The organism is Microcoleus sp. Aus8_D2 (assembly GCF_036702665.1).
Taxonomy (GTDB): domain Bacteria; phylum Cyanobacteriota; class Cyanobacteriia; order Cyanobacteriales; family Microcoleaceae; genus Microcoleus.
Map to the genome: position 1 here is coordinate 46,531 of NZ_JAUBUN010000030.1, position 44,147 is coordinate 90,677.

Genomic DNA, 44,147 nt, shown 5'->3' on the forward strand with positions numbered 1-44,147 from the left:
CACGCTCGATCCTGGAATTAGATAGGTTGGTAGTGAGGACTTTAGTCCTATTCTTGGAGGCGGACTAAAGTCCTCACGCTCGATCCTGGAATTAGATAGGTTGGTAGTGAGGACTTTAGTCCTATTCTTGGAGGCGGACTAAAGTCCTCACTACGAACTTTTTTATTGCTAATTGAGGTGAAACAATGCAAAAGAATAGTTGTTTTGAGTGAGAGGCAATTCTTAAATTTGCGTAATACCTTAGGCAAATTCGTTAAAGAGAAATTTGGGTATTTGTTTCTCTAAGAATTAGTGGATTATAGTATTTTCAAACAAGGAGAGACGATTTGTGGGTATCAGCAGGCGCGAGTTGTTGAAGGTAACTTCTGCTTCGGGTTTAGTTGCAGCAGCATTGGCAGCTTCCGAAGGATTTTTGAAACCGGTGTTAGCTGAAAGTGAAGTTGCTCAAGCTCAGACTTCCAGCGGCTCCATGAGTTACAGGACACTGGGACGCACGGGAGAGCGAGTGTCTGCAATTGGTTTGGGCGGACACCATATCGGACGGCTGCGAGAGGAACAAGAAAGTATTAAGCTGATCCGCAGCGCGATCGACCGCGGCATCAATTTCATGGATAACTGCTGGGATTATCACAACGGCCGCAGCCATCGATGGATGGGCCAAGCGCTCAAAAACGGCTATCGGGAAAAGGTTTTTCTGATGACGAAAATCGACGGGCGCACTAAAGGGGCTGCGATGATGCAGATTGACGACTCGCTCAAGGCTTTGCAGACCGATCGCATCGATTTGATGCAGCATCATGAAGTAATTCGGATGGAAGATCCCGATCGCATTTTTGCCCCGGGCGGAGCCATGGAAGCTGTGCTCGAAGCACAGAAAGCGGGAAAGATTCGCTACATCGGATTTACAGGACACAAAGATCCTTTGGTACACCTGCGAATGCTGGAACTTGCCGCTCAAAACAATTTCCGTTTCGATGCGGTACAGATGCCGCTCAACGTGATGGACGGTCATTTTAGAAGTTTTGAGAAACAAGTGCTGCCGGTGCTGTTGCAGAACCAAATAGGCGTCTTGGGGATGAAATCTATGGGCGATTCCTATGTTCTTAGAAGCAATACAGTTACGCCGATCGAGTGTCTGCACTATGCGATGAATCTGCCTACTTCTGTGGTGATTACTGGGATTGATACCATGCAGCTTCTCGATCAAGCCTTTGAGGCCGCCCGCACGTTTAAGCCGATGGATGTGGCACAAGTTGCAGCGATGCTCGATCGCACTCGCTCTGCGGCGGCAAAAGGTCAGTACGAATTGTATAAAACTACCAACCAATTTGACAGTACCGCCATGAATCCATCGTGGCTGGGATAAGTGCTTTTGAATTCCCTCTTCACATCTAGACTTAGCACCGATCAGTTGCCGTTAATTACAGATTTGGTCATTTGAAGGCAGGATGCTATATTTTCTAACAAATTATTGATTAACTGGATCTGGTACTGCTGAATATTTGTCTGTAGGGACTCTTGGCTGTCTTGAAAACAGATAACTTTGGCGGCGATTTCCTTGTAGTGTTGCAGCATTAAAAAAGTATCGATACTGAAACCAATTAGATAGTTTTTAGCAGCCTCATTGCAAATTTCCGTTACTTGATTGAGATAAGCTTCTGACGATTCAGGCGGCTTTTCATAGCCTGTTCTTTTCTTCAAAATGTAGCTCGCACCGCCGATTGCTGCTGCTCCCACAGGCCCTCCCAACAACCAGCCTAAGCCGGTGGCGATCGCCACTGGAGTCACTTCGCCCTCGATCGACCTTTTAGCAGCCGGAGCTGGCGGCGGCTCTGGTAGCGCGATTTGCGGCGCTGGGGGAAACGAGATCAAAAGGGCGATCGGCTGTTGTTTATCAAAGAACTCGCAAGCTTTATTTACCCATTCTGCGATGGTTTGCTGCTGCTGCAACACATCTTGCTCAAATTTTTTCTGCCACGCATCAAAATTTCCTTGCTGAAGCGACAGCGCCATTTCCGACTGATAGCATCGCAAAAGAGTGGGCTGGTAAAGCCAAATCTCGAAGTCGGAAACACTGGCTTGAAAACCTTGTAAAATCAATTTTTCCGCTGTTTGTTGAATTTCAATTCGGTCTTTTTGCTTTTGTTGAGCAGCGGCTATTTCGGCGGCGACAGTTTCAGCTTTGGCTTGCAGAGATTGACAAATTTTATTAGCTATATTTTCAATTCTGGGCAATTTGACACTTAGTTGTTCCTGTTGACTGGCGACAATACTTTGCAGAGCCGATTCAAAGGCGGCAATTCCTGTCGTTTGGGCCGCCGCTACATCGCCTTTTAATCTCGCTCTCAAAGCGGGTAAAGCATCGACGCGGTAGATATTGCTGATGTTGTTCGGCAAGTTGGAGCGAAAACTTTCGGCAACAAACAACAATCGATTGTATACTTGTTTTTGGTCGTCTGGTTCGAGTAGATTGATGAAATTGGCAACAAAGACGACTGTGTTAATTTGGCGATCGCTCAACCAATCTCTCAAGTTCTCCCGTTCGCCCAAAGTCATCAATTTGCGGGCGTCCAAAACCTGCACCACCAAATCAGCGGTGAGCAATTTATCCCGCACTAAGTTATCCTGTTCTTGGCGATCGTTAGTTCCGGGCAAATCCAGCAATTCCACACCCGTTTTCAGGAATGGGTGGGGACAGCAAACATTCACGGCTGCGACATCATCGCGCATCTGTCGGTTGTCGTCGAGGATGGCGTAGCGTTTGAGCACATCCGTCCCGGCTTCGCTGACTTCTGTACCGTCTTTGAGGGTGATTTTTGCCTGCAATTCCTCGCCGTAGTTGACATAAATGGCAGCACCTGTAGTGGGCACAAGATCGATCGGCAAAGCACGATTTCCAAGTATTGCATTCAGCAAAGTTGACTTACCGTAATTAAACGGCCCGAAGACGGCGATTTGAAAAGTTGGTTTGGCGAGATAGTCGCAAATTGAAGTTGTATCTCGGTAAAGTTGGGAGTTTTTATCTAATTCAAGAATGCCGAGTGCTGATTTGAGATAGTTAGTTAGGTTTTGATAAGTTTCGGGTTGTTGCATATTTAAGATTATCTCATTGTTGGACTATAAAAAGTTCGTAGTAAGGACTTCAGTCCTCTTCTCTCATTAGAGGACTAAAGTCCTCACTACGAACCTTTTTTATTGACTAAGGTTCGTAGTAAGGACTTCAGTCCTCTGGCAAATCCGAGGACTAAAGTCCTCACTACGAACCTTTTTTATTGATTGCGGTTATTTCATTTGACAACGGAATGATTAGGACAAATTCAACTAGCGGATGTTAAGAAACCTTGATAAACCGATTCTATACTCTGCGACTGAGCAGAAACATCAGCCTCCAACTTTTCCAAACGCTGCGATTCAGCCTGACAATTGATCTCGCGAGATTGCTTTTGTTCCAACAAATTATCTAACTCAGCTTTCCGAGACTTAATATCATCATTCATGCGATCGCCCACTTCGCGCCCGTAAACATCAAAACACTCTTTCACAGCATCGTGAATCGGCTGCCACTGCTGCTGAGCCACCTGTGGCAGATACTTCACCAACTCTTTTTTAGCCGCTTTCACCAACTGTTTGTGAGCTCCATCTGCTTGCAAAACCCCAACACCCATCCCCAACAAAGCCAAGTACAGCGGCCCCAAAACAATCCCTGTAAAGCTAGCAAAAATCGTACTGACGCCCAACACAGTAATTAAGTTGAGCAGGATATTTTTCCAGTCAAAACCTGCTCCTGCCATTGCTACACCAGCTAGATTTCCTGTGGTTAATGAAAACAATCCCATCGCCCATTTTGCCCAAGCTGGTGAGTTATCTTCGTTTGAGTTGCTGACTGAATGCGGGATTGTTTGCCCGGTCAGTTTTTCGGTAATCTTTTCAGTCACTTTCGTGTAAGATGCTCCGTAATTTGCCGCACTTTGCGACAATTGGGCAAATGCTGCATTCATCTCTTGTTCTGCGGTGAGAGTCCAAGCTGCTAGTTTGTCGTTGATGTACTGCTCGAATGCTCGCCTGAGCGATGCTTCAAACGCTTCTCGCTTGTCTTGGCTGAAAAAATCTAGAAATCTCAGCTCGGGCTGATACCGCAAAAAGTCTGTTTCAAAGGTATTTTCTAAGTTGAGAACGTAGGTGCGGAAAGAATCTGCGATCGCCCGCGATTTACTATCTCTAACTCGGATGATTTCTTGTTGAAATTCATCGCGAATCTGAGTCAGCTTTTGAAACTCGGGATCGACTGAGTTAATCTTGTCCTTCAACTCATTGACATCGCGTTCGAGCAATGGTAAGCGGCGCCCGACAGCTTCGCGGACGCGAGCAGAAATTTGACGCGCCAAAGTCCTCGCCGGACGCAATTCTGAAATCGCCCTTTCCTGCGTCAAAAATGTATTCAGTGACGCCATAAACTCAGGAAAACCAGTTCCTGCCAAATCTGCATCCGGGTTTTTTACCCGCAACCTCAGCGCCTTAATTGAGGTAATTGGAAACACCCGCTCATCGTAAATGTCGTGTCCTTCTGTTAAACAATATTCAGCCAAATTAGCTTTGAAAACCCGCCCCAGTTTCTCTTCTGCTTCTGCCATTTCTTCAGGATCGTCCGGATCGATCAAACTTTCCCGCACTTGATCCCAAGCATTGATCAGAAAGAAAATGCTCAATCCACGACCTTTGATGTAGTTTTCTAAATAGCGTCTTTCGCCCATTGTACAAGGCTGAGTTGCCCTGAGAACAAACAAAATAGCGTGACAGTTGTTGATGTAACCGAGAGATAATTCGTTGCGGGATTCTGTATCGTTGAGGCCGGGACTGTCTACTATTTCTATGCCTTTTTCTAGTAAAGGTAAGGGATATTCTACGACGGCGCAGTCGATATCTGGAAATGCTGGTTTGTTTTCTGATTCTAGCCGTTTTGCTTCGGCGGGGTCAATTGTATAGTTTTGTTTGAAACTTTTAAAGTCTAGCTGTTTGGGGCTTTTGCCGTCGTTGAAATAAACGGTGACTTTTTTTTCTGGGCCGTAGCGCAAAATTGTCAGCAAAGCAGTACAGGGATTGACATCGCTGGGAAGCAAGTTTTCGCCGATTAAGGCATTGAGAAAAGTGCTTTTGCCGCGTTTCATGTCGCCTAAGATGAGCAGCCGAAATACTCCTTGGCGCAAGTTTTTGCTGGCGAGATTGATGTCGGCGTTGTCTGTTTCTAAACCGAGTTTTCCTGATGATTCGGTTCCTGCTAATTCCGATCGCTCGATGGCTGTGGCGATGTTGCTCAGGCGATCTGCAATTTCTCGGCGCACTGCGGCTACTCGCTCTAAATCGTTGAGAAAGCTGCTGGTTTCTACTTTAAGGCTCATGGTTTTTTGCTGATTGTTTTCTGATTGGCTGGTGCAAAAATAAGTAGTAATTTGGTCAGGATTTATGCAAAAAGTGGTTTAATGCGCTATTTTAGCGATCGGGTGCGCATTGCGCACCCTACATAACTACAATATCTACAAGTTAATTTTTCGGTTGGTCTTCTGCAAAAAACATTTTGTAAGCAATCCCAGCAATCGCTGCAACTATTACCGCTGTTGCTAGCCAAGATGCGATGTGAACTGCAACGACAACAGCAATGACAATCCCTGTAAATTGAGCTGCTGCTATAATTTTTCGGCGCCACTGTTGGATTTTGCTGTGAGTTTTGCTGTCTGGTTCTGTGTACTTGCTCGTTAGATGCTCTGGCACTGAGCGGTCGATTTCTGCTTCGAGTTCGCGGAGCCGAATTTCTTGTTCGCGTTTCCGCAGCTCTTGTTCTTTGTGCCGGATTTCTCTTGCTTTTTTTTCTGGATCGTTCATAAATTTTACCCGGTTTTCCAGGGGAACAGTGTGTTATTTTTTGTCAATGTTGCGGTTCGATAAGTTATATACGACTGTAACTCACATTTTCAGCGGTGTCGAAAGATGTTACAAAATGTCAAAAAGGGCGATACCGTAGGGAATCGCCCTTTTTGCAGCGCTGCAAATCCTCAATATCCTTCCGGGCCGATGGTAGTGCGATCGCACTCAGCGTCGGACAAATCCACCAAGCGCGATCGAAATAAGTTGCAGCCAGCTAATTGAGCTTTGGTTAACTTTGCTTTCTCCAAATTAGTCCGGCTCAAATCTGCATATCTCAAATCGGCATTGCTCAAATCTGCATTGTACAAATCCGCACCTTGTAAATTGGCTTTATGCAAATTTGCTCCTTGCAAATTGGCGTGGCGCAAATTTGCTCTAGATAAATTAGCCCCTGACAAATTAGCTTCCGACAAGTTGGCTTGATAAAGTTGAATGTCGCCCAATTCAGCATCTTGCAACTGTGTTTTGTAAAGATTGGCTTGAGTCAGATTTCCGTAGGGCAAATAAGCTCGCCTCAGCACGCTACCAGAAAGGTTTATTTCTGGCAAATCTGCTTGAAACAAGTTATCTCCACTTAAGTCAACGGCGTCAAAGTTTCGCTGGCCTTCAGAATACTGAGCGAGCAATTCCTCAGCGCTTAGCTTTTGCATTTTCACCCCTTGATGACGACAGCTTTTGCAGCCAATTCATAACGATAATTGATGCTTCTTATTCTGCGTATTTATACTTAGGCATCTTCTTATGTTAAGCTTGTGTAACAACGATCGCATTTTTTCTAAGATTTTTTTTATATTTGTAAATTTCTGCCTGGCTCGACCATGCTTGCCATCAGTAATGTCAAGATCGAGAAACCAAAGCTGACCCTCTACTGAAATATGCCAGAACTTCCCATTTCCATTGCTCAGCACTACCACGAACGGACGAAATACGATCCCGAAACCATTGCTGCCAAAAGCAGACAGCTAGATTGGACAGAGCAACCAGTTCCGTTCAAAGAATATAAAATTGGCGCGTATTTTGACCTGAAGCCTTATCTAAAAGACCCTTCAGACGATCCAAATGCCCCGGATGATGCCGGTTGGTGGCATCGGTTGTCTAGCTTGTTGCTGTGCAGCTACGGGCTGACGGCGAAGGTGCAGACAGTAGACGACAGCTACCTGTATTTGCGATCGGCACCGTCGGCGGGCGGGCTCTACCCAGCAGAGGTTTATTTAATCTCCCGGGGTACGCCGCAGTTGCCGGCGGGACTCTACAACTATCAGTGCAGAACTCATTCGCTGGTTCATTTTTGGGACAGCCAAGTTTGGCCGGCGTTGCAAGTGGCTTGTTTCGGATCGCCGGCGCTAGAAAATACTCAATTGGCGATCGCCGTTACGACTGTTTTCTTCCGTTCTTCTTGGCGTTACGAAGACCGAGCTTACCGGCGAATCTTTCTAGATACTGGTCATTTATTGAGCAATATCGAGTTAGCTTGCGCCATCAACGATTACCGACCTCACCTGATTGGAGGATTCGCCGACGAAGCTGTCAATCAATTACTGTACATCGACTCAGAGCAAGAGGGAGCGATCTGTTTAATTGGTTTAGCCGACTTGCTAGACATCGACCAAAACTTGCCCAAATTCAAAACAGCTTTGCCAGGAAATACCACGACAGATTACCCGCAAATTTCCGAAGGTCAACTGTTAAGAACCCTCCACAAAGCAACACAGTTAGAATCAGATCCCACCGGAGCGGATGGCTGGAAATTTGATGAAACTGAAGGCGATTTAGAGGATAAATACAACTTTCCGTTTTGTACTAAAGTTTCGACGGTGACTCCTTCGATTCCTTGGGGAGTGAACCTGGAAGGTTTAGAAAATACAATACTTAAAAGGCGTTCGACCCGTGCTTATACAGGTGCTTCTTTGAGTTTGGGCGAACTGCTAGCGTTGCTTGATTTTACTTATCAGTCGCAGCACTATATCGACCAAGGATTAGACGGTTATCCAGACTATTTCGATCTGAGTTTGATTGAAACTTTTATTGCGGTTTCGGGAGTGAATGGGTTAGAAGAAGGTTGTTATTATTACGCTCCGAAAGCTCAAGAATTGCGGCAAATTCGGTTCAAAAATTTCCGCAGAGAGCTGCATTTTTTGTGTTTGGGGCAAGATTTGGGCAGAGATGCGGGGGCGCTGTTGTTTCACACGGCGGATTTGAACAGGGCTGTAGCAAAATATGGCGATCGCGCTTATCGATATTTGCACATGGATGCGGGTCATTTGGGCCAGCGGTTGAATTTAGCAGCGATTCAACTGCGTTTGGGTGTCAGCGGTATTGCGGGCTTTTTTGACGATCGCGTGAATGACGTTCTCGGTATTCCTACGAGTGAAGCTGTGCTTTATATTACAACTCTAGGAAGACCGCGATCGTGAGGATTAGTGCGATAGTTCTAATAGACATCATATGAGTTAAATGAAATTTACCGATATGAGGCGAGAAACCGGGTTTCTCTGAAATTTTATCAACAAAAACGAGAAATTTAGAAAGAAACCCGGTTTCTGAAGTCTCCACGAGGGAGGTGAGAAACCGGGTTTCTCTGAAATTTTATCAACAAAAACGAGAAATTTAGAAAGAAACCCGGTTTCTGAAGTCTCCACGAGGAGGCGAGAAACCGGGTTTCTTGGAATTTTTGCATTTAGTAGCGAGAAATTTAGAAAGAAACCCGGTTTCTGAAGTCTCGACGAGGAGGCGAGAAACCTGGTTTTTTGGAAATTTTGCATTTAGTAGCGAGAAATTTAGAAAGAAACCCGGTTTCTGAAGTCTCGACGAGGAGGCGAGAAACCGGGTTTCTTGGATTTTTTGCATTTAGTAGCGAGAAATTTAGAAAGAAACCCGGTTTCTGAAGTCTCGACGAGTATTCGTAGGGTGCGTCGCCATCGACAAGCCCTAAAAAATAACGACAATCTGACAGCGACGCACCTTAAATATGGGGGCGGTGGAAATAAGTGTTTGACTTGTTTACACTCGGCTCGCGATGAGGTAGGTGCGTCGCTCGCTCGATTGTCGATTTTTCTTGAGAGATTGTCGGTGGCGACGCACCCTACGGCTACTATTTGCCAATGCAAAACCTGCTAAATATTCTATCTAACACTGATTCCGTCACTTCTTCCCCCGTAACTTCTCCTAATGCTTGAATTGCGCCGCGCAAATCTATTGTCCAAAAATCTAAAGGCAATTTATTGCTAATAGTATCTGTGCATTGTTCCAGGGAAATTTTAGCTCTGGTTAAGGCTGCTGCTTGTCGCTGGTTGATGGCTAAGTCGGAGTTTGCTGCTTGCAAAAATCCGCCGCTGACAGCATCTAAGATTGCTGTTTCTAAGTCTTCTATGCCTCGATCGAGGGCGGCCGCCGCGGTAACTATCGGGTGAATTCCAGACGAGAAAGGTAATTCTGGGATTGTTTTTACAAGGTCGATTTTGTTGATAATTATAATTAGCTGGCGGTGCTTGACTTGTTCGTAAATTTCCGAATCGCCTGCTGTCCAACCAGATTCGGCGTCAATTGTTAACAAGACTAAATCGGCTTGTTTTGCTGCGGCGCGCGATCGCTCAACCCCAATTTTTTCTACCTTGTCCTCCGTTTCCCGAATGCCCGCTGTATCGAGCACCTGCACCGGAATGCCGCCCACAACTAGCTGCGATTCTACCACATCCCGCGTGGTTCCTGGCAAATCTGTGACGATCGCCCGATCGCTCTTACTCCACGCATTCAACAAACTCGACTTTCCCACATTCGGGCGTCCGACAATCGCCACTTTCAAACCCGTCCTCAACAATTCTCCGCGATCGGCAGTTGCCAAAATTGTTGACAATTCCGCTAAAATATGATTTATTTCCAAACAAACTTGAGCTTCATCTAAGGGCGGCAAATCTTCCTCGAAATCAATTCTCGCCTCAATTTCTGCCAACACATCCAAACAAGTTGCTCTTAATTTGCGAATTGGTTGGGCTAATTTTCCCTGCAAACCGGCTAAAGCACTTTGTGCGGCTGCGGGCGATTGTGCTCCCACCAAATCCGAGATACTTTCAGCTTGAGTTAAATCGAGTCTCCCGTTCAAAAAAGCCCTGAGCGAAAACTCTCCCGGCTGCGCCAATCTCGCCCCATTTTCTAAACACAACTGCAACACTTGCTGCACCGCCATAATGCCGCCGTGACAGTGAAATTCCACCACATCTTCGCGGGTGAAAGAACGCGGCGCTTTCATGATTAGCAGCAAAGCTTCATCGACTAATTCTTGAGTTTTGGGGTGGTGGATGTGACCGTAAAGAATGCGGTGAGACTCCCAAATTTGCCGTCCTGGGGCGCGAAACAGGGTTTCCGCAATTTTTAAGGCTGCGGCACCGGAAACTCGCACAATGCCGACGCTGCCTTGTTGGGGGACTATGGCGGTGGCGATCGCTGCGATCGTGCCTCCTTTTGTTAGTGATTCAGACATTTTTCTTGTTCAAAAATTCCCAAGTTATCTCAATTTCCTTTTTTGAGTGTCACACAATTGATTCTGAGTCTTCGAGGGTATAAATCTGTGGTTGGCGATTCAATAAATCAAAACTGCTGCCCTTTTGGGCACGCTGCACGAGTTGCTGAGTCGAAGAGTAGAGGATATTTTTGAATATTTTGCCTAAGGTCGCTAATTGCTCGTCGGCGGAGAGAGACAAGATAACTTGAATTAGGGATTCAATTAGTTGTACGTTCCTTTGACTCACCAGGGGGCCCGGTTGTTAAATTATACAGATCTGATTGACAGGAGCAACAATTTCAGCGAGTTTTTGCCAAGATATTAGAAGAGAGTGACCGCCACTGGGACTTCGATCGCCAATGCGATCGCCCGTTGGGCCCAGTCAGTCGATTTGGGAGTTGGGATTGGGGATTTTCGATTTACTTCGAGATCCGTGAATCTGGGGCTTGAACAGGAGTCTGAAATTTTGGGCGGATGGCGACGAGTGTCCGAAACTTGTATCCGTTTTTGGGCGGGAGTCACGGCGCGATCGAACTTAAATTGCTCAGCCAAATGTTTTGCCTATCCTGATTTTATGCGATAATCGAACATTAACAGGGCAGAGGGCATAGCATGATTGGTCAACTTCTCGACAGACGTTACCGCATCATTAAAGTCACAGACTCAAGTGAAGTGGGAAAAACTTATATAGCAGCAGATACTCACCGTCCCGGGTATCCGCAATGCACGGTTAGAGAAATGCGACTACCCGGCACAAGTTCGCAAACTCCTGAATTAGTCAAAATTATATTTCAAAGAAATGCAGAAATAATAGAAAAATTGGGGAAACACGACAAAATCCCCGAATTATTGGCGTATTTTGAGGAAAATCAAAGTTTATACTTAATAGAAGAATTTATTGCCGGTCAACCTTTAAGCCAAGAACTTATACCCGGTGAACCTTGGGCAGAAGACCAAGTAATTGCTCTGCTATCATCCATATTAGAAGTTTTGGTGTTTATACACTCCAATGGCTTCATTCACCGCAGAATTCAACCAGACAGAGTGATCCGGCGCGAGTCAGACGGCAAATTTGTGTTGATTGACTTTAGCTTAGACAAAGAAATTAACCCGGAACTTGCTAATTGTCATTTGCTGGCGCCAACCTCCCCGAACTCTGTTAAATCGCCTTTGGCAAAAAAACAGGAGTTGGCGGCCCAGGAATTATACGTACCGATCGATTGCTCGATCGGCAACCCCCGTTACAATAGCGACATCTACGCTCTAGGTACGATCGCCCAGCTTGCGGTAACGGGACTCTCACCTAAGGAACTGAGTACCTTAAACAACAAAGGCGAAATTCCCTGGCGAAATCGGGCAACTTGTTCGGCGGGCCTAGCAGATATTATCGATCGAATGGTGCGTTCCGACTGCGAGGAACGCTATCAAGAAGCCGCCGAAGTTTTGGCGGATCTCAAACAAATCGCCGTAACATCGGAGGCCTTGCGATCGCCAGTCACCATCATCACCGACACGATAAGTCAATTGCAGCCGAGACAGCGCCCAACCAGGCTGTTGCTGTTCGCTGCGATACCCGCAGCTTTGCTCTTGATAGGACTGATAATTTACTTTTGGCAGAGTCAAAGTCCGGCGAGGGCAAAAGAATTGTTCGCCCGGGGCGTTACTAAGGCGCAGCAAGGTGACAAAACAGGCGCGATCGCCGATTATACCCAAGCGCTCGCCATAAATTCCAGCGATGCCGAAACTTACTACAAGCGGGCTAACGCTCGCTATGACATGGGCGCCCGGGAGCAAGCAATAGAGGATTACACGCAAGCAATTAAAGTCAATCCCAGCCACACCAAAGCCATCTACAATCGAGCTCTGGCGCGCCGCGACACCGGGGACAAGCGGGGGGCGGTGGCAGATTTTACCCAAGTATTGCGGCTGAATCCTAGCGACGGTGACGCATACTATCAGCGGGGTTTAGCCTATTACGATTTGTCCGACTACGGCGTGGCAATTTCCGACTACACTCAAGCAATTCGGCTCAATCCCAACGATGCTACAGCTTACAGCAATCGGGGTTTAGCTCGATCGGCCTCGGGCGACAAAACTGGAGCAATGGCGGATTTTACCCAAGCAATTCAAATTAGCCCCAAAGAAGCTGGGGTTTACTACAGTCGCGGTCGATCGCGCTTTAATCTGGCAGATTATCAAGGAGCGATGGAAGATTACAGTAAGGCGATCGAATTGGAACCAGAGCAAGCTGATGCTTATACCAATCGGTGCAGCGCTTACTTAAATTTGGCCACCTACGACAAAGCGATTGCAGATTGCACCCGAGCCATTAGCCTCGATCCCAAAGATGAAGCAGCTTATAACAACCGCTGCATTGCTCATCTGAATTTAAAGCAATTTCAAAAGGCCAGCGAAGATTGCAGTTTGACGATCGGACTCAACAGCAACAATCCCAAAGCATACAGCAATCGAGGATTAGCTCGCGACGCTTCGGGAGACAAACTCGGGGCTGTGGAAGATTTTACTCAAGCAATTCGCCTTAATCCCAGCGATGCCGTAGCTTACAGCAATCGCGGTACCCTGTATTCTGAACTAAAAAATTACCATGAAGCGGTTGAGGATTTCGCTCAGTCGCTGCGGCTCAACCCCAACAATGCTAGCGCTTTTTACAGCCGAGGCCTCGTCCGCCGCCAACTCAAAGATCGGGCTGGGGCGATCGAGGATTTTCAGAAAGCTGCAACGCTATTTCTAGAACAAGGAAGAGCCGATGGTTTCCAAAACGCACAAGCACAAATGAACGATCCTAAATAATAAACTATCAGTCATCAGTCATCAGTCATCAGTCATCAGTCATCAGTCATCAGTCATCAGTCATCAGTCATCAGTCATCAGTCATGAGGAAAAATCAAGAATGAAGCAGGAAGCAGGAAGAAGAAAGAAGGCAAAATCACCAATTACCAATTCCCCATTACCAATTTCCCATTACCAATTCTCAATTCCCGATATGAACATGGTTGGTCAACTTTTAGACAGGCGTTATCGCGTAGTGCAAATTCTTAGTTCGGGAGCTTTCGGACAAACTTATTTATCTGTGGATACTCGCCGCCCGGGCCACCCTCAATGTGTAGTCAAACAACTGAGACCTCCCAGCAACACTTCCACAGTTCTCAAAACAGCTTACCGCTTATTTAAACAAGAAGCAGAAATATTAGAAAAGCTGGGAAAACACGATCAAATTCCATTTTTACTCGCTTATTTTGAAGAAAGCAATCAATTCTACCTGGTCGAAGAGTTTGTTCCCGGACACGCCCTAAATCGGGAAATTTTGGCAGGTCAACCTTGGCGGGAAGAACGAGTGATCGAGCTGTTGGAAGAAGTGTTAAAACTTCTCGCCTTCGTACACTCTCAAGGAGTGATTCACCGCGATGTTAATCCCTCCAACTTAATCCGCCGCAAACCAGATGGCAAATTAGTTTTAATTGACTTCGGCTCGGTTAAAGAAGTTACAAATCAAGTCACCGAGTACGATACAGAATTTCCGCGCACCATTGCGACTGGAACTCCGGCTTATATGCCGATCGAACAATTTCAAGGCAACCCGCAATTTAGCAGCGATCTCTATGCAGTCGGGATGATCGCCATCCAAGCTATCACGGGTTTGCCCGGTACGGATTTGCCAAAATTGCAAGATCCGAGTCCTTCTCATACGGGGGAAATTGTTTGGCGAAACAGAGTTCAATGTTCTCCGGTACTGGCAAATATAATTGACAAAATGGTCTGCCATCAATTTGCCAAACGCTATCAATCTGCTGAGGAAGTTTTGGCAGAACTCAGCAAGCTGAGACACCGCCAAGAGCCGGGGAATACCGCTCACAATAAAAGTATTTCTCCGATCTTACTGTCTGCTAATACTTTTTCGTCACGTTTTGGAACTCGGTTTTTGTGGCTGATTTGGGCTGGAGTCGGGGCGATTGCTCTGGTATTTCTGTTTAATTATTGCAGCCGCCCGAATCCGATTAAAGCTAAGGAATATTACGAACAGGGAGTAGAAAAGTCTCGCAATCAAGATGCGGCGGCAGCTTGGCAGGCTTTTAACAAGTCAATTCAATTAAATCCTAACAATCCTGAGAGTTTTTATCGGCGGGCCAATGCTAATTATGATTTGAAAAAGTATCAAGAAGCGATAGCAGATTATTCTCAGGCGATCGCTCTGAATCCTAAGTATGTTCAGGCTTATTTTAACCGGGGGCTAGCCCGTCACGATTTTAACGACAAGCGCGGGGCGATTGAGGATTACACTCAGGTTTTGATGCTCCAGCCCAACGACACTGATACATATTATGAAAGAGGAGTTACTTATTTAGAACTGCAAGATTACAAGACGGCAATTGGGGATTTTACCGAAGTAATTCGGTTGCAGCCGAACCTGGTTAAAGCTTATCATTCCCGAGGGTTGGCTCGGGCTGGGAGCAGCGATTTGCAGGGGGCGATTGGAGATTATACAGAAGCAATTAAACTCGATGCTCAGAATGTTGATGCTTTCTACAGTCGGGGGAGAGCTCGCTTTCACTTAGGAGATTATCAGGGAGCTTTGGCGGATTATTCTCAGGTAATTGCGATCGATCCCAAGAGTGGAGATGCTTATGCGAATCGTTGCAGCACGCAGTTAAATTTGGGAGCGCATCAAGCGGCGATTGACGATTGCACGCTAGCAATGGAGCTGAACGATCGGGATGCGGTTCCTTACAACAATCGCTGTATTGCTTATTTAAATTTGAAGGATTATGCGAAAGCAATTGCCGATTGCACTCAAGCAATGACACTAAATCCCAAGGATTATCATGCTTTCAGCAACCGGGGTTTGGCTCGCAACGGAGGGGGGGACACCCAAGGGGCGATCGCAGATTTTACCGCAGCAATCGGGCTCAATCCCAACGATGCGGAAGCTTATGCCAATCGGGCGAAGATTTACCAGCAGTTAAATAATTACAATAGTGCGATCGCCGATTACGTGCAAGCCATTAGGATCAATCCGAATTATGCTGGTGCTTACTACGGTAGAGGAATGGTTAGGCGATCGTTGGGAGACAAAGCAGGAGCAATTAGCGACTTAGAAAAAGCGGGCAAAATCTTTCTCGATCAAGGACTTACCGGCGGTTACAAAGACGCACAATTTGAAATTGAAAAACTCAAATAATTGGTTCGTAGTGAGGACTTTAGTCCGCTCTTTCCTGAAAACTAAAGTCCTCACTACAAACAGTTATTAATAGGTTCGTAGTGAGGACTTTAGTCCGCTCTTTCCTAAGGACTAAAGTCCTCACTACAAACAGTTATTAATAGGTTCGTAGTGAGGACTTTAGTCCGCTCTTTCCTAAGGACTAAAGTCCTCACTACAAACCTTTTTTATGCCTGTAAATCAACCTTCGGGATTTTGAATTCGCTCAACCAAATCATAAAAAGGTTGCCAATTATCCTCAAGAGCAATGGGTTCCCAAACAGCCTCAATTGTCGGTCTCAACAGCGATTGTTCGGGATTGTGCTTGCGCAATATCTCGGTCATCTTGTCCATATCATCCGCCGACAAACTTTGCAAAACGTGATAATAAAACTGGCGCCAAGGTGCTAGCAACTCGGCAGGTTCCGCCTCGCTAAAAATTTGATTGACATCATCTCGCCAAGTGCGATCGAACTGTCGGCGCAATTCCCAAAAGAAATCGTGATAATCAACTTGAGACTCCGCCAGCATCTTAATTGTCAGCTTCAAAAGCTCATCACCCTCACCCTCATGCAAATCCTCAAAGCCCAACCTATGCAGCATCAACTGGCGGTAAGCAGCATTATAATACTCACCAAACTTAGCCAAAGCAGCATCCATATCAGCTTGAGGAATAGCGGCTGCTAGCGGTTGCTGAAGCTTCTCCAAATTCCCGTGACAAATAAACGGTTGATTCCCGTAACAATAAAGACCGTAATAGTCAAAATAAGCCGCTGTAAATTTCTGGTCATAAGTTGGAATAAACGCAAAAGGCCCGTAATCAAAACTTTCACCAGTAATCGACATATTATCAGTATTCAGCACAGCGTGGCAAAAACCTGCCGCCATCCACTGAGCGACCAATTCAGCTACACGCTTGACTAAATCCGCATAAAAAAGTGCATACTTTTCCTCTGGTGAAACACCATAATTGCTAGATTCTAGATGAACCTCAGGATAATAACATTCAATTACAAAATCTAAAAGTTTTTTAATTAAGTCCGGGCGGCGGATATAATTTAGTCTTTCAAAAGTACCAAACCGGATGTGAGAGTGGCTAAAACGAACCATTACAGACGATCGCGTAGGAGAAGGTTCATCGCCCCGCCACAAAGCATCCCCAGTTTCAACTAAACTAAAACAGCGGGAAGTATTCACCCCCAATCGGTGCAAAGCTTCAGCAGCCAAAACTTCGCGAACTCCCCCTTTAAGAGTGAGTCTACCATCAGCGCTGCGCGAGTAGGGAGTGCGCCCAGAACCTTTAGTGCCGAAGTCGTAAAGTCTGCCATCAGTACCGCGAACTTGGCCGTACAAAAAGCCTCTACCGTCGCCTAAATTCGGGTTGTATTCGTTGAATTGATAGCCGTGATAGCGGAGTGCGAGAAAGGGACGCACGCAGTGAAATTTGCCGAATGCTTGAATGAAATCTTCGTCGGTTACTTCTGCGGGATCTAAACCCAAGGTGGGCAATAATTGGTCGTTGCGGAAGCGGAGGATGTGCTGGGGAAAATCGGCCGCCGGGACTTCATCGAAGTAGTCGCCGCCGAGGGATTCGAGGGCGGGCTCGTAGTTGAGGGAAAGCAAGGGATTGGACATTTATCTATTTTATGTTGAAATTGTTGAAATTGGCGATTATTGTAGGGTGCGTCAGTTGTAAAAATTTTAACGAGAGACAGATAATCTACGCCTGACGCACCCTACGGTTAGTTATTGTAGTTATTGTAGGGTGCGTCAGTTGTAAAAATTTTTAACGACAGACAGATAATCTACGCCTGAGGCACCCTACGGTTAGTTATTGTAGGGTGCGTCAGTTGTAAAATTTTTTAACGACAGACAGATAATCTTCGCCTGAGGCACCCTACGGACTAACTACTGACGCACCCTACGGACTCACTACTCGTGACCGATATGTGCGGGAATATCTGGGATGTCATTTGCTCCCCAATCTTCAGGATAAATGCTTTCAGCAACAAATCGATGGAAACTAGAATATTGCCAATCTTTGGGGGACTGGCATAAACCATGTTTGACTGGATTGTAATGAATATAATTGCAATGGTTAGCATAGTCTGTTTCATCTCTAATTAAATGTTCCCAAAATCTTCGCTGCCAAAGATTTCTTTCTTTCCGTTTTTGTCTAGATTGGCTAATTTCGGCTTTTATTCCTAATTTGTGAGCGCATTCATGGGTGACAAAGGTTTTAATGAATCGCCAACGAGTTGCATAATTATTATCACCTTCGGGTATTGTCCAAATACAATGTATGTGATTTGGCAATAAAACAATTGCATCAATTGAAAAAGGGTAAAGTTGCTGGACTCGGAGGAGGGATTTTCGTAAAGATTTGCGAGCAATATCGCGACACAACCAAGGAATTCTTTGATAAGTGACTTGGGTGAAAAAGTAGGTTGCTCCTGGTATGTTGGTTCTCCGGTAGTTCGACATAAGATTGAGTTAGTTATTGTAGTTATTGTAGGGTGCGTCAGGACTGAATCTTTTCTCACATTGCTGATTTTTTCGCCTGACGCACCCTACGGGCCTGTTAGTTATTGTAGGGTGCGTCAGGACTGAATCTTTTCTCACATTGCTGATTTTTTCGCCTGACGCACCCTACGGGCTTGTTAGTTATTGTCGGGTGCGTCAGGACTGAATCTTTTCTCACATTGCTGATTTTTTCGCCTGACGCACCCTACGGGCGTGTTAGTTATTGTCGGGTGCGTCAGGACTGAATGTTTTGACGACAGACAGATAATTTTCGGCTGACGCACTCTACAGTTGCTCTGGCTGGTATTTAAACTGCCACCAAAGTCGGTTCCAAAGTTGCCACTAATTTTAGATTGTACTCATCCTCAAAACACGGCTTTTTATAATCTAAACTCCACAGTTCCAAAGCGCAATCGTCCCCGGGATTGAGCGGGTGCAGCCGCAAGTGAAACTCTCGAACTTCCGGGCGGTGTTGGCATTTAAAATCAGTAATCGCGCCAATCTGCCGCCGATCCAAAGCCACAGCTAGCCGCAGAAAAGGATGCAATTTACTAACGACTTCTCGGTATTTTTTCTGGAGAATTACGAAATTATCGTGTTTCTTTTTAGGAGGATTTTTCCGGTGATAGCGAGCTATATTGGCAATTACTTCAATCTCAGTTTCAGTGTATCCCAATAATTCACCATTGCGAATTAAATAGTAAGAATGCTTGTGGTGTGCTGAATGACTGACGTACAAACCGCAGTTGTGTAGAATGGCCGCAGCCCACAGCAACTCGCGTTCTTCGCTGCCCCAATTGTGCAGAATGCCTTGAGTTTGGTCGAAGAAATTGAGTGCAAATTCTGCGATTCTTTCACTTTGTTCTAAATTGACTTGATATTTTTCAGCCATGTGCATAACGCTGCGCTGGCGGATTGAACCTTGATAGCGCAAGCGGTTTTCTATCAAACCGCGGCTCAGCATCCAGTCAACAATGACGCCTTCTCTCAAAGATCGATCGCACACCGTGAGCGATTCCATGTCTAATAGTATCATCGCTTCCTGCAAAATCAAAGCGCCCGCGAGAATAATTTCCGCCCGCTTGTCCGACATTCCCGGAATGGCCAGCCTTTCGGAGTAAGAAAGTTTGCGAAAGCGATTGACTAAATCGCGCAAATCCTTTAAACTTAATTGATATCCAGCCAGCGGACTGGGAACAGTTCCCAACTTTTCGCGAGCGTTAATTGTAGCCAGAGTTTCGATGGTTCCAGCAGTGCCGATCAAGCGCAGATCTTCGCCTATCTTGAATTGCGATCGCAATTCGTCGATCGGTCTTTCCAGCGAAATCCGAATATAAGCTTGCAAATAGGCAAACTCTTCGCGGCTAATCGGGTCAGTTTTGACAAATTCTCCTGTTAAGCGCACAGCACCAATTTTGGTACTCGTGAGACAGCGCGGTTCAGAACTATCTCCTAAAATTAACTCCGTAGAACCGCCACCAATATCAATAATCACCTGCGACTGATTGTTGAATTCCATTCCCGAAAGTACGCCGAGATAAATTCTCCGGGCTTCTTCTTGTCCGGAAATTAAGCTCACATTCAAGTCTAATTCGTCAGCAACTTGTTTGAGGAAATCCCGCCCGTTAGGCGCTTCTCGAACCGCACTCGTAGCTACAGCGATGACTTGTTCAGCATTAAAAGTTTTAGCAATATCTTGAAAACGGCGCAAAGTGGCGATCGCCCTTTCCATAACCTCTGACTTCAAACACCCTGTTTTAGGCTCACAGTCGCCCAACCGAACCGTATCTTTTTCTCTAGCAATAATCGCAAACGCAGGCAATTTCGGATCGATCCGCGCCACCACCATGTGAAACGAGTTAGTACCCATATCAATAGCAGCAATAATGCGATTTGACTCCGCAGCAGCAAGTGAATTAACCATTGGAGTGTATCGGGGTTGACAGATATTTATGATTATTTCACGAATCCAGTGAGGCGCGATCTTAAATTAGCCAAAATCGGGAAATCCTGAGTGGACACGACTCAATACGCTTGGGATCAGGCTGATCCCCCCTAGCCCCCCTTAAAAAGGGGGGAACTGGAAGCGTTCAAAGTCCCCCTTCTTAAGGGGGATTTAGGGGGATCTCCGGGCCCTAAAAATTGTTAACTGAACCGTATTGGGATAAGACTTTTACCTAGTTCAATTCCGGCAGAAGTACGCGCGGCGTAGCTATCCCGTAGGGAATCGCCAGCAGAGATATTAGGTGATTTTGCCTAAAATTTGATATTCTAGAGTTAAAAACCTAAAATCTAGAATTCAAATGCTGAAAGAGTCCGATCGCCCAACCGAATCCACATTGCTAACAGTCGCAAAGCTTTTGAGGTGGGACAAACCAGCAGGAAGGCTAATTTTAATGATACCAGCCCTGTGGGCGGTCTTTTTAGCAGCAGACGGGAGGCCGCCCGCAGCATTGGTGGGCGTGATTGTGTTGGGCACCCTAGCCACGAGTGCCGCGGGATGCGTGATTAACGACTTGTGGGATCGCGATATCGATCCAGAAGTAGAAAGAACGCGATCGCGCCCCCTAGCATCCCGCGCCCTCACCGTGCAAACTGGAATAGGAGTTGCCTTAATCTCCTTTGCTTGCGCGGCGATTCTCGCATTTTATCTCAATCCTTTAAGCTTTTGGCTGTGCGTTGGCGCCGTACCAGTAATTATCTGCTATCCGCTAGCAAAAAGATTTTTTCCCGTGCCGCAATTAGTATTATCAATAGCCTGGGGATTTGCCGTTTTAATTAGTTGGAGCGCCGCCGCCAACAAATTAGAATTAGCGACTTGGCTGTTATGGGGAGCCGTCGTATTGTGGACAATGGGATTTGATACAGTTTACGCGATGAGCGACAGAGAAGATGACCTGCGTTTAGGCGTAAATTCCAGCGCCATATTTTTCGGAGACAATGTAACTAACGCTGTGGGTTTTTTCTTTTTGGGTACCGTCGGTTTATTAGCAGCAACGGGAATCAATCTGCACTTACACATCGGTTTTTGGATAGCAATTTGTGCGGCGGCGGTTCTGTGGTTTGTGCAGTACAGTCAACTGCGGAAGGCGGATATTCCCAAGCCTATTTACGGTCAAATCTTTCGCCAAAATGTTTGGGTGGGGTTTGTGATATTAGCGGGGATGATTGTTGGTGAGATTTTTTGATTTTTTGTACAGGAATCACTCTTGCACATATATCTGTAGGGTGCGCAATGCGCACCTTACCGCTATAAGTAGCGTGTGAAACCACTTTTTGCGTCCAATAAAGACTGAAGAAGTCACGTATCTAACCACGCATTGAAAGAGCGATATTAGTAATTATCGTCAGGTGGAAAAACGCCAAATCTTAATAGTTCTGTCTCCGCTACCACTTACGAGAGTTTGTCCGTCAGGACTAAAGGCAAGGGAATAAACAGTGTTTGAATGTCCGAGAGTGTGTATCGGTTCTCCGGTAAATAAATCCCAAATTCTAATAGTGCGATCGGCACTACCGCTGGCGAGATATTTGCCATCAGGACTAAAGGCAACAGCATAAACATCATCCGTATGTCCTGTCAAGTTGCTTTTGAGTTCTCCATTGCTTAAACGCCACAGTTTAATCGGTTGCTTGGCACCACCGCTGGCGAGAGTTTGTCCGTCGGGACTGAAGGTGACAGCATAAACGATTTGGTCGCTAAAGAAAGAACGAGGCCAACCAATAGGGCCGTCACCAGGGCCGTTTAAATTGCGGATTTCTCTGCCTGTATGAAGATTCCAAAGCTTGATATTGCTGTCGAAACTTGCACTGGCAATTATATTGCCGTCGGGAGCGATCGCAACGTCGTGAACTGCCCAAACGTGACCTCTGAGTGTGTGTCGCAATTCTCCGGTTTCGAGGTTCCAGACTTTGACGGTACTGTCAGCGTGGTGTCCGCTGACTAAAGTTTTGCCATTGGGGCTTAGGGCGATCGACCATATAGAAAGAACCACCCAGTCATCGGCTTTCAGAGAGCGTTTCAATTGCCAGGTTTGAGTATCCCACAATTTAATAGTGCCGTCGGGATTGGCGCTGCTGCTAGCGAGAGTTTTTCCGTCGCTGCTGAAAGTAACACAAGTCACTCCACCAGAATGTTGGGTAAGATTTTCGAGGAGTTCTCCTGTTGCGAGGTTCCACACTTTAATCGTTTGATCCAGACTGCAACTAGCGAGAATTTGACCGTCGGGATGAATGGCGACTGATTTAATAATGTCTGAATGATCGGTGAGGGTATGTTCGGTTTTCCAAGTTTTTTGGGGGGAATTAATTTCAGCATTTTCACGATCTAAAGCTTGCTTTATTTCCGCTTGCAATGTCCGTGCTTTTGGATCTTTAGGATATCTTTCCAGGAAAATCTCTACATCAAATAAAGTTTCTTGTATCTCTTTTCCTGATTTGGCTAGTAAAAGTTTTTGTCTAATTTTAGCTAAATCTTCAACTTTTTTATCTTCCCAACTCGTTGGTTTCGACCAAACTAGAGAAGGTTCAGCGGGATTTTGACAAATAATTGGCATCCAAGCTGCACCTGGAAACTCATCTTCTAACCCTTCTGTCATCAACATGGTTCGTGCTTTACGGACAGCTTGGTATAAAGATTCTTCGTTATTATAAAAAGCTTTTAAAAAGTGTTTTAAAAATCGCTGTGCAACCCGATCTGGTACGGGTTCTCGCATAACAATCAGTTGCGGTATGTTTAATTTTGCCAAATCGTAAGCAAGTTGCAACCCATCACAGGAATTGAAAATCGCTAATTTTAACCCGCGTTCGATCGCATCTTTTAACCCTGGCTTTAAATTATCAATTGTTAGATACTCTTTAGGCGGAGTTGTTCTAGTATAAATTCGTCCCTTCTCATCCTCACTCGAACTGTGTCCCGCAAAAAACAGAATATCCCAGCTTTCGTATCCAAGGCGATCGCTAACAACTTGTCGCGTCGGTTCAGGGACAAATCTGACTTCTGCATCTTGAAAACCTTCTTCTAAGTTAGCGCGTTCTTCCTCTAGATTCAGTCCTTCACTATCGCCCAAAATTACTAGGATTCTCAGCTTAGTCTTGTCGCCGACTGGGGTGACTTTTTCAACTCGGTCAAAATTGGGCGGACTCAGGGCAATTTCTACTTTAGCTTGAGTCGAAGTAAATATACTCCATTCGTGCCAAGGCAGTTTGTTGAGCAAATCATCTTTTGCTTGAATAAAAAATCTAACTTCTTCTTGTTTGCCTTGACTATCTCCTAATTCTTGCAGAAGTCTATCGTTAAGTTGTCTAAATTGAACGCAATCGTATTGATTCAACCATAATTTGACACTTTTTATGAGCTTTTGATAACCTAAGCGACATTCTTCTTGCAGTTTGGCAATGTCATTCGTGCCACTCCGCTGTCCTAGTCTTTGTCTTTCAGAGTTGCGGAAAGTCAAACACCGACGCAAATATGAATAGTTCTTTTTTAAAGACTGATAAATTTCGCAAATATTTTCTGGACTTTGTGGAAGCTGAAAATCAATTCCTGTAGAAAATGGCTGATTTTCTTTGGCAATTTGCAGGGTGACATCAAACCCTTCATCAAAACTTCCCCGGTTTATTTTTAAGAAAATTCGTTTGGCCATAGCTGTTTTTTTTGCATTTGATTAATTAGTTAAAATTGAAAATCTTCGGTAATGCTGTCCTCACCTGAAGTCACTTGAAGGCTGAACTCTTCTCCGGGTGAAAAAAAGATTTCCTGTTTAAATCCATCTCTGTCTTCATTAACTATGATTTCGACGGGTTCGCCGGAGTCAAAGAAAACAGTAAGTTTCAGGTCTTCTGGTAAATCGGTTTGTTCTTCAATCGGATAGATTCCCAGAAATAGGCTTATTGTTTGCTCGTCTTGTTTCTCTAAATCGAGAATTAAAGCGAGAGTGCGATCGCCCAGTTGAATTCGTTGAGCTCGTTGAACGGTATTTGACCTGAAACTTTCTTGAAGTCTTCTTATGCCCAATATCTCAGTAAAGGTGAGCCATCCTGCCTCAATGGCTTCAATAAAGTTATTTTGGAACCATGTATCTAAGTTGACTGGTGGTTCTATTACATAATCTAGTCTGACATCCCTAACTTCCCTATTTAGTAATTGTGCTAACTCTCCAGTTATAAATCTATTTTGAATTTGCTCAAATCCTTCGGGAGAGGTTTCAAAAAATACTATCAAACTACCCTCTTGTATTCGATTTATTTGAATCGAAATATTGCCGGGAATTTTTTCTAGGATTCTGGTGATTTCAACAATGATATCTGGTGGCATTTTCTCGAAAACCACAGGATCGATCCACATCTTTGCACCGACTCTAATTTCTTGCCCTGTTAGCGGTGGATACCACTGATTAGGATCGACTATATCTGTAGGATGCAAATCTAATACTTTAGCAATTTTTTCAATAGCATCTCGCTGAACCGGATAGTTCCAATGCGGATGACTGAGCCTTTTAACTTGATCGACATTTACAGCCGCAACTTCTGCTAATTTTTCGTAAGAGTATCCTTTTTTAGTCCTTGTATCCTGAAGTATTTTGCATCCATTATCAGTGGCTAGTAATCCACGAAGTTTCTTGCGTTTTTGAGGCATAGGTTCAATAATTTGAGTGCTGTATTTTAGTCGAGTCTCAATGACAAAGATAGATGCAGATAAATGCAGATACATAAAAATGCAGATAGATGCAAATAAGCACTGTTATTTGCACTGAATAAATCTGGTGGTCACTCTTTTGTTTCAGTACATTGTGATTGGAGACAAAGAAGTTAGGCCTAACTCGGTTGTCCCTTGTTCAAACAATTGACTTGGAGACAAGAGTATGAATTGCAAAGTCTTGATTTCACCCCTCCTCATTTGCTCGATCGCGATCGGCAACATAACTCTGGTACTAGCAGCAGTTTCAGGCGCTTCAATCGCTCGGATAGCCCTTGGGTCAGCCATGAATAACATGATACCCGAAATCTGTACCGATCGAGATGGTAATGAATATCCGTGTCCCTGATTGCTACTAAAATCTCAAATAAGTGCGATCGCCCTTTCCCTACGATCGCACTTCAGTAAAATCCACCTAAAAAACAGAATTCCCCCATACCCGACTTCTCAAAGCAGTCGGGTATCTCACAGCGCGATCGCCTTTTACATTTAATTAGAGCCACCTAATTGCTTGAGACGCTGACGAGCCTTACCAATGTAAACATTTTCATCTGGCTCATCACACTTAGCATATTCCAGACAGTTTTTCCAAGCTTTCACAACTTCTGGATCATTCCCCAGATTTTCTTGCACTTGGGCCATGATCCCATAAGTTAAACCCCGATCGCTCCGTAGTTTAATAGCCTCTTGCAAATTGTCTAAAGCTTCTTCATAGCATCCTTGTTCCTTCCAAGCCCAAGCAAGGTAGGTTAACAACCCTGCTTTGACTCTTTTGTTATTCTCAACTTTCTCCGTTTCTACCAGCTTTAAACCTAGCCCGATTTTTTCAACTGATTTCCGCAAATCTTTATATTCAATGATATACAAACGGCCCAACTTGCAGTAAGCAGCAGCCAAACCTAAGAATGCTGCATCCTGATACAGTTCCATCGCCCGATCGACTTTTCCAGCTTCTTCGTGCATCAACGCCTGATTGTAGTAAGTCACTGCATTGTCAGGGTTGATTTTAATAGCCAGCTCGAATTGTTTTCTCGCTTCTATTAATTTCCCCGCTGTTTTTAAATTTAACCCTCGATTGTTAGCATCCTTCGCCGCCTCAACAAAAGTCATTTCTCTGGCTGGTGCTTTCGGGTGCGACCGCTTCTTGATTGCTTCTTCCATCGCCAGCTTGGATGTTTTTTTAGTAACTTTTTTCCCTTCTCCAATCACCTCTGATACTAAAGCCCATAAACCCTGAGCCAGCCTTCTCTCGACATAGTTAGGGCTATAGTTAGAAATGTCCATATCTGCATAATCTACATCCAGCCAGCTTAGACGAATAATCTGTTTCTGTGCAAAATCCAGCGACTTGCCTTTTTTTTCCAAAACCCACTCATTCAACAGGCTCAACATTTCTTCAACTTCCATTGCTTTCCCCAATTAATCTATTTTTTTGCTAATTATAAAATATTTTTTGTGACTTTTGTGATTTTTGTGACTTTTTCATAAAAGTTGTGAACTTTGTGTGTGAATTTTAGCATTGTTTTGATTAGGCGAATCCTAGAAAATATGTAGAAGTAACGAGCTGTACAAAACTAGGTGTAGGTTGATTTTATCAAATTTCCCCTACAACTGTTCAATATTTTTCACAGTTTAACATCTAATTCGTTTACTGAGAGGACTATTATGGAGCGCATAGATGAATTGAGGTTGAGACTGGAACAATATTCCGATCGCACTCCTAAAGACGAATTGTTATGTAAGCTAATTTTAGGAATTTGCTCGGAATCACTGGATAGTCCGCAGCGTCTAAAATTGCTCAATCGGTTATTACGGGAACTGCAACTATTACCAAAATTGTCAAAGGTTTCTCATCCCTATTATTTTGAAGCCCTGAATAAAACTTGGCAATGGTTAGACAATCACCTTCACGAGTTTAATCCCCGACGTTCTCCGATTCAAGCCAGTCTCATCACTTGGATTAATGGTCATCTCAGGTATCGAATTCAAGATTTATATCATACCAAAAATCAAAGAGAGATTTCCTTGGAAGATTTAGAACGTCGTGGATATTATATTCGCTGTTTGGGTGGTTTCGATGCTGAGATCGAACAGATTGAGAGACAAGAAAAAGCAGATTTAGCACTAGCGATCGCACAATATATCGATCGCGATCCAGAACAAAAACTTCGCAACTGCCATCCTCGAAACCGTCCCGACTGCAACTGTCAAATTATTGTGCAAAGATTGTTCTTGCAGGAGTCGCCAGAAAAAATGACCGCGATCGCCCGACAGTTGAATATCAAGACACAGACTATTCACTCTTTTTGGAAAAGGACGGGATTCTCCAAAGTGCAAGCCATCGCCCGACAAATTGCTCAAAAAAACTCCGATCAGACAGTAGATTGCTGATTGTCTGTTGTGGCGATCGCCCGACAAAAGGATTAAAGGGCGATCGCTTCCATCCTGTGTCATCCCCAAAAACTCAAACGAATCATCGCATAAAATCTGAAATTCTTGATAAATATAGCTTTCAGCATCATTATCCCTCCCCTGCATCCCCTAAAAACGGGAATTTTGCCAAGGACTTGTAAAGTTTTGTTACAAACGGCATAAAAAATCCGGGCCACCTCTGATAGGTAAATAGCAGACGAAAATCAAGCGAATTTAACGGAATCGTTAAACTCGCCTGCTGTTGTACTGTGGCGCGGCAATTGCTTTGCTGTGCAGGCTAATTTCCAGAAAAAATTATCAATCCAGGTGTATCATGTCTACTACTTCTATCGGCAATCTCAACGACAACTATTTCTCGATCGACTTTGCGGGCAAAACTGACCCCATCGATACCTATCGCTTCAATCGACTAAATACAGGAAGTTTCCGCGTCACCGCTGAAGGTTTCAGTTCCGTTGTCGGGATGCAACTGCTTGACAGTGACGGAAAAGTTGTCAAAGACATTGCCACCAACGGCACAAATTCCGGTACATTTAGCATCGATAATTTGGGTGCAACAAATTATGCACTCAAAATTTCTGCACCTTCGCGCGATACCAACTATCAAGTTAGTTTAACACCCGATGGCAAAGTTGACCCGCTGACAGGTTTAGGCGTTGACTCCGGCTTTTTCGCTACAGATTCAACCGGACAAGTTGGCTTTGACTGGTTGCACGACGGCGGCAACTATCAAGGTGAAGTTGCCATTTTCAGCGTGCAGGGCATGGAGAAATTTACCCCCGGTTCTGAAGAATTTATCAAAGAAGCGGCAAGACGAGCTCTGAGCAATTCTAACTTCGGTCACGTAGTCATTTCTGATTCTACCGAAGGCGCAAATCCCCTATTTAACGGCGGTTTAGGAGAGGCAAACTATAACCAGGGCGCCTACAGCGGGCCGAAAACATTTGCGATGAAACCGGGCGAGGCTTTTGCTGTGATGCTGGTGCCCAACGGTACTGTGCAAGATGTCTTTAATAATCCCAATGTTGGCGGCGACAAACGCCCGCTGCTGTCGTTATCTAGCACTAATCCAGATGATGCTTGGCTGTACGGTCAAATAGCTGATGTTACTGGCACCGGCAAGGCTTTTGCGATGGAAGATCAGCGGGTTGATACGGGTTCTGATAAAGATTACAACGATTTAGTTTTTAAGTTGACCGGTGCGACGGGTAAGGCAGTGTCGATCGACAAAGTGATCGATAAGAACAAAGATTGGACTAAACTCGATGGCGGCAAGAAATTGATCGAGTATGTCACTCCAACACCGCCTGTAGCCACAACGCCACCTGTTGCGACAACACCGCCAGTTAATCCGAAACCGCCTGCTGTAGTACCGCCTGTAGCCACAACGCCACCAGTTGCGATCGCACCGCCTGCTGTAGTACCGCCTGTAGCGACAACACCGCCTGCTTTAGTACCGCCTGTAGCGACAACGCCACCTGTAGCGACAACACCGCCTGCTGTAGTACCGCCTGTAGCGACAACGCCACCTGTAGCGACAACACCGCCTGCTGTAGTACCGCCTGTAGCCACAACACCGCCTGCTGTAGTACCGCCTGTAGCCACAACACCGCCTGCTGTACCGGCAGTTGACCCGAAACCTGCTGTAGTACCGCCTGTAGCGACAACACCGGAAGTTGACCCGAAACCTGCTTTAATGCCTGTAGCGACAATACCGGAAGTTGAGCCGCAACCTGCTGTAATGCCTGTAGCAACAATACCGGAAGTTGAGCCGCAACCTGCTGTAATGCCTGTAGCAACAATACCGGAAGTTGAGCCGCAACCTGCTGTAATGCCTGTAGCAACAATACCGGAAGTTGAGCCGCAACCTGCTGTAATGCCTGTAGCGACAACACCGACAGTTGACCCGAAACCTGCTGTAGTACCGCCTGTAAGAGTAAAACCTCCGATCGCCCCACCAACTCCTTCACAACCGCCTGCGATCGACCAACAACCGCCTGTAATTGAACAACCGATCGAAACTGACCCGCCTGTTGAAACTATTGTGCAGCCAGCGGTCGATCGCACTTTTGTTGGCATCATCGATACTGGATTTGCTGCCAAGAATCCCGATTTCGATTACTCTAAAGTGACGATGGGGCGCGATCGCATCGACAAAGACAGCAATCCGTTGTTAAATGCTGGAGAAGGGAACGAACACGGCACATTTAGCTGGGGTTTAGTAAGCGCAATTCAAGGTAATGACATCGGGATTGATGGCTATAACGATCAAGCGAATGTTTACCTAAGTCGGGCGATTGGTTCTGGGGAATGGGATTTAGCTTTAACTGATTTTGTAACTGAAGCGAAAGGACAAAAAAAGAAGAATGCGATCGCCCTGCTTCCCCTCGATTTAACTCAAAAGAATGCTGACGGTAGCATTACTACTCGCTACGAGTTTACAGCGCGAGAACGTGCAGCATTGGAAAATGCGCGTCAAAATGGAGTGCTGTTAGTTGTAGCGGCGGGTAATGATGGCGGTGTGATGTCGGTTTTGGGTCAATCTTCCCAGGAGTTTGACAATATTATCACGGTTGGTTCGTCTGATGGTTTTGGGCGATCGGATTATTCCAGCTACGGCTACGGTTTGGATATTTTAGTGCCCGGAGGTTCGATCGACAATCCTACATTATCTACGGTTGGTGATGATGTCGGTCAAATGGCGGGAACTTCTGCGTCGGCGGCGATTGCGGCTGGTATGGCGTCTAAGGTTTGGGATAGCAATCCGGCTTTGAGTAGTCGCCAGATTATTGACATTTTGACTGGAAGTGCGATCGATTTAAAGGAGCCCGGATGGGATCAAGAAACGGGTTTTGGGGTGGTGAATTTCAATAAAGCTGTGCAAGTGGCGAAGGAAACAGCACCGCAAGCTTATATTCCTGCACTTTTCTCGAATCCTACAACTTGGGGTTTGGAGGGACAAGTTACGCCATTAGAAAGGGCGACGGCTGATCAGTTCAATGGCAAATCCTATGATTGGGTGTCTTACACTATTCAGGATGGAGATAATTTAAGCACAATTGCGCTCAATACAATGGGCGATGGTTCTCAAGATGCTTACAACTTCATTGCTCAACACAACCGTATTCCCAATCCCGATTTGATTCTTGCGGGGGCTGTAATTGAAGTTCCCAAAGAGGCATCTGCACCTGTTGACAATCCAGGCCCAGGCACAACCGATCCAGGCCCAGGCACAACCGATCCAGGCCCAGGCACAAGTGATCCAGGCTCAGGCACAAGTGATCCAGGCTCAGGCACAAGTGATCCAGGCCCCGTCATCACCGATCCAGGTACTGTCATCACCGATCCAGGCCCCGGCATCAGCAATCCAGGCCCAACGCAGCCATCTAATTCAATTAATCTCAACGGTCACACGGTTGGTGGCAATTTCTACCCAGTTTTCCAGAATTATCAAGGGACTTTGGGCAATCCCATTTCTGATGTCACCAACTATAATGGTGCAAGTTATCAGAAATTTGAGAATGGGTCGATCGTCAGCAGCCAGTATGGAACCTTCCCGCTTTACGGTGGTATCCGTCAGACATTCTTAAATAACGGTGGATTGGAGGGCTGGTTAGGTGAGCCAAAAAGTGGCGAAAAAGGTCTGGGAAATGGAAATATCATTCAATATTTTGAGGATGGTTACATTTACTGGAATGGTAGTAAGGCAACTGCTTATCGCTACGGGACAACACTACCTAAGACACCGACTAATATTGGCAGTCAGCTAGGTGTAACAATGCCTAATTTCAATCTACCTGCTTATCGTGAAAATAACATTTTTTGGCAGTCGGGATACGCACCGGCATCGACTCATCCATCCTCTACCAATTTAGGCAGTGCTCTGGGTAACTGCACTTGGTATGTCAACGGTCGTTTACAGCAGTTAGGGTACAGTACAACAGCTTTAAATAAGCTGTCTGGAAATGCCTATGATTGGGACAATCAAGCTGCTGCGGCTGGCATTTCTATGTCTAATACCCCTCAACTTGGTGACATTGCCCAGTGGGAAAGTGGTCATGTTGCGGTAGTTGAAAAGGTTAATCCTGGTGGAACAATTCTGATTTCAGAGTCGAGTTATACTCCTAATAGTGGCAGTGCTGCTGATTACTTGTACAAGACTGAAACTATTTCTGCATCGTCTCCCGATCGATTTATCCGTCTGCCTTCGAGTGCTTCGGGAAATGTAGGAAATGAGAGTTTATTTAATTCATCGACTTCTGGTAACTCATCCGGGTTCAAGTTTGAGCCTCTTAATCCTCAGCAGTCCCCTAATAATGATTCTCAGGTTCCCATTCTTAATTATTGGCGTTTTGACAAAACCATAGAGTATATGTACTCTGAGATGAAAAGTAATCCTTTGAAGTTTGTACAGTATCAAGCTAACTTGCCTCTACCTTCATTGATACTGTGGAATAATTTAGTAAGTGATGGTCAGGCTTGGGATCATAAACCAAAATTGGAGAAAATGCTGAATTTAGCGGGGCCAGATGGTAAGCGTGGAAATCCAGGAACACCTGAAGCCAAAGATGATGATTTTTACTTTCCTATTCGGGGTGACTCAGAGCATGAATACTTTTACGACATCTGGTCTAATATTCATTACGGCTATGTGGGCAGTGCAGTAGGTTTTGACCGCAACACTCTTCAATTAGGCTCTTTTGTCAATGATCTGTCGAAGTTTAGAAATCCTTTTGACCTCAGTAGTGATGAAGCAAGCATAGATATAGGCATTGACCTATGGAAAATATATAAGCTTGACTTAACTACTGATCAACTACGCGATGCTATACTTGCAAAAAAAGAGCTACTTGACAAAACAGAGCACCTAATAAATGCAGTGTAAATTGGCATTGCTATGTTCATACAAGTATTTCAGGAGAATAATCGCTTTTTCTAAGGACAATTCAGAAAGGTAATCGCTCGTTATACGGTCAAAAAAGCGATCGCCCTTTTGGAATTATCCGAAAGGATCTAGCCTTTTATTTGAGACCAAAGAGCAATCGCCCTCAACTAACTCTCACCAACAATAAAAGCGATCGCCCTTTTGGAACTATCCGCAAAGGGCGATCAACCTTTCTCTCTGAATAGCGCTCGCCCTCGCTCTAACTCTCACCAAGAATAAAAGCGATCGCCCTTTTGGAACTATCCGAAAGGGCGCTCTCCTTTTATTTGAGACGAAAGTGCGATCGCCCGACGCTAACTCTCACCAACAACAAAAGCGAGTTCCCTTTTGGAACTATCCGCAAAGGGCGATCGCCCTTCCGTTTTTGCATTCAACAAACAAAAAATTGCCGATTCAGCCAATTATTGCTAGAATAGTCACAAAAAATTATTCTTATTAATCAATGAACGACATCTCTATCTGCTTGCCAGAAGACTTACTCACATACATCAATCAAAAAGTGCAAAACCCCAGCGCTTTGATAGAATCACTTTTGCAACAATGGCGAAAACAGCAAGAAAACCAAGCTTTAGCAGAAGCTTGCCAGCTAGTTGACGAACTCGATTTAGGATGGGATGAAGAATGGCAAACTCAAGCGATTACCGACTGGGAAGTATCTGGATAGCTAGATTCGATCCGTCAGTCGGAACAGAAATACGCAAAACGCGACCGGCATTAGTGATTTCTGGTACGCTGTTTAACGAGCGCCGCAGCAAAGTGACGGTTTTGCCATTTACCTCAGCTCGTCCTCACGATCCTCGGATTTCTGCTGCTGTGATATTTGTACCAACATCCCCACAAAATGGTTTAAACGCAGACAGTTTGCTAGTCTGTGTCGATCCAATGACTTTCGACAAAACGAGATTAGTACAACAACTCGGTCAACTCGAATCAGAACTTCTTTCCCAAGCTCAAGAGATTTTGCAGCGCTATCTAGAATTATAGCGATCGCCCTCAACTAACTCTCACCAATAATGAAAGCGATCGCCCTTTTGGAACTATCCGAAAGGGCGATCGCCCGTTATACAATCAATCATGGCGATCGAGCACAATCTCTTCCATGCACAGCCAATGAATCCAGCCGCACAGCAACTTCCCGATCAGACAGGAAAAACACTGTCAGAAGTCATCATCATACTGGCAAGTTACGGCTTTCAATTTCAAACGAGCACAAAAGGCAGCTATCAAAGCTTTGAACACCCAGATGGCAGTATCATTCATATTAGACCAAATGGTGAAATAGTGCGTACAGGGCCAAAGATACGCGGGACGGATAGCAAAACCTACCGTCGCAGATACAATCGAGAAGGAAATCAAATAAAATTTGAACCAGGGGCTAACACACATAGTACCGGAGAAATGGTGATTCTATGACAACGGCGATCGCACTCAACCTCAAAACCTTTTTAGAAGACTTAAAAAGTGCAGATTTAGTAGGGGTTTCACTCCGCCCCCAAAATCTGGGATTGCGTTTAGACTTCACCTTTGGCCCAGAAATGGGAGATGTGGCGATCGAGTTCGATCGCATTCTTCACCTAGTAATTTCTCGCCCCATCAATTCCGATGATGAACATTACTGTTTTTGGGTTGGAGAAGTCCAACTCAGAAAGCTTGAAGAAAATGCTGAAACTTTCTTGTCTTCTTTGTCATATCCCTTCAATTTTCCTCCTAATTTAGATTTAGCTTCTTTGAGCCATTTTCGGTTAGAAGGGGATATTTTTATTGAAATAATTTGCGAATATTATAAAATTTTTCAGGAATTGAAAAATTAATTCCTGTTTTTTAACATTTCTGAATCAAAAGAACTATCTTCTTTTCTCTCCCAGATTCAGATTCAACTATCCCAGAGAACAATGACTCAGACTCTCAACATCCAACACTTACCACCAGAAGCTATTCATTCGCTGATGACCCATTTGCCTGATGATGTGAAAGTCGCTCTGATGGAAAAAGCTACGCAGCTAGAATGCTCTCTCGAAGCAGCGATCGAAATGGCGATCGCTAGTTTTCTAGACTCAGAAGCTTTCAGCTTTGAAGATTGCCTATTATCGCAACGTCTTCAGGAATCAGAACTGGTAGAATCTCCGCAAAGGAAATAGGAGGCGAGATCCCTTTTGCAACTATCCGAAAATGGATCTCGCTTATTGACTAATTGCAGAGAATAAATAATTGACTAAGTAAATTACCTTTAGCGTAAAATCTATAGCATACATCTCACACACGTAAACATGGCAAAACTGCCCATAGAAATTGCCGAAACCATCTGGAACCTAAAACGGCAATTATTGGATATTATCGATGATGCTACAGAAGCCGAATATACTCTCTTTGAACAATTCGGAGAAACCGACAGAACAATCGACTATTTAGAGCAGCTAAAAAGCGTAGCACAGCAAGCAGATGAGCGATTTTCCCAGTTTTCACGCTTTGCAACGACGCTTAGCTAATGCACAACCAACAGCAGCTTCTGATATGCTAAGATTAGTCACAGAAGTAATTACTTATACCCAAGCCAGACTTCCCGCATGGGAACGCAGCATTGAAGAAATTAAGATTGAGTGGAGATTATCATGAACGAACCAGGATATGTACCGCCTCCAGATGTCGATCGACGACTCCTCGCCAACTTACGTCGCAGTCGCTTGGAAATGGAAGAATTAGGTTGGAAATTAGAAGAAGTTATTGCCAAATTAGACGAAGAGAATCGACAAGTTCAACAAAAACGGTTACAAACACTTCTCAACAGTCAGTAGTTATTATATGTTGAGAACCTTAATAAAGGCGATCGCTTTTTATTTGCAATGAATTCGCGATCGCGTTTTTTGGGATAATTAAAAGGGAGTTAGCTTAATTATTACCTATAATTCTGATTGACCTATCCCTGAGATATTAGACATCCAAATATTGAAGCCTTCCAGTTTTTTGGATAATCAGTTTCTTCTCAATTATCGTAAAATTATAACTCGTCATATTCCGCATCCTCTGGGTTATCCCAAATTTTAGCAAAAGCTGCTTCCGAGAGTTTAGTCGCACTATAAGTTAAAAGACTATCTTCACTTCTAGTTAAAAGGAAGTCGAGGAAATCTTCTAATACCGTAATTTTATCCGGCGGTAAGCTACGGATTTTTTCTATAAGCTTGGTTTCGGAACTTTTAGCGATACTCATTTTCTTTAACCCAATACAGTTCAGTTAAGCCCGATCCCCCCTAACCCCCCTTAAGAAAGGGGGGGACAAGAAAGCTCTCAAAGTCCCCCTTCTTAAGGGGGATTTAGGGGGATCTTCGGGTAATAAACAGTGTTAACTTAACCGTATTGTTCTTTAACCTGTTTATTGAAAAAACAACATACATTCTTCTAAACCAGATATTCACCTCAAACTATGAAAAAAATCATCATTGGCATCATGGGCCCCGGCGACAGTGCCACATCAACCGACTTAGAAAACGCCTATCAACTCGGACAACTCATCGCCGAAGCCGGATGGATATTGCTAACTGGCGGCAGAAATGTGGGCGTGATGGATGCCGCCAACAAAGGTGCAAAATCTGCTAACGGTTTAACAATCGGTATCCTTCCGGGGAGTGACACTCGCGACATTTCCGAAGCTGTAGATATTGCCATTGTCACCGATATGGGAAACGCCAGAAATAACATTAACATTCTTTCTTCGGATGTCATAATTGCCTGCGGTATGGGCGCGGGTACTGCTTCGGAAATTGCCCTCGCCCTTAAAGCTCACAAGCAAGTTATTTTGTTAAATCATAGCCCTGAAAGTCAACTTTTCTTTAAAAATTTAGCACAATTTAACATCTTTGTGGTAAACAATGCTGTAGAGGCTATGAATCAAGCTCGCAAAATTCTAGTAAATCCCAGATGAAATCCCAGATGAGACTAAGCAAATTCAACTTTTGTGCGATCGCAATTTTCCTAACTTTGGGCATTTTCGGCAGTACCAAAGCAGACGGAGGAATTGCACAGTTCAGTTTCAGCAACCAATCCACTCAAACTTTAGCACAAACCCTCCCTCCTCCTCCCCCTCCTTCTCCTGCCAAATTACCTGTTATCGAACAAGAAGGCCCGCCGATTACTAGCGAATCAGTGCCGGATCAAATAGCTTTAGCCACCCATTTGCAGCGCATCCAAGCTAGAATGTTCGGTGCTTACTGGTGTCCTCACTGTCACACCCAACAAGAACTTTTCGGCGAACCAGCATTTACCGCGATTACTTACATTGAGTGCGATCCCAGAGGTAAAGATGCTAAACCAGATTTGTGCAAAGCAGCCAATATTAAAGCTTATCCCACTTGGGAAATTCGCGGTAAATATTACACCGGTAGGCTATCTTTGGAAAAAATTGCTATCTTATCCGGTTATAAAGGCAATAGCAATTTTCAGCCACAAGTTCCCTCTCCTTAAATATATCTAAATTAGTTTGCGATCGCACTCGCCCACTAAGAAACCGGGTTTTTGAACCGAGATTGACGGTTTTGGGCAAAAATTTTGGTTAAAAACCCGGTTTCAGGCCACCCGTGCGTCTAGGAGTATAAATGTAAGGCGCAGAAGCACCTAAATTTATGACTTTTATGAAGCGAACTTCTGAATAATATGAATTGACATCACAGCGAGCTGGTTATTAAATTGTAATTAGGCGGACATACAGATGTGAATTTCAGACTAGCAGTTATTCAGGAGACTGAAGCAATGCAGTTACAAATTAGGAAAAAACAAATAATCTTAGTCAGTTTGGTATGCTTTTCGGCAATGGCATTTCCCGTAACTAGCCAAGCTGTAACAGCACAAAATTTTTTACAAAATCCGACTGCAAACAGTCAATCTCAAAACACCCTGCCTTTGGCTCCAACAGTACCAGATCGAGGAGCAAAACCGTCACCAATACCTGCTCAATCGTCAGTTACTAGCAATAGTATCTCCACAAATATGGCGTTAATATTTTTGGGAATATTTAGCTTGGTTGGGTTATTGATAGTCTTGATGATTTTATTTGCGATCTTTAGTATATTTCGCAGGTTATTTTCTGGGAAATCTCCTTCCCGCTCCCCCTCCCGCCGCTCTTCTAATTATAGTAACAGGAATTACAGCAGAGTTAGCAGCAATTACAGCGGTGGCGGCGATTGCAGCATTAGTAGTGGCGATGACAGCGGTGGCGCCGATTACAGTAATATGAGCAGCAGCGATTACAGCATTAGTAGTGGTGATGACAGCGGTGGTGGCGATTACAGCATTAGTAGTGGCGATTACAGTAGCAGCAGCGATTACAGCATTAGTAGTGGCGATGACAGCGGTGGCGCCGATTACAGTAGTATGAGCAGCAGTGATTACAGCATTAGTAGTGGCGATTACAGTAGTATGAGCAGCAGTGATTACAGTAGCAGCAGCAGCGATTACAGTAGCAGCAGCAGCGACTCCGGGGGGGGCGGCGGCGGTGGAGATTACTGATAGTTGTAAGCTGCTCTTCAGCGCACCCTATTTGATAGTGAATTCGGTCATTTTTTATCGAAATTGCACAATAAGATTGGTTTCTAGTGAGGACTTTAGTCCTCAGATGAATGCGGACTAAAGTCCTCACTACGAACCTTTTTTGTGACTACCTTTTTTACTTGCTAGTCAGGACTAAAGTTCTTAGATTGATGCGGACTAAAGTCCTCACTACGAACCTTTTTTATGACTGCTTTTTTACTCAGAAAAATAGTCTTCAACTATTTTCAAAATTCGGGAGGCAGCTAAACCATCGCCAAAGGGATTAATTGCCATTGCCATTGCGTCATAAGATTGGGGATCACTCAGCAATTCTGCGGCGGCTGCTGTAATTGTATCAGAATTTGTACCGACAAGTTTAGCAGTTCCGGCGGAAATTGCTTCTGGTCTTTCTGTGGTTTCTCGCAATACTAAAACAGGCTTTCCTAAACTCGGTGCTTCTTCTTGCAATCCGCCGGAATCTGTGAGGATTAAATGACTTCTCTGCATCGCTCCTACTAATTCGGCGTAATCTAATGGTTCTGTTAAAAAGATTCTCGAATGGTCGCCTAAAAGTGCTTTTAATGGTTCCCTCACTGTGGGATTTCGGTGTAGAGGTAAGAGCAAGGCTGTGTCGGGAAATTTATCTAAAATTTGAATAAATGCCCTGGCAATTCCTGCTAATGGTTTACCCCAATTTTCGCGGCGGTGCACTGTTGCTAAAATAGTGCGATGTTGGCTCCAATCTAAGTTGGGAATGTTGCATTCTGGTTCGCGTTTGGCGACAGATAGCAAAGCGTCGATGACTGTGTTGCCTGTACGGTGAATTTCTCCCAAAACGCCCGATCGCACTAAATTATCTTCAGCCAGCGCTGTTGGGGCAAAATGCAGCCGTGTGAGCTGCGAAATCAACCGCCTGTTAGCCTCTTCGGGATAGGGATTGAACACGTCATCCGTCCGCAATCCGGCTTCTACGTGACCTACGGGTATTTTCTGGTAAAATGCAGCTAAAGCAGCCGCAAACGCTGTCGTTGTATCGCCCTGAACCAACACGATTCCCGGCTGCAACTCTTTGAAGCAAGCTTCCAAACCCTGCAAACTCCGGGAAGTGATATCTGTCAAGCTTTGTTGGTGCTGCATAATTTCTAAATCCCGATCGGCTTTGAGGTCGAACATTCGCATCACTTGCTCGACCATTTCTCGGTGCTGACCGGTTAAAATTACTTGGGTGTCAAAGTTTGGCGATTTTTTGAACAGTTGAATTACTGGGGCTAGTTTAATCGCTTCCGGGCGAGTTCCTAGGACGATGCAAACGCGGTGTGTGGCTTCGGGCATGGTAAAATTGGGTAGTTGAGATTTGCGCCGCCTTTCAAGGCTGGATATTTTAGATCGGGTTTAAATCGTTGGTCAACAAGATTTATTTTTTTCTGAACCGCAGAGGGCGCAAAGGAGGAGAAAAGAGAGAGATAAAGTTTTTTTTGGGGAAAATTATATTGTTTCTGCTAGCATCGGAATCATCATTTTCTGAGTACAGTGCTAGCGTCCCCGCTCGCTTCCTTTGCACTTGCGAGCGGGGACAGCACTGTTGGTACATTTTTATTTGTTAATTTATTATGCCATATCGATACATTTTATTTTACAAACCTTACGACGTTTTAACTCAGTTCACTGACAATTCAGGGGAAACTAAACGCAGCACTCTCAAAGACTATATTTCGATTCCCGATGTTTATGCTGTGGGAAGGCTCGATCGCGATAGCGAAGGTTTGCTACTGTTAACCGATGACGGACAAATGCAGCACCGACTCAGCGATCCGAAATTCGCTCATCCCCGCACTTACTTGGTGCAAGTCGAACGGGTTCCTGATGCAGGCGCGATCGCCCTTTTGCAGACAGGTGTCACAATTCAAGATTATCGGACTCGATCGGCAAAAGTGCAATTATTGTCCGCAGAACCTCAATTACCGCCCCGCGAACCCCCCATTCGATTTCGCAAAAACATTCCGACAGCTTGGCTGGAAATGACTCTCACCGAAGGCCGGAACCGTCAAGTGCGCCGGATGACCGCAGCAGTTGGGTTTCCGACGCTGCGGCTGGTGAGAAGCGCGATCGGGCATTTGCGTCTCGAAGGCCTCAAACCAGGTGAATGGCGCGAAATAACTCCAACAGAAATCAAATTATTTTAAGACTTGCACATAACAGCATCAGGAGCGTGCATTGCGCACCCTAATTTCTGGGAGGTAAAATAAAACGTTCCTTTCCATCCCGATCTTTTTGCACCCGAGCCCCCAACTTTACAAGAGCTTGTTTTGCCCTTTGACGCACCAACTTATCAGTTGTTTGATAATAAACCGTACTCCAAGCAGTAAACCGCACCGGCACGCTATCGGGATCTCGGCGCAAATACTCAGCAGTTGCTCGAAAAATCGGCGCCAATTTCTTCCCATCCGGGGTTTTTTCCAGCCACTCAGCGGCCATTTCGTGAGAGCGAATTGACTCGGGAATGTCCCCCAACAGCAGCAACTCATCAAGACCTTTTGTTCGCCACACTATCCACGCTTGGGGATGAATTTCCGGCGAAAGGGCGTTAGTACCGCGCTCGATCAACTTAACAGCAATTTCCGGCTTTCCCTGATAAAAAGAAACGGCTGTCGAAAGAAACAGATAGATGTCAGCCCACCTGGGGTCGCGCTGCGTAACTATGTCAAAATAATCTTCGCTGAGATTGTAGCCCGTCACATCTCGTGCTTCGTCGTCGCCAAAATACTGCAAAAATTTGAGAAATGTCCAATCGGCAATTAAATTGTCAAACCCAAAACTCGGGAGATTTTTGAGCATTTTTAGCCGCAGGGCTTCTTGCTGGGCTTCTTGCTGTGCGGCTTGCTTGAAACTGGCAGCAGAAATTGCAGAGAGCGGCTTTTGCCCCTCAACGCCAACCGGGGTCATTCCGCCTAATTGCGCGTTCGACTGCATGGTAATCACACCCGCTAGCGCTGCTAAACCGATAGCTGCATTAACGAGCAGGCTCAACCACTTACGCGAAAATTGTTCGATTTTAGCTTCCACGGCACATTTAAATCCCAGTTTTAAATTAAGTTTATTAAAATACAGTCATGATTGGTTGGCGATCGACTATAAATCTCGTTAAACTGTCCAAAGGGATGCTATGGCCTCCACAACATAGTTTAAGTGGTAGTTTGAGATTTTTTAGCAATCAAAAATCTCAAATCAAAAATCTAAAATCGAATTGAGCCAAAATTCAAATGAATCAAGCCCGCAGACGCTTTTCTAAGTTACAGGCAGCCCTGTTCACTGGGGCGATGGCAACAACCGCTTCGATATCTTTACTCGTTCCCGGCCTGAGCCAATCAGTCCGCGCCGAGCTTCAAGATAGCCCCAAAGCTGTCTTAGACGAAGCTTGGCAAATTGTGAACCGAGATTATGTCGATCCCAGCTTTAACAAGACTGACTGGCAAGTTACCCGCCAAGAATTGCTCAGCAAAAATTATACTTCTCGCGAAGCCGCCTACACCGCTCTCCGCAATGCCCTAGAAAAATTACAAGACCCCTACACGCGCTTCATGGACCCGAAACAGTACGAAGCCCTGAAGAATCAAATCTCCGGGGAACTGACAGGGGTGGGGATGAGGCTCGAAGAAGACGAGAAAACGAAAGCGATCACGGTAGTCGAGCCGATGGAAAATTCCCCGGCCCTGAAGGCAGGGATTCAAGCGGGCGATACGATTTTGGTGATTGACGGCAAAGCTACCAAAGGCATGACTGTCGCGGATGCGGCTCAGGTAATTCGGGGCGCCGAAGGCACGAAAGTCACGCTGCGGATTGCTCGTCAGGGCAAAAGCGAGTTTGACATCACTTTGACTAGGGCGAGAATTGAGGTAGCAGCGGTTCGCTACAGCCTCAAGAAGGAAGCCAACAAGAATGTCGGTTATATCCGCTTGCAAGAGTTTAGCTCCCACGCGGGCGAACAAATGCAGCGGGCGATTAAAAAGCTTTCGGAGCAGAAAGCTGACGCTTTTGTGTTGGATTTGCGGGGTAATCCCGGCGGGTTGCTGTCGGTGAGCATTGATATCGCCCAGATGTGGATGGATTCCGGGGCGATCGTCCGTACAGTCTATCGTGCGGGAGATTCTCAGGAAATGCGAGCCAACCGCACTGCAATCACTGACAAGCCTTTGGTGGTGCTCGTGGACAACAACTCGGCCAGCGCCAGCGAGATTTTGGCCGGTGCGCTGAAGGACAACAAGCGCGCAACGGTGATGGGCGGTCAAACTTTTGGCAAAGCTTTGGTGCAGTCTACGCATCCTTTGTCTGACGGCTCGGGATTGGCGGTGACGATCGCTCACTACTATACTCCCAACGGTACGGATATCAGCCACAAGGGAGTTACTCCCGATGTCAAGGTGGAAGTCACCGACGAACAAAAGCTGAAATTAGCGAACAAACCGACGTTAGTTGCGACTAAGGACGATCCTTGCTACGCGCAGGCGATCGCACTTTTGAAAACGAGCGCTGCGTCAGCCCGTCCCGCTGCTGGTAATGAGGCTCTTGCTCCTCAAAAGTAGTTGAAACTGTCAGTCAATAACCATCAGTTTTCAGATGAAACCCGCAGCGGCGGGTTTTGTTTTTGTAGTTTGAGCGATCGCAGTTTTCCACCCACATTTCGCAGATGTGATATCGTTTTTGCTAGCATGGGAATAATAATTTTCGGAGTGCAGTGCGAGCGAGACGCTCGCGATCGGTGCTTGCGAGCGAGACGCTCGCACTCGTGTATAATTCCGATGTTACCGTATTTGATATGAATCACCTTACTGGTATTTGGGAAAAATCACAGCCCCCAAAAATTGGCCTAAATTTTCAAAATTTAGTTTCTACTTTTTGTGAAAATAAGTAGACAATATCTCAAGTTAAGTCCCGGCTTTTTTTAATGAGAATAACTCGCTCAATTCATCAGGCAATACACCAAAAGAAATCCCTAGAATGCTTGACCAAGATAACAATTATATTCGCTGATGATTCATTTTTATTAACCAGTAAGCTGTTGTACATTTAAATTGTATATTTGAATTCCCGATTCCCCGATCCCCATCGCACCCTCGAACATCACAGACTATCTAGGCGCAGCAGCTTCATTGCTGGGCCCGCGAGCGTTTAGCCGATCGAACACGTATCGGGAAATTGCCGGAAATGCTGTTTCGTCCTTGGCATAAGCCGGATGGTCGGCGAAAACGACTAAGATATAAATCGCGCGATCGTCTAAAGTTCTGACAAATGCCGCTTCGCTGCGAGAAGTAGAGGTATAGCCAACTTTGGAACCAAAATAAATATTAGTTGGTAAAGATTCGCCCAAAAATCCTTGTATCGAGTTGCTAGGGTCACTTTTCCAAGCCTTGGGGTCTAAATCTCTCGTCAGCAAGTAAGCCATTTTGCGGCTGGCGAGGCTAGAAACCGCTTGCCTAGTATAGATTTCATATATTAATCTGCCGGCTTGGTCAGTAGTTACTTGATTGCGAATCGGCACAGAAGCATCGCCCCGCAATTGCAAATCGCGACCGACTGGCTGTTCTTGCCCTAAATAGTGTATGGGATAATTTTTGGTAGTTATACGAATATCAGTGTAGCCTGCTGACTGGAAAAATGTGTTAATTTTCCTGCGCTTTTGCAGCCATGTTTGCAACTCTTCTCCTGCGAGTCGTCCGCCGGATTGTGTATCTGTAATTTTGTCTAAAATTCTGCTAGCTGCATCGTTGTTGGAGATGCGAATCATTTGTTCTAAATCATTTTTAAAGGCAGATTCTCTTTGCGCAATTATGCCTTTTTCTATGGCTGAGTAAAAGGCTGCCATCCAAAATAACTTGGCAACGCTAGCAGGAAATCTGAGAGTTTGATTTTGATATCCAGCAAAGCTGTGATTTTGGGGATTGCTGACATCAAATAAGCTAATCGATAGCTTGTCTGCGGGCAATCCTTTGCTGGTGGCAATGTTCACAGCTTCATCAACAATCCCTTGCAATTCTTGAGAATAAACTGGATTGGGAGGTGTTTTGATGTTGTAGGTGAAGGTAGGATCGCTTTGACTATCGACTACATTTTGGGATGTTGGAATTGTCGGTGGCGAGATAGCCTCTTGAGGCAAGATGACGGGTGGTTCTGGGGCGCGGCGAGTTCTGAAGGGGATTGTCAGGAGCCAAAAGAACGCGATCGCGCCTGCAATTAAACACAAAATGTTGCGGTATTTGAGCCGAGACAATTTTGCCTTCAGTCGGCGACGAGATGGCACTGGACGATCGCTGGTTTGGCGTCGGGGTTCAACTGGACGATCGCTGGTTTGGCGTCGGGGTTCAACTGGACGATCGCTGGTTTGGCGTCGGGGTTCAACTGGACGATC

General features: G+C 45.2%; 38 protein-coding genes. 21 read left to right on the forward strand and 17 right to left on the reverse strand.

Annotated elements, in window-relative coordinates; genetic code table 11:
- The first annotated feature begins 328 nt into the window (after positions 1 to 328).
- Positions 329 to 1,366, forward strand: a complete 1,038-nt coding sequence (locus tag QUB64_RS21875) for an aldo/keto reductase (protein ID WP_333275446.1) — start codon at positions 329 to 331, stop codon at positions 1,364 to 1,366.
- A 41-nt stretch (positions 1,367 to 1,407) separates the two neighbouring features.
- On the opposite strand, the gene QUB64_RS21880 is transcribed toward QUB64_RS21875, so the two are convergent.
- From QUB64_RS21880 to QUB64_RS21895, 4 genes are all read right to left on the reverse strand, one after another.
- Positions 1,408 to 3,093, reverse strand: coding sequence for a dynamin family protein (locus QUB64_RS21880; protein WP_333275448.1), 1,686 nt, complete (start codon positions 3,091 to 3,093; stop codon positions 1,408 to 1,410).
- A 224-nt stretch (positions 3,094 to 3,317) separates the two neighbouring features.
- A complete protein-coding gene (locus QUB64_RS21885; RefSeq protein ID WP_333275450.1) occupies positions 3,318 to 5,396 on the reverse strand; it encodes a dynamin family protein in 2,079 nt (692 codons plus the stop codon).
- Between the two features lie 142 nt (positions 5,397 to 5,538).
- The gene (locus QUB64_RS21890) at positions 5,539 to 5,877 is read right to left on the reverse strand and encodes a hypothetical protein (protein WP_333275452.1); all 339 of its coding nucleotides are present in this window, start codon (positions 5,875 to 5,877) and stop codon (positions 5,539 to 5,541) included.
- Positions 5,878 to 6,047: 170 nt separating this feature from the next.
- The gene (locus QUB64_RS21895) at positions 6,048 to 6,569 is read right to left on the reverse strand and encodes a pentapeptide repeat-containing protein (RefSeq protein ID WP_333275454.1); all 522 of its coding nucleotides are present in this window, start codon (positions 6,567 to 6,569) and stop codon (positions 6,048 to 6,050) included.
- Positions 6,570 to 6,794: 225 nt separating this feature from the next.
- Between QUB64_RS21895 and QUB64_RS21900 the strand changes: the two genes are divergently transcribed.
- Positions 6,795 to 8,333, forward strand: a complete 1,539-nt coding sequence (locus tag QUB64_RS21900) for a SagB/ThcOx family dehydrogenase (RefSeq protein WP_333275456.1) — start codon at positions 6,795 to 6,797, stop codon at positions 8,331 to 8,333.
- A gap of 677 nt (positions 8,334 to 9,010) precedes the next feature.
- Here the strand turns inward: QUB64_RS21900 and mnmE are convergent.
- Together mnmE and QUB64_RS21910 are read right to left on the reverse strand one after the other, a co-directional pair.
- Positions 9,011 to 10,396 (reverse strand): tRNA uridine-5-carboxymethylaminomethyl(34) synthesis GTPase MnmE, encoded by a 1,386-nt coding sequence (gene mnmE / locus QUB64_RS21905; protein ID WP_333275458.1) that lies wholly within the window; start codon positions 10,394 to 10,396, stop codon positions 9,011 to 9,013.
- 49 nt (positions 10,397 to 10,445) lie between these two features.
- The gene (locus QUB64_RS21910) at positions 10,446 to 10,664 is read right to left on the reverse strand and encodes a hypothetical protein (protein WP_333275460.1); all 219 of its coding nucleotides are present in this window, start codon (positions 10,662 to 10,664) and stop codon (positions 10,446 to 10,448) included.
- 84 nt (positions 10,665 to 10,748) lie between these two features.
- On the opposite strand from QUB64_RS21910, the gene QUB64_RS21915 reads away from it, so the two are divergent.
- From QUB64_RS21915 to QUB64_RS21925, 3 genes are all read left to right on the forward strand, one after another.
- Positions 10,749 to 11,000: a hypothetical protein gene (locus QUB64_RS21915; RefSeq protein WP_333275462.1), complete on the forward strand. Its 252-nt coding sequence runs from the start codon at positions 10,749 to 10,751 to the stop codon at positions 10,998 to 11,000.
- 29 nt (positions 11,001 to 11,029) lie between these two features.
- Positions 11,030 to 13,228, forward strand: a complete 2,199-nt coding sequence (locus tag QUB64_RS21920) for a tetratricopeptide repeat protein (protein WP_333275464.1) — start codon at positions 11,030 to 11,032, stop codon at positions 13,226 to 13,228.
- 100 nt (positions 13,229 to 13,328) lie between these two features.
- Positions 13,329 to 15,614: a tetratricopeptide repeat protein gene (locus QUB64_RS21925; RefSeq protein ID WP_333275466.1), complete on the forward strand. Its 2,286-nt coding sequence runs from the start codon at positions 13,329 to 13,331 to the stop codon at positions 15,612 to 15,614.
- Positions 15,615 to 15,833: 219 nt separating this feature from the next.
- Here QUB64_RS21925 and QUB64_RS21930 read toward each other — a convergent pair whose 3' ends face one another.
- The 3 genes from QUB64_RS21930 to QUB64_RS21940 form a co-directional block, all read right to left on the reverse strand.
- The gene (locus QUB64_RS21930; protein WP_333275468.1) at positions 15,834 to 17,267 is read right to left on the reverse strand and encodes a protein adenylyltransferase SelO; all 1,434 of its coding nucleotides are present in this window, start codon (positions 17,265 to 17,267) and stop codon (positions 15,834 to 15,836) included.
- Between the two features lie 297 nt (positions 17,268 to 17,564).
- Positions 17,565 to 18,116: an REP-associated tyrosine transposase gene (locus QUB64_RS21935; RefSeq protein WP_333275470.1), complete on the reverse strand. Its 552-nt coding sequence runs from the start codon at positions 18,114 to 18,116 to the stop codon at positions 17,565 to 17,567.
- 346 nt (positions 18,117 to 18,462) lie between these two features.
- The gene (locus QUB64_RS21940) at positions 18,463 to 20,079 is read right to left on the reverse strand and encodes a Ppx/GppA phosphatase family protein (RefSeq protein WP_333275472.1); all 1,617 of its coding nucleotides are present in this window, start codon (positions 20,077 to 20,079) and stop codon (positions 18,463 to 18,465) included.
- Positions 20,080 to 20,458: 379 nt separating this feature from the next.
- On the opposite strand from QUB64_RS21940, the gene QUB64_RS21945 reads away from it, so the two are divergent.
- Positions 20,459 to 21,343 (forward strand): 4-hydroxybenzoate solanesyltransferase, encoded by an 885-nt coding sequence (locus tag QUB64_RS21945; protein WP_333275474.1) that lies wholly within the window; start codon positions 20,459 to 20,461, stop codon positions 21,341 to 21,343.
- A 159-nt stretch (positions 21,344 to 21,502) separates the two neighbouring features.
- On the opposite strand, the gene QUB64_RS21950 is transcribed toward QUB64_RS21945, so the two are convergent.
- Both QUB64_RS21950 and QUB64_RS21955 read right to left on the reverse strand, forming a co-directional pair.
- Positions 21,503 to 23,797: a CHAT domain-containing protein gene (locus tag QUB64_RS21950; protein ID WP_333275476.1), complete on the reverse strand. Its 2,295-nt coding sequence runs from the start codon at positions 23,795 to 23,797 to the stop codon at positions 21,503 to 21,505.
- A 29-nt stretch (positions 23,798 to 23,826) separates the two neighbouring features.
- Positions 23,827 to 24,864, reverse strand: coding sequence for a DUF1822 family protein (locus QUB64_RS21955; RefSeq protein ID WP_333275478.1), 1,038 nt, complete (start codon positions 24,862 to 24,864; stop codon positions 23,827 to 23,829).
- 151 nt (positions 24,865 to 25,015) lie between these two features.
- On the opposite strand from QUB64_RS21955, the gene QUB64_RS21960 reads away from it, so the two are divergent.
- Positions 25,016 to 25,198 (forward strand): hypothetical protein, encoded by a 183-nt coding sequence (locus tag QUB64_RS21960; RefSeq protein ID WP_333275480.1) that lies wholly within the window; start codon positions 25,016 to 25,018, stop codon positions 25,196 to 25,198.
- A gap of 140 nt (positions 25,199 to 25,338) precedes the next feature.
- Here the strand turns inward: QUB64_RS21960 and QUB64_RS21965 are convergent, their stop codons facing one another.
- Complete coding sequence (locus tag QUB64_RS21965) at positions 25,339 to 26,256, reverse strand: tetratricopeptide repeat protein (RefSeq protein WP_333275482.1); 918 nt, start codon at positions 26,254 to 26,256, stop codon at positions 25,339 to 25,341.
- Between the two features lie 258 nt (positions 26,257 to 26,514).
- On the opposite strand from QUB64_RS21965, the gene QUB64_RS21970 reads away from it, so the two are divergent.
- The 9 genes from QUB64_RS21970 to QUB64_RS22010 all read left to right on the forward strand — a co-directional run bounded on the left by QUB64_RS21970 (position 26,515) and on the right by QUB64_RS22010 (position 35,019).
- Positions 26,515 to 27,240 (forward strand): hypothetical protein, encoded by a 726-nt coding sequence (locus QUB64_RS21970; protein ID WP_333275484.1) that lies wholly within the window; start codon positions 26,515 to 26,517, stop codon positions 27,238 to 27,240.
- A 355-nt stretch (positions 27,241 to 27,595) separates the two neighbouring features.
- Positions 27,596 to 32,167, forward strand: coding sequence for a S8 family serine peptidase (locus QUB64_RS21975; RefSeq protein ID WP_333394194.1), 4,572 nt, complete (start codon positions 27,596 to 27,598; stop codon positions 32,165 to 32,167).
- Positions 32,168 to 32,669: 502 nt separating this feature from the next.
- Positions 32,670 to 32,891 (forward strand): hypothetical protein, encoded by a 222-nt coding sequence (locus tag QUB64_RS21980; protein WP_333275491.1) that lies wholly within the window; start codon positions 32,670 to 32,672, stop codon positions 32,889 to 32,891.
- The gene (locus QUB64_RS21985) at positions 32,849 to 33,211 is read left to right on the forward strand and encodes a type II toxin-antitoxin system PemK/MazF family toxin (RefSeq protein WP_333275493.1); all 363 of its coding nucleotides are present in this window, start codon (positions 32,849 to 32,851) and stop codon (positions 33,209 to 33,211) included. Before QUB64_RS21980 ends, QUB64_RS21985 begins: the two co-directional genes overlap by 43 nt.
- Positions 33,212 to 33,337: 126 nt before the next feature.
- Positions 33,338 to 33,640 (forward strand): PASTA domain-containing protein, encoded by a 303-nt coding sequence (locus tag QUB64_RS21990; RefSeq protein WP_333275495.1) that lies wholly within the window; start codon positions 33,338 to 33,340, stop codon positions 33,638 to 33,640.
- Positions 33,637 to 34,038 carry a hypothetical protein gene (locus QUB64_RS21995; RefSeq protein WP_333275497.1) on the forward strand — a complete coding sequence of 134 codons (402 nt, stop codon included), beginning with the start codon at positions 33,637 to 33,639 and terminating at the stop codon, positions 34,036 to 34,038. The genes QUB64_RS21990 and QUB64_RS21995 overlap by 4 nt, the downstream gene beginning before the upstream one ends.
- An 81-nt stretch (positions 34,039 to 34,119) precedes the next feature.
- Positions 34,120 to 34,365, forward strand: coding sequence for a hypothetical protein (locus QUB64_RS22000; RefSeq protein WP_333275499.1), 246 nt, complete (start codon positions 34,120 to 34,122; stop codon positions 34,363 to 34,365).
- A gap of 129 nt (positions 34,366 to 34,494) precedes the next feature.
- Positions 34,495 to 34,713 carry a hypothetical protein gene (locus QUB64_RS22005; RefSeq protein WP_333275501.1) on the forward strand — a complete coding sequence of 73 codons (219 nt, stop codon included), beginning with the start codon at positions 34,495 to 34,497 and terminating at the stop codon, positions 34,711 to 34,713.
- Positions 34,714 to 34,836: 123 nt separating this feature from the next.
- Complete coding sequence (locus QUB64_RS22010; protein WP_333275503.1) at positions 34,837 to 35,019, forward strand: hypothetical protein; 183 nt, start codon at positions 34,837 to 34,839, stop codon at positions 35,017 to 35,019.
- 203 nt (positions 35,020 to 35,222) lie between these two features.
- Here QUB64_RS22010 and QUB64_RS22015 read toward each other — a convergent pair whose 3' ends face one another.
- Complete coding sequence (locus tag QUB64_RS22015; protein WP_333275505.1) at positions 35,223 to 35,432, reverse strand: toxin-antitoxin system, antitoxin component, Xre family protein; 210 nt, start codon at positions 35,430 to 35,432, stop codon at positions 35,223 to 35,225.
- Positions 35,433 to 35,645: 213 nt separating this feature from the next.
- Here QUB64_RS22015 and QUB64_RS22020 point away from each other — a divergent pair, with 213 nt between their 5' ends.
- The 3 genes from QUB64_RS22020 (at position 35,646) to QUB64_RS22030 (ending at position 37,723) form a co-directional block, all read left to right on the forward strand.
- A complete protein-coding gene (locus tag QUB64_RS22020; protein WP_333275507.1) occupies positions 35,646 to 36,143 on the forward strand; it encodes a TIGR00725 family protein in 498 nt (165 codons plus the stop codon).
- Positions 36,144 to 36,151: 8 nt separating this feature from the next.
- Entirely contained in the window at positions 36,152 to 36,682 is a 531-nt protein-coding gene (locus tag QUB64_RS22025) for a hypothetical protein (RefSeq protein WP_333275509.1), read from the forward strand.
- Positions 36,683 to 36,928: 246 nt separating this feature from the next.
- A complete protein-coding gene (locus QUB64_RS22030; RefSeq protein ID WP_333275511.1) occupies positions 36,929 to 37,723 on the forward strand; it encodes a hypothetical protein in 795 nt (264 codons plus the stop codon).
- Positions 37,724 to 37,960: 237 nt separating this feature from the next.
- Here the strand turns inward: QUB64_RS22030 and wecB are convergent, their stop codons facing one another.
- Positions 37,961 to 39,076: a non-hydrolyzing UDP-N-acetylglucosamine 2-epimerase gene (gene wecB, locus QUB64_RS22035; RefSeq protein ID WP_333275513.1), complete on the reverse strand. Its 1,116-nt coding sequence runs from the start codon at positions 39,074 to 39,076 to the stop codon at positions 37,961 to 37,963.
- Positions 39,077 to 39,354: 278 nt separating this feature from the next.
- On the opposite strand from wecB, the gene QUB64_RS22040 reads away from it, so the two are divergent.
- Positions 39,355 to 39,927: a pseudouridine synthase gene (locus QUB64_RS22040; protein WP_333275515.1), complete on the forward strand. Its 573-nt coding sequence runs from the start codon at positions 39,355 to 39,357 to the stop codon at positions 39,925 to 39,927.
- 40 nt (positions 39,928 to 39,967) lie between these two features.
- Here the strand turns inward: QUB64_RS22040 and QUB64_RS22045 are convergent, their stop codons facing one another.
- Entirely contained in the window at positions 39,968 to 40,807 is an 840-nt protein-coding gene (locus QUB64_RS22045) for a hypothetical protein (RefSeq protein ID WP_333275517.1), read from the reverse strand.
- A 197-nt stretch (positions 40,808 to 41,004) separates the two neighbouring features.
- Between QUB64_RS22045 and ctpB the strand changes: the two genes are divergently transcribed.
- Entirely contained in the window at positions 41,005 to 42,324 is a 1,320-nt protein-coding gene (ctpB, locus tag QUB64_RS22050) for a carboxyl-terminal processing protease CtpB (protein ID WP_333325635.1), read from the forward strand.
- A 23-nt stretch (positions 42,325 to 42,347) separates the two neighbouring features.
- Here the strand turns inward: ctpB and QUB64_RS22055 are convergent, their stop codons facing one another.
- Together QUB64_RS22055 and QUB64_RS22060 are read right to left on the reverse strand one after the other, a co-directional pair.
- Entirely contained in the window at positions 42,348 to 42,566 is a 219-nt protein-coding gene (locus QUB64_RS22055) for a hypothetical protein (RefSeq protein WP_333278655.1), read from the reverse strand.
- A gap of 303 nt (positions 42,567 to 42,869) precedes the next feature.
- Positions 42,870 to 44,039, reverse strand: a complete 1,170-nt coding sequence (locus QUB64_RS22060) for a serine hydrolase (RefSeq protein WP_333343376.1) — start codon at positions 44,037 to 44,039, stop codon at positions 42,870 to 42,872.
- Positions 44,040 to 44,147 lie beyond the last annotated feature (108 nt).

Excerpts from the sequence above, each read along its gene's own strand:
- QUB64_RS21880 (WP_333275448.1), bottom strand. The coding sequence starts at position 3,093 with ATGCAACAACCCGAAACTTATCAAAACCTAACTAACTATCTCAAATCA.
- QUB64_RS21885 (WP_333275450.1), bottom strand. The coding sequence starts at position 5,396 with ATGAGCCTTAAAGTAGAAACCAGCAGCTTTCTCAACGATTTAGAGCGA.
- QUB64_RS21890 (WP_333275452.1), bottom strand. The coding sequence starts at position 5,877 with ATGAACGATCCAGAAAAAAAAGCAAGAGAAATCCGGCACAAAGAACAA.
- QUB64_RS21895 (WP_333275454.1), bottom strand. The coding sequence starts at position 6,569 with ATGCAAAAGCTAAGCGCTGAGGAATTGCTCGCTCAGTATTCTGAAGGC.
- QUB64_RS21900 (WP_333275456.1), top strand. The coding sequence starts at position 6,795 with ATGCCAGAACTTCCCATTTCCATTGCTCAGCACTACCACGAACGGACG.
- mnmE (WP_333275458.1), bottom strand. The coding sequence starts at position 10,396 with ATGTCTGAATCACTAACAAAAGGAGGCACGATCGCAGCGATCGCCACC.
- QUB64_RS21920 (WP_333275464.1), top strand. The coding sequence starts at position 11,030 with ATGATTGGTCAACTTCTCGACAGACGTTACCGCATCATTAAAGTCACA.
- QUB64_RS21925 (WP_333275466.1), top strand. The coding sequence starts at position 13,329 with ATGAAGCAGGAAGCAGGAAGAAGAAAGAAGGCAAAATCACCAATTACC.
- QUB64_RS21930 (WP_333275468.1), bottom strand. The coding sequence starts at position 17,267 with ATGTCCAATCCCTTGCTTTCCCTCAACTACGAGCCCGCCCTCGAATCC.
- QUB64_RS21935 (WP_333275470.1), bottom strand. The coding sequence starts at position 18,116 with ATGTCGAACTACCGGAGAACCAACATACCAGGAGCAACCTACTTTTTC.
- QUB64_RS21940 (WP_333275472.1), bottom strand. The coding sequence starts at position 20,079 with ATGGTTAATTCACTTGCTGCTGCGGAGTCAAATCGCATTATTGCTGCT.
- QUB64_RS21945 (WP_333275474.1), top strand. The coding sequence starts at position 20,459 with ATGCTGAAAGAGTCCGATCGCCCAACCGAATCCACATTGCTAACAGTC.
- QUB64_RS21950 (WP_333275476.1), bottom strand. The coding sequence starts at position 23,797 with ATGGCCAAACGAATTTTCTTAAAAATAAACCGGGGAAGTTTTGATGAA.
- QUB64_RS21955 (WP_333275478.1), bottom strand. The coding sequence starts at position 24,864 with ATGTATCTGCATTTATCTGCATCTATCTTTGTCATTGAGACTCGACTA.
- QUB64_RS21960 (WP_333275480.1), top strand. The coding sequence starts at position 25,016 with ATGAATTGCAAAGTCTTGATTTCACCCCTCCTCATTTGCTCGATCGCG.
- QUB64_RS21965 (WP_333275482.1), bottom strand. The coding sequence starts at position 26,256 with ATGGAAGTTGAAGAAATGTTGAGCCTGTTGAATGAGTGGGTTTTGGAA.
- QUB64_RS21970 (WP_333275484.1), top strand. The coding sequence starts at position 26,515 with ATGGAGCGCATAGATGAATTGAGGTTGAGACTGGAACAATATTCCGAT.
- QUB64_RS21975 (WP_333394194.1), top strand. The coding sequence starts at position 27,596 with ATGTCTACTACTTCTATCGGCAATCTCAACGACAACTATTTCTCGATC.
- QUB64_RS21980 (WP_333275491.1), top strand. The coding sequence starts at position 32,670 with ATGAACGACATCTCTATCTGCTTGCCAGAAGACTTACTCACATACATC.
- QUB64_RS21985 (WP_333275493.1), top strand. The coding sequence starts at position 32,849 with ATGGCAAACTCAAGCGATTACCGACTGGGAAGTATCTGGATAGCTAGA.
- QUB64_RS21990 (WP_333275495.1), top strand. The coding sequence starts at position 33,338 with ATGAATCCAGCCGCACAGCAACTTCCCGATCAGACAGGAAAAACACTG.
- QUB64_RS21995 (WP_333275497.1), top strand. The coding sequence starts at position 33,637 with ATGACAACGGCGATCGCACTCAACCTCAAAACCTTTTTAGAAGACTTA.
- QUB64_RS22000 (WP_333275499.1), top strand. The coding sequence starts at position 34,120 with ATGACTCAGACTCTCAACATCCAACACTTACCACCAGAAGCTATTCAT.
- QUB64_RS22005 (WP_333275501.1), top strand. The coding sequence starts at position 34,495 with ATGGCAAAACTGCCCATAGAAATTGCCGAAACCATCTGGAACCTAAAA.
- QUB64_RS22010 (WP_333275503.1), top strand. The coding sequence starts at position 34,837 with ATGAACGAACCAGGATATGTACCGCCTCCAGATGTCGATCGACGACTC.
- QUB64_RS22015 (WP_333275505.1), bottom strand. The coding sequence starts at position 35,432 with ATGAGTATCGCTAAAAGTTCCGAAACCAAGCTTATAGAAAAAATCCGT.
- QUB64_RS22020 (WP_333275507.1), top strand. The coding sequence starts at position 35,646 with ATGAAAAAAATCATCATTGGCATCATGGGCCCCGGCGACAGTGCCACA.
- QUB64_RS22025 (WP_333275509.1), top strand. The coding sequence starts at position 36,152 with ATGAGACTAAGCAAATTCAACTTTTGTGCGATCGCAATTTTCCTAACT.
- wecB (WP_333275513.1), bottom strand. The coding sequence starts at position 39,076 with ATGCCCGAAGCCACACACCGCGTTTGCATCGTCCTAGGAACTCGCCCG.
- QUB64_RS22040 (WP_333275515.1), top strand. The coding sequence starts at position 39,355 with ATGCCATATCGATACATTTTATTTTACAAACCTTACGACGTTTTAACT.
- ctpB (WP_333325635.1), top strand. The coding sequence starts at position 41,005 with ATGAATCAAGCCCGCAGACGCTTTTCTAAGTTACAGGCAGCCCTGTTC.